Here is a 53,996-nt window from a genome sequence, read left to right on the forward strand (position 1 = left end):
ATCGGCATGGCGTGTCTCCCTTTCAGTCGTCCTGGGCGCCGCGAAGGACCTGACGGATCGACCAGCGGTGATGAAGCTGGCGTGAGATCCTGCGCGGCGCTCAGGAGGACAGTTACTACTTCTTCTTCCGTTCCGTCACAGGCACGGTGACTTCGCTGGCGCGCAACTGCAGCAGCTCGTCCGCCTTCAATCCGAGCAACTCGCCCAGCACCGCATCGGTATGCTGCCCGAGGGTCGGCGCCGGACGCTTGATCTCCGACTTGCCGCCGGTGTGGAGCCGGATGGGCGAGATCGGCACGCGGGTCTTGCCGCGGCGCGGATGGTCGACATCGACCCAGAAGCCGCGGGCCTCGAGATGCGGGTCGTAGGCGACCTCGCGCGCGGTCTTCACCGGGGCGCAGGGGACCCGCGCTTCGTTGAGCGCGGCCAGCACCTCGTCCTTGGTCTTCGGCAAGGTCCAGGCGCCGACCGTGTCGTCGATCAGGTCCATGTTCCGGGCGCGGCCGGGTGTGGTCGCGAACTCGGGATTCGCGAGCCAGTCCTCGCGGCCCAGCATCTCGCACATCGACGTCCAGTGCCGCTCGGCCGAGGTGAAGATCGCGACATAGCCGTCGCGGCAGCGATAGGTGTTGTACGGCGCCATCGCGAGGGCGGGATGACGGTTGCCGGTGCGGTCCGGCACATTCTTGTCGCCGTCCATCACCGCGCCCAGCGCCGAGGCGATCGAGATCGCGCCGGCCTCGTGCATGGCGACCTCGACCCGCTGGCCCTTGCCCGTGCGCTCGCGCTGGACGAGCGCGCCCAGGATGCCGGCGCAGAGATGGATGCCCGCGAGGAAGTCGCAGACCGCGGCGCCGGCCTTGGTCGGCGGCCCGTCGGCGTCGCCCGTCGCATTGGTGATACCGCTCATCGCCTGGATGGTGACGTCCATGGCGGCGAGGTCGCGATAGGGGCCGTCGAGGCCGAAGCCCGAACTGCCGCCATAGACCAGGCGCGGGTTCAGCTTGCTCAGCACCTCGTAGCCAAGTCCGAGCCGGTCCATCACGCCGGCGGCGAAGTTCTCGATCAGCACGTCGGCCTTGGCGACGAGGTCGAGGAAGATCTCCTTGCCGCGCGGCTGCTTGAAATCCAGGACGACCGACTCCTTGTTGGAGTTCAGCATGACCAGCGGATAGGGCTCGACCTCGCGTTTGCGGCGGCGCACCACGTCGCCCTCCGGCGGCTCGATCTTGAGCACGCGCGCGCCCATGAAGGCGAGCTGCAGGCCGCAATAGGGGCCGTTGTAGATCTGGCCGAGATCGAGGACGAGCATCCCGTCGAGGGGGCGGCGGATGGTCATGGCGTTTCTCCGGTAGGCTTGCTCGAACTGTAACGCGATCCGGCGGCGCGGGCAGCGCGGAGTGCGTGTCCGGTCCGTTGTGCGAGGGGACAGGGCGCTTTATGAGGGGCGGATCATGAGCACCATAACGCGAATCGACTGCGGCCCGCGCATGAGCGAGGCCGTCATCCTGGGCAACCGCATCCATTGTTCGGGCATGATCCCCGAGGATACGAGCCTCGACATCACCGGCCAGGTGCAGCAGGCGCTGGCCGAGATCGACTCGCTGCTGGCCAAGGGCGGCAGCGACAAGTCGAAGATCCTGACGGCCACGATCTGGCTGAGCGATATCTCCGATTTTGCCGCCATGAATAAAGTTTGGGACGCCTGGGTCGCGCCCGGCCACGCGCCCGCCCGCGCGACGGTCCAGGCCCGGCTGAACGACCCGAACATGAAGGTCGAAATCATGGTCGTCGCGGCGATCTAGCCTCTGCTAAGGTCCCGCCCGCTTTTGAAGTTTCTTCGAGGAGAGAGAATATGAGCATCAAGCGCATCAACGCCGGCGCCCGCATGAGCAGCGCCGTGGTCCATGGCGACACGGTCTATCTCGCCGGCCTCACCGCCGACGACGCCAAGGCCGACGTGAAGGGCCAGACCAAGCAGATCCTCGACAAGGTCGACAAGTTCCTGGCCGAGGCCGGCACCGACAAGTCGAAGGTGCTGTCGGCCAACATCTGGCTGACCGACATCTCGACCTGGAGCCAGATGAACGAAGTCTGGGACGCCTGGGTTTCCCCCGGCAACGCCCCGGCCCGCGCGACGGTCGAAGCCAAGCTCGCGGCTCCGGGTCTCTCGGTCGAGATCATGATCCAGGCCGCCAAGTAAGGCGCGTCTGCTTCAAGAGAAAGGGCCGGCATTCGCCGGCCCTTTTGCTTTTTCGGGCGCTGTCTTGACGCAATTGCCCGGCGTCGGCTTCTATCCGCCCGTACTCTGGGGAGAGGGTAGATGGTGGTGAAGAGCGTACTCGCGGGCCTGTGCCTGGCGGGCCTGTCGTCGATGGCGCTGGCGCAGGGCGGCCCGCAGCCTTACGGCAAGGGCTTCGACAGCTGGGCGTTCACGCGGACGAAGGAGCAGAGCGGCGTCACGAACTGCCGCGGCTTCCGCCGCGTCGGCGGCCGGGACGACATCCTGGCGATGCGCACCGACGGCCACTCCTATCTCAGCGTCCGCGCCGAGGGCCGCAAGGGCAAGTTCCCCAATTCCATCGTCGTTCCCCTGCGTGAGCCGGCGAACGGTATGCAATGGGATCTGCTGGTCGAGGCCGACGGGAAGCGCATGTGGATGATCCTGCCGCCGGCGGCGATCGAGACCATTGCCGCCAAGGGCGGCTACAGCGTCCTGCTGGGCGGCAGCGAGGATCGCGACGACGTCGATCTCGGCAAGAGCGCCCCCGCCGCCTGGAAGCGCGTCAAGGAATGCATCGTCGCCTCGGGCGGGTGAGTCTTCTTCGCGTCATTTGCTTCCCCATTCAAATGGGGAAGTGCCCCGTTTTACGGGGCGATGGGGTCATGAGTGTCGCGAACGTCATGACCCCTCCGTCGGCGTGAGACGCCGCCACCTCCCCATCTGAATGGGGAGCAATCCTAATTGATCGGGCCGATGATCTTGCCCGGGTTCATGATGTTGTCCGGGTCGATCGCCTTCTTGATCGCGCGCATCAGCGACATCGCCTCGCCGTGCTCGGCGTAGAGATACTTGATCTTGCCGATGCCGACGCCGTGCTCGCCGGTGCAGGTGCCGCCGAGGTGCTGGGCGCGGGCGATCATGCGGTCGTTGAGGCCTTCGGCGCGCGGCAGGTAGGTCGGGTCGTTCGGGTCGACCATCATGGTGAGATGGAAGTTGCCATCACCGACATGACCGACGATCGGCGCGTAGAGGCCGTTGGCCTGGATGTCCTTCTGCGTCTCGAGGATGCATTCGGCGAGCTTGCTGATCGGCACGCAGACATCGGTCGCCCACATGCCCCAGCCCGGCTTGTAGGCCTTGGCGGCCCAGGCCGCGTCGTGGCGGGCCTGCCACATCTTGCTGCGTTCCTCGGCCTGGTTGGTCCAGGCGAAGTCGCCGCCGCCATGCTCGGCGGCGATGGCCTGCACCATCTCGGCCTGCTCCTTGGTGCCGGCCTCGGTGCCGTGGAATTCGAGCAGCAGCAGGTTCTTCTGCGGCAGCGTGAGCTTGGAGTACTGGTTCACCGTGTCGACGGTGTAGGTGTCCATCAGCTCGATGCGCGCCACCGGGATGCCGGACTGGATGGTCTGGATCACCGTGTTGACCGCGCCCTCCAGCGTCTCGAAGGCGCAGGTTGCCGCGACCATCGATTCCGGCGTGCCGTAGAGGCGGAGCGTGATCTCGGTGATGACGCCCAGCGTGCCCTCGGAGCCGACGAACAGCTTCACCAGGTCGTAGCCCGCGCTCGACTTCCGCGAGCGGCGGCCGAGCTGCATGATCCGCCCGTCGGGCGTGACGACCTGCAGCGACAGCACGTTCTCGCGCATCGTGCCGTAGCGCACGGCGTTGGTGCCGGAGGCGCGCGTGCTGGTCATGCCGCCGATCGAGGCGTCGGCGCCGGGATCGATCGGAAAGAACAGGCCGGTGGCGCGCAGGTATTCGTTGAGCTGCTTGCGGGTGACGCCGGGCTGCACGACCACGTCGAGGTCGGCCTCGTTGACCTGCAGCACCTTGTTCATGCGGCTGACGTCGAGCGAGATGCCGCCGTTGGGGGCGCTGATATGGCCCTCCAGCGAGGTGCCGGTGCCGAACGGGATGATCGGGGTCTTGTGGCGGGCGCAGAGCTGGACGATCTGCTGCACTTCCTCGGTCGATTCGGCGAAGACCACGGCGTCGGGCAGGTGCGCTTCGTGATACGAAATGTCCTTGCCGTGCTGTTCGCGGACGGCGTGCGCGGTGCTGACCCGGTCGCCGAACAGCGCCTTCAGCTCGGCGATCGTGGCATCGACGTTGAGGGCTTTCGCCTGGGCCGCTACAGCCATGTTCGTTCTCCTAGCGTAAGCCGTTTGGATACGCTCAAATGGGGCCAAAGCCAACCTGAGGAAACCGCCCCATGCGCGACGTCTACATGATCGGCGCCTACACGACCGTCTTCAAGAAGCACCCGGGCCTCAGCTTCGGCGACCTCGCCCGGGAGGCCTATATGGGAACCCTGGCCGATGCCGGCATGGAAAAGGGCAGCGACATCGAAACCGGCTGGCTGGGCAATTGCGGCATGGGCTTCTGGGGCCAGAACTCGATCCGCGGCCAGGCGCTGTTCCAGCCGCTGGTCGAGGAGGGGCTGTTCCCCGAGCGCGTGCCGATGTTCAACGTCGAGAATGCCTGCGCCACCGCCTCGACCGCCTTCATGGGCGCCTGGAAGGACGTGCTGGCCGGCACGCACGAGCTCACCTTCTGCCTGGGCGTCGAGAAGCTGTTCAGCCCGGAGGCGCCCGAGCGCACGGCGGGCCTTTTCAACCAGGGCTACATCACCAGCCAGCACGACCGGCTGGTCGAGGAGATGAACCGGGTGGGCAAGATGGTCGGCTCCGAGTTCAAGCCGGGCGATGACCGCACCATCTTCATGGATACCTACGCCATGCAGGCCAAGTGGCACATGTGGAAGTACGGCACGACCCAGGCCCAGATCGCGGCCGGCGCCGCCAAGAACCACAATTACGGGGCGCTCAACGAGAAGGCGCAGTACCGTTTCCAGATGACGCCGCAGTCGGTGATGGAGGACCGCCCCGTGTCGTTCCCGCTGACCCGCGCCATGTGCGCGCCGATCGGTGACGGCGCGGCGGCGGCGCTGCTCTGCTCGAAGGAGTATCTCGACGGGCTGCCCAGGGAAGTGCGGGACCGCGCCGTGAAGATTGCGGGCGTCGGCTTCTCGGGCGGCATGTACCGCAACCTCGACGCGCCGGGCCTGACGCGCGCGGCCGCGGACAAGGCCTACAGGATGGCGGGGCTGGGGCCGGAGGACATCGACGTTGCCGAGGTCCACGACGCCACCAGCTTCTGCGAGATCTACCAGTGCGAGATGCTGCGCTTCTGCCCCGAGGGCGAGGGCGGCAAGTTCGTCGAATCGGGCGCCACCGGCCCCGGCGGCAAGCTGCCGGTCAATACATCGGGCGGCCTCGTCTCCAAGGGCCATCCGGTCGGCGCGACCGGCCTGTCGATGCTGGCCGAGCTCGCCACGCAGCTGCGCGGCGAGGCCGGCGAGCGTCAGGTGAAAGGCGCCGAAGTCGCGCTCGCCGAGAATGGCGGCGGCGTGATCGGCATGGAAGAGGCCGTGGCCTCGGTCGTAATTCTCAAGAAAGAGTAGAGGACAGACATGACAATCCGCTTCGACAATCGCGTCGCCATCGTCACCGGCGCGGGCAACGGACTGGGCCGCGCCCACGCGCTGCTGCTGGCCAGCCGCGGCGCCAAGGTGGTCGTGAACGATCCGGGCGGCGCGGTCGACGGCCGTCCCATCAATACAGGCGGCGGTGGTCACGCCGCGGCCGACAAGGTGGTCGACGAGATCAAGGCGGCCGGCGGCATCGCCGTCGCCAACTACGATTCCGTCGCCGAGGCCGCGACGGCCGCCAACATCGTGAAGACCGCCGTCGATGCCTTCGGCACGGTCGACATCGTCGTGAACAATGCCGGCGTCCTGCGCGACAAGACCTTCCACAACATGACGACCGAGGATTTCGAGTTCGTCGTGAAGGTCCACTTCCTCGGCACCGCCTATGTGACGCACGCCGCCTGGCCGATCCTGCGCGCCAAGGCCTATGGCCGCATCGTCGTGACCTCTTCGAACTCGGGCATCTACGGCACCTTCGGCCAGTCCAACTATGGCGGCGCCAAGCTCGCGGTCGTGGGCTTCATGAATGCGCTGCGCCTGGAAGGCCAGAAGTACAACATCATGATGAACGCGCTGGCGCCGATCGCGGCCACGCGCATGACCGAGAGCCTGATGACGCCCGAGGCGCTGGCCAGGCTCAGGCCCGAGTTCGTCTCGCCGATGGTCGCCTTCCTGTGCAGCGAACAGTGCCAGCGCACCGGCGACATCTGGAGCGCCGGCGCCGGCACCTTCGCGCGCATCGAGTATCGCGAGGCCGAGGGCCTGCGGATCGACGGCCGCGCGCCGACCATCGAGGACGTGGCCGACAATATCGAGAAGATCGCCGACGTCTCGGCCAGCCGCGTCTTCCGCACCTCCGGTGAGGAAGTCGCCGCCGTCGTGAGCGGCTCCTGAGCGGCGAGGCGTCTCCCGCCATCGCACCGGCAGCGGATCGGCTGCTGCCGGTTGCGAAGTGGCTGATGCGGGAAGGCCGGCTCATCAGGAGGCCGGACGCCTTCATCGAGCAGCTGATGAACCGCGTGCTCGAGGCTGGCGTGCCGGTCTGGCGAATGTATGTCGGCCTCCAGCTCGTCCATCCGCAGCTCCAGGCGATGGGCTATCTGTGGCGGCGCGGCGAGCGCGTCGAGTCGATCACACGCGCCTACGGCGTGCAGTTCACCCCGGCCTATATCGGCAGCCCGATCCAGGAAGTGCGTGAAGGGGGAGCGCCGGTCCGCTACCGGCTGGATCGCCTGACTGAGCGCCACCATCACGTGCTGCACGAGGTGAAAGACGGCGGCGGCACCGATTACTTCTCGCTGCCGATGCACATCCGACGCGACGGGCCGCTGCCGGTCGTGGCCTTTGCGACCGACCGCAAGCAAGGGTTCAGTGACGCCGACATCGACGATCTGACGCGCCTCGTCGACATGATGGGCGCGGTGACGGAGATGCACATCGAGGAGAGTGTCGCCCAGACCGTTGCCGAGACCTATCTCGGCCGGCAGGTCGGTCAGCGCATCCTGCACGGCATGATCCGCCGCGGCGACGGCGAGGAGATCCGGGCGGTGCTGTGGTTCTCCGACCTGCGCGACTTCACCGGCCTAAACGAGCGCCTGCCGCCCGATCAGGTGCTCGAACTGCTGAACAACTACTTCCAGCTGGTGGGCGACGCGCTCTCCAAACACGGCGGCGAGATCCTGAAGTTCATTGGCGATGGTGTGATGGCCTATTTCCCGGCCGAGGATGCGCTGTTCATGCCGATGGTGACGGCGGCCGCGCTCGATGCCGCGCGCCAGCTGATCGCCGATGCCGAGGCCGCCAACGAGGCGCGCGCTACGGCCGGCGCTGAGCCGATGAAGTTCGGCATCGGCCTCCATGTGGGCACCGTGACCTTCGGCAATATCGGTACCGAGGACCGGCTCGACTTCACCGTCATCGGCTCCGCCGTCAACCGCGCCTCGCGGCTGGAGGGTCTCACCAAGGCCCTTGGCGTCCGCGTCTGCGCCTCCGCCGAATTCAATGCCGATTGCCCGCGCCCGATGAAGTCGCTCGGCAAACACCGCCTGCGCGGTGTGCGAGATCCGGTGGAGATCTTCACGCTGCCGGACTAACTCCTTCCCCATTCAGATGGGGAAGTGCCCCGTCTTACGGGGCGATGGGGTCATGGGCGTTGCAAGCATATGACCCCTCCGACGGCGCAAGGCGCCGCCACCTCCCCATTTGAATGGGGAGGAGAAGAGGAAGATCAGACCTTCGTCTTCCAGCCTTCGATCCAGGCCAGCGCTTCCTCGTCGGGCAGGGGCTGTTCGGAGGCGTCGATTTCGAGACGGTCGCCGACCTTCCGGGCGCCGCACCGCTCCAGCGCCTGGTCGACCTTCTTGCCGCCGCCGCAGAACGTGTCCTGGTAGGTCATGTCGCCGAGGGCAATGACGCCGTAGCGATGGCCCGATAGGTCGGGCTTGTCGCGCTCGAGCGTCTCGACCAGCGGCAGGATGTTGGTCGGGATGTCGCCCGAGCCGTGGGTCGCGCAGACCGCGAGGAGCACGTCGTGCGCCTGCAGGTCGGCGGCGGTCGCGGCCTTGTCGGTGACGTCGACGGCGTGTCCGGCACTCGCCAGCACGGGTTGCAGCGCGTCGGCCACCATCTGGGCATTGCCCGACTCGGTGCCGACCAGGATCAGGATTGTGGCCATGCTCCGGGATACGGGACCGAGTGCCGCGATGCGACGCGACCGGATGGCGCGGCAGATTCGGCCATGCCAGTCTTGCCACCATGGAAGAAACGCCCGTTCTGTCCGCCCTCGAGGGCGGTGTCCTGACCCTGACGCTCAACCGCCCGCAGCGCCTGAACGCCATGAGCCATCAACTGATCGATGCCATGAATGCCGAGCTGAAACGCGCCCGCGAAGACGACGCGGTGCGTGCCGTGCTCCTGACCGGCACCGGCCGCGGCTTCTGCGCCGGCGCCGACCTGGCGGGCGGCGGTCCTGGTGATGCGGGGGCGTCGGGGCCGCGCGACGTCGGCGCCGCAATGGACCGCATCTTCAACCCCATGATCCGCGCCATGCGCGACCTGCCCAAGCCGATCGTGGCCGCGGTGAACGGCGTGGCGGCGGGCGGCGGCGCCAACCTGGCGCTGGCCTGCGATATCGTGATCGCCGCGCGCTCGGCGCGGTTCGACCAGGCCTTCGTGCGCATCTCGCTGATCCCCGACCTCGGTGGCACCTGGTTCCTGCCGCACACGGTGGGCGATGCCCGCGCCCGGGCGCTGGCGATGCTCGGCGCCTCGGTGCCGGCCGAGGAGGCCGCACGCATGGGCATGGTGTGGCAGGTCGTCGACGATGCGGCCCTCATGGACGAGGCCGGCAAGATCGCAGCTAAGCTCGCCACCGGCCCGACCCGCTCCTATGCCGCGATCAAGGGCGCGATCAACGCGGCCGCCACCAACACGCTCGACCAGCAGCTCGACCTCGAACGCGACCATCAGCGCGAGCTCGGCAAGAGCGAGGATTTCAAGGAGGGCGTCGCCGCCTTCCTCGCCAAGCGCGCCCCCAATTTCACCGGACGTTGAGAGACGAAGAATGACCTACGAGAAGATCCAGATCGCCAAGGAAGACGGTCTCGCCACCCTGACGCTGAACGCGCCGGACCGGCTGAACGCCGTGTCGCGCAAGATGATCGGCGAGCTGAAGCAGTGCTGGGAAGAGCTTGCCGGCGACGCCTCGGTGCGCGCCGTGCTGCTGACCGGCGCGGGCCGCGGCTTCTGCGCCGGTGCCGACCTCGCCGACCCCGACCGCGCCAAGGGCAACACGTCGGATTCGGGCGAGGCGCTCGACAAGTTCTTCAATCCCGTGATTCGCCTGATGCGCAGTGTGCCCAAGCCGATCGTGGCGGCGGTGAACGGCCCGGCGGCCGGCGTCGGCATGAGCTTCGCGCTGGCCTCCGACATCGCCATTGCGGGCAAGTCGGCCTCGTTCCTCCAGGCCTTCGCGCGCATCGGCCTGCTGCCCGACGGCGGCAGCACCTGGTTCCTGCCGCGCCTGGTGGGCGAGCAGCGGGCGCGGGCGCTGGCCATGCTGGCGCCGCAGATCAGCGCGCAGCAGGCCAAGGACTGGGGCCTGATCTGGGACGTGGTCGAGGATGCCGACCTCATGAAGACGGCGGGCGACCTGGCGCGCCGCCTCGCGGACGGGCCGACGATGTCGCTCGCCCGCATCAAGGAGGCGATGAACCGCGCCAGCAGCAACACGCTCTCCCAGCAGCTCGACGTCGAGCGCGACTTCCAGCGCGAGCTGGGCAAGAGCGAGGATTTCAAGGAAGGCGTCGCGGCCTTCCTGGCCAAGCGCAAGCCCGCCTTCAAGGGCAAGTAAGAACGACAAGAACCACGGGAGAGACCGCCATGACGACGCCGTTCAAGGAGATCACCTCGGGCCTCAAGTTCCCCGAGGGCCCGGTGGCCATGCCGGACGGCTCGGTCATCCTGGTCGAGATCGCGCGCGAGACGCTCACGCGCGTCATGCCGGACGGCAAGCAGCACATCATTGCCAAGCTGGGCGGTGGCCCGAACGGCGCGGCGATGGGCCCCGGCGGCAAGATCTACGTGACCAACAATGGCGGCTTCAACTGGATCGAACGGCCCGACGGCCGCCTGTTCCCCGGCACGGCGCCCGCCTCGTACAAGGGCGGATCGATCCAGGTGGTCGATCCGGAAACCGGCAAGTATGAGACGCTGTACGACAGCTGTGACGGCCGCAAGCTGAACGGTCCCAACGATCTGGTGTTCGACGATGCCGGCGGCTTCTGGTTCACCGACCTCGGCAAGACGCGCGACTACGACAACGATCGTGGCGCCGTCTATTACGCCAAGGCCGACGGCTCGAAGATCGAGCAGAAAGTGTTCCCGCTCGAGCGGCCCAACGGCTGCGGCCTCTCGCCGGACGGCAAGACGCTCTACGTCGTGGAGACGCCGACCGCGCGCCTCTGGGCGTTCGATCTGTCGTCGCCGGGTGTCATCAAGGACGCCAACGGCCCCTATCGCGGCGAGAAGGGCCGGGTGGTAGCCGGTCTCGGCGGCTACCAGATGTTCGATTCGCTGGCTGTCGATTCCGCCGGCCACGTCTGCGTCGCGACCCTGATCACCGGCGCCGTCTCCGACATCTCGCCCGACGGAAAGTCGGTGACGCAGCACAAGCTGCCCGACCCGATGGTCACCAACGTCTGCTTCGGCGGGCCGGACCTGCGCACCGCCTACGCCACGCTCTCGATGACCGGCAAGCTCGTGAGCTTCGAATGGCCGCGTCCCGGCCTGAAGCTCGAGTATCTGAACAAGTAGGGCCTCAAGCCAAGCGCTCAAACCGGTCAGCCGGTCGGCACCGCGCTCTCGATCGCCGCGAGCGCCTTTGCGGCGTCGGCCTCGTTGTCGGGCTCGAGCGTCTCGCCGCTCCAGTCAACGATCTTGATGGGTGACTCGAGATCCCCTCCGGCATAGGTCTGCCGCACGATCTCGATGATCTCCAAGAGGTTCCGCGGCGTGTAAGGTCCCTTGCGGCCGTTGACCGTGATCTCCTGATTGAGCCGCTCCAGCAGCGAGATATGGAGGGCCTCGCCGATCGTCGTATCGCGACGATCGTAGGACACGGCCTCCTGCCGCCAGCCGGGTTTGGCAATCGGACGATTGGCCAGCGCGCGCAAGGCGAAGGGAAACAGCTTGTATGGGAGCGTGCGCGCGTCGTGCTGGCCCAGCAGGGAGCCGCCGGTGCCGGCATCCCGCCACTTGGCCCTGGCACGGTCGATGGGGAAGTCCGGGCAATGGACAGCCAGCCGCTTCAGCATCCAGTCGAGCGTGACGTCATCGAGAGAGACCAGCTCGGGCTCATTGCGCCGGCGTTCGGCCGACACGTAGCCGCCGCCTATGTCGGCATGGGCGCCGGGAAACCAGACCTGCTCGACCTTGCCCTTCAGCTTCTTGAAGCGGGGCCTGCGCCAGACGGCGGCACTGAACGGCCGGCGATGCTCGTCCACCGCCATCGCCTGCAGGTTCACTTCGGTGATCGATGAAAGCTCGACGTCGTGGAAGCCGTATTTCTCCCGATTGAGCCTTGAGAACCACCAGGCGAAGGGAATGCCGAGCGCCCCGACCGTGTCGAAGACGCCGAGGCACTTCACGCGGACTTCCGCGCGGTCATGCACCAGCCCGTCGAGCTGCACGCTCACGGCCGGCACCCTGTCGGCCGGCGGCGTGCGGTAGTTGCCCCAGGCCAGTGCCTCGTTCTTGCGGCTGCAGTTCTCGCGGGTCAGCAGGCCGGAGGCGCCAATGTATCCCACCAGCGAGCGCGCGGTGTAAGCGCCGCGCGAGAAGCCGAAGACGTAGAGGTCGCAGCCCTTCTCGTAGTGATAGGACAGGAACTTGTAGGCACGGCGGATATTGTCGTGCAGGCCGATGCCCAGCACGCCGCCCTTGAACCTGTCGAAGGCACCCGTGCCGACGCCGCGCTGGTAGAGGACGATGTTCTCCTGGCCGTCGGTGACGTAGCCGTGCGTGAGCTTGCCGATCGTGGCGGCGGTTTCGGTGGATGTCTCCCGCAGCGTCCGGACGATGAGGTCCTCGAGCCGGACGATGTTGGTGTCGTTGTCTCCGGCCGCCGGATCGTTCCACGTGCCGTCGAGCAGCAGGATGATGCGCTTCTTCCGGGCGGCAGGCGTGCCCGCCGCCCTCTCTGTCGTCGACATTCGTCGTTCCCCGCAGGTGAGAGGGGAACTACATCATCAATTACCGGGCGCGACCACATCACCCGTCGATGCAGGGGCGCATATCAGCCCTTGGTCTGTCCCCGCACGTCGCGGCTGGCGACGACCTTGCCGGCGGAATAGGCCTCGTGGTTGGCATCGACGTCGGAGAGCTTGTAGCGGTAGTTCACCATCATCCCGTAGGACTGCTTGAACCCGTTGGCGCTGGTGTCGCCCAGCCAGTTCAGCCGCTCGACGACGGCGCCGTTGCCGAGATGGAAGTGCGCCACCCGGTCGAGCGCGCGGCCCTTGTCGGTGGCGGTGAGATAGACGGCGGCGAGCCGCGTCAGGATCGGGCGAAGCGCCTTGTCGATCGCCGGCACCTCCCACCAGCTGGGCCGGGCCAGCAGCTTGAGGACGGCCGCGGCGCCGTAGGCGTCGTCGATGACCGGCCCAAGCGAGGCGATCTCGCTCTGGGTGAGGGCGCCTTCGCCTTCGGTCTTGAACCGGTGCTCGACATGCTGGCGAAGGCCCGGGATCGGCGACAGGGTGGCGAAGTCCTTGATGTTGGGCAGGTCGCGCGAGAGCTGGTCGGCGACGCGCTTTATCAGGAAGTTGCCGAAGCTGATGCCCGCCAGGCCCTGCTGGCAGTTCGAGATCGAGTAGAAGATCGCGGTGTTGGCGCGCTTGGGGTCGTGCGTCTCGTCGCGCGCGTCGAGCAGGCGCTGCACGTTGCCGGCCATGCCGTCGACCAGCGCCACCTCGACGAAGATCAGCGGCTCGTCGGGCATGCGCGGATGGAAGAAGGCGAAGCAGCGGCGATCCGAATCGAGCCGGTTCTTGAGGTCGCGCCACGAGCGGATGGCGTGGACCGCCTCGTAGGTCACGAGCTTCTCCAGCAACGAAGCAGGCGAGGCCCAGTCGATGCGTACGAGATCGAGGAAAGCCACGTCGAACCAGGCGCCCAGCAGCGAGCGCAAATCCTCGCTCAGCGCCTTGGCTGCGGGATCGCTGCGTCCGAGAGCCAGCAGCTCGGCGCGCAGGTCGACCACGAACTTCACGCCCTGCGGCACGCCGACGAACTCGCGCAGCAGCCGCACTGCCGGCGGCTCCAGTTCGCGAAGCAGCGTCCTGGCAGGGTCCTTGCCGGCGCGCCAATGGTCGACAGTCTTCATCGCGGCCTCGCGCAGCAGGCCGTAGTCGCGCGCCAGGGTCAGCAGGAATTTCTTGCGGCCGGCGGCCGTGAGCGACAGGTAGGCCTGTCCCAGTTCGGCGGCCCGGCCGCGACGCGCCGTCTCGCCGCCCTTGCCTTCGAGGCAGGCGTCGATGCGGCTCTTCAGCCGCGGGATGTCGTCGTCGGGAAGATCGGGCCGGAGCGGCGCGCCCACCGCCTCGCGGGCGCCGCGGGCGGTGTCGATGAAAGCGGTGCGAAGTCGTTCGAGGGTACGGTCGACGGTATTGGAGAAGAGCAGGGCCATTCGCGGATTATGTCACAGCAAACGTGGCACTCCAGTGGCGGCAGATGAACGCGCCTTCATGTCATTGTCGCGCCGTCATGAAGACGGCAGGTCGAGCACGCGCCAAAGGTACCAGCTCGCCACCGTGCGATAGGGCCGCCACTTCTGGCCTGCCTTCTCCAGCGCTTTCGGTGACAGCAGTGCGCGCTTGTGGAACGCCTTCGCATAGGCCTTGCGTAAACTGTAGTCGTCGAGCGGCAGCACGTCGGGGCGGCCGAGGCGGAACATCAGGAACATCTCGGCGCTCCAGCGGCCGATGCCCCGGACCTTCACCAGGCGCTCGATCAGCTCGGCGTCGGGGATCGCCTGCGCCTCGTCGAGCGTCGGCAGTTCACCGCCCTCGACGCGGCGCGCCAGGTCCTGCACGGCCAGCACCTTGGCGCGCGACAGGCCGCAGCCGCGCAAGGCCTCGTCCGGTGTCTTCAGGATCTGCGGCGGCGTGAAGCCGTCGGGTGCGTCGGGATAGAGCGCCTCGACCCTGCCGTAGATGGTGGCCGCCGCCTTGTTGGAGAGCTGCTGGTAGACGATGGCTTCGGCCAGCGCGCCGAACAGGCTGCGCGAGTGTTTCAGCTCCATGCGGAACGGGCCGACCGTCTCGATGATCGCGGCCAGCCTCGGGTCGGCAGCCCTGAGATGCGCGACGGCTTTCGCGGGCTTGAAGGGAAAGCCGCTCATCGGGCCGCGAACAGAGGGCCCGCGCCGACTTCCGGCGCTCCTTCGATCTCGAGCATGCGGCGCTTGGTCGAGACGCCGCCATTGGCCGAGAAGCCGCCCATCTTTCCGTCGGCGCCCAGCACGCGATGGCAGGGCACGATGATGGCGATGGGGTTCCTGCCCAGCGCCTGGCCGACCTCGCGCGAGTCGTGCGGCACGCCGAGGCGTTTGGCGATCTCGCCATAGGTCATGGTGCGGCCGGGCGGGATGGTGCGCGCCACCTCATAGACCTTGCGGTGGAACTCGGGTGCGGCCTCGAGATCGAGCGGGATGTCGGCAAGATCGACGGCGTCGCCCGCCAGCAGCGCCTGCACGCGATCGAGCGCGCGCTGCACGCCGGCCGGCACGGCGTCCGCCTCGACGGCACCGGGCCAGCGCCGCTTCACGCGGGCGCGCGTGGCATCGGCGGTCGGCTCGGGCAGTTGAAGACCCGCGATGCCGCGGCCGCTCCAGGCGATGGCGCAGGGGCCGATCGGCGTGTCGAACAGGGCAAATCCTGGGGCGCTCATGCTGAACCTTCCTGCCTAACCGGTCATCCCGTCAAGTCGGGAGAACCCACAGCTAGCCGTCATCAAACTTGCATCGACAACGGCTAGCGTCGGACGGTCGATATTGAGCCGGAGTCGATTGTTTGATCTATCCGCGGGCCGAGAGCCATTCGATCCTGAAGCAGGCGGTGCGCCGTCATAAGGTGCTGTCCCGCGAGGGACTCCTGGAGAAGCTGTTCGAACGGCTGTTCCGCGGTCTGGTCTACGCCCAGATCTGGGAAGATCCCGAGATCGATCTCGAGGCGATGGCGCTCACGCCGGATTGCCATGTCGTGGCCATCGCTTCGGGCGGCTGCAACATCCTGTCCTATCTCACCGCCGATCCGGCGCGCATCACCGCCGTCGATCTCAGCCGCGCCCATGTGGCGCTCAACCGGCTGAAACTCACGGCGGCGCAGAAGCTGCCGGACTGGTCGGATTACTATCGCTTCTTCGGCGCCGCCGACTCGCGCGCCAATCCGGGTGTCTACGACCGCGAGATCGCGCCTCATCTCGATGTCGAGAGCCGCGCCTACTGGGAGGGCCGCAGCCTGCACCGGGGCGGCCGACGCCGCATTTCGATCTTTGCGAAGAACGCCTACCGTCACGGCGTACTCGGCCGCTTCATCGGCGCGGCGCACGTCGCCGCGCGCGCCTACGGCGTCGACTTCGGCAAGCTCCTCGCCGCGCGTACGATCGAGGAGCAGCAGCGCTTCTTCGACACGGTGCTGGCGCCGCTGTTCGACAAGCCGGCCGTGCGCTGGGCCACCTCGAACCGCCTGTCGCTCTATGGCCTGGGCATTCCGCCCGCGCAGTACGAGGCGCTGGCCGGTGGCCGCGACATGGGCTCGGTGCTGCGCGACCGGGTCGAGCGGCTGGCCTGCGGCTTCAGCCTCGACGACAACTACTTCGCCTGGCAGGCCTTCGGCCGCGCCTATGCGCGAGACGCCAGCGGGCCTTTGCCGCCCTATCTCCGGCAGGAGAATTTTGCCGCGGTGAAGCGCGGCGCCGAGCGCGTCGACGTCATGAACCGCTCGGTGACGGATTATCTCGCCTCCTGTCCCGCCGGCTCGCGCGACCGCTACGTGCTGCTCGACGCGCAGGACTGGATGACCGATGCGCAGCTCAATGCACTGTGGGCCGAGATCACGCGCACGGCGCGGCCGGGCGCCCGCGTGATCTTCCGCACCGCCGCCGAGCCCTCGCTGCTGCCGGGTCGCGTCGCGCCCGCCCTGCTCGACCAATGGCATTACGAGGCCGAGGCGTCGTGCGCCTTCACCGCGCGCGACCGCTCGGCCATCTATGGCGGCTTCCATCTCTACGTGCTGAAGCCGTGAGCACGACCCTCGCCAATGCCGGTCTCATGGACCGGATCTATCGCCGCCAGCGCCACGTCTACGATCTCAGCCGTAAATACTACCTGCTGGGCCGCGACCGGCTGATCGACGGTCTCGCGCCGCCGCCGGGCGGTCGCGTGCTGGAGATCGGCTGCGGCACCGCGCGCAACCTGATCGCCGTGGCGCATCGCCATCCCGCCACGCCGCTGTTCGGCATCGACCTGTCGCTCGAGATGCTCGACACGGCACGCCGTCGCGTCGAGCGCGAAGGACTGGGCGGCCGCATTCGCCTCGCCCATGCCGATGCGACGCGCTTCGACCCGGCGCTGCTGTTCGGCGTGCCGGGCTTCTCGCGCATCTTCTTCTCCTACACGCTGTCGATGATCCCGGAATGGGAGAGGGCGCTGGCGCAGGCGACCATGTGGCTGCAGCCGGGTGGCGAGCTGCATCTCGTCGACTTCGGCGGCCAGGAGCGGCTGCCCCGCTGGTTCCGCGGGGGCCTGCGCCACTGGCTCTCGCTGTTTCACGTCATCCCGCGCGACGCGCTGGAGGCCGCCCTGGCGCAGTTGCCGGCCGATATCGAGGTCCGGAACTTCGAGCGACCGCATCTCGGCTACGCCCAGTACGCCGTCTGCCGCCGCGCGCCCTAGTCCGCCATCCCCGCAAAGACATGGCGCCCCTGTTCCAGGGGCATCGCGCGGGGCATTGGCAACCGCCCGCGGCGGGTGCTAACCCGGCACCAACGATTGCCTGTGTCGGGAGTACCCAAGATGACTGAAGCCTTCATTTGCGACGCGATCCGCACCCCCGTCGGCCGCTACAACGGCGGCCTGGGCGCCATGCGTGTCGATGACCTGGCGGCCCATCCGATCAAGGCGCTGATGCAGCGCAATGCCAATGTCGACTGGGGCTCGGTCGACGACGTCATCTATGGCTGCGTCAACCAGGCCGGTGAGGACAACCGCAACGTCGCCCGCATGGCCGGGCTGCTCGCGGGCCTGCCGGTCGAGGTGGCGGGCGCCACCGTCAACCGTCTCTGCGGCTCCGGCCTCGAAGCGGCGGGCCATGCCGCCCGCGCCGTCAAGCTGGGCGAAGCCGACCTGATGATCGCCGGCGGCGTCGAGGGCATGACCCGCTCGCCCTACGTGATGGGCAAGCCCGAGGGTGCCTTCGATCGCTCGATGAAGCTCGAGGACACGGTGCTGGGCTGGCGTTTCGTCAATCCGCGCATGAAGGCGGCCTATGGCGTCGACCCGATGGGCCAGACCGCCGAGAACGTCGCCACCGAGCACCAGATCAGCCGCACCGACCAGGACGCCTTCGCCTATCGCAGCCAGCGCCGCTGCAAGGCCGCGCAGGACCGCGGCTTCTTCGAGCGTGAGATCGTCAAGGTCTGCGTGAAGAAGGGCAAGACCGAGGTGATCGTCGAGAAGGACGAGCATCCGCGCGGCGACACCACGATGGAGACCCTGTCGAAGTTGTCGGCGGCGTTCCGCGACGGTGGCTCGGTGACGGCCGGCAACTCGTCGGGCCTGAACGACGGCGCCTGCGCCATGATCATCGCCTCGGAAGCTGCCGCGCGCGCCAACGGCCTGACGCCGCGCGCCCGCATCCTGGGCACCGTCTCGGCCGGCGTGCCGCCGCGCGTCATGGGCATCGGCCCGGTGCCGGCGACGCAGAAGCTGCTGGCCAAGCTCGGCATGACCATCGGCGACTTCGACACGATCGAACTCAACGAGGCGTTCGCCGCCCAGGCCTTGGCCGTGCTGCGCCAGCTGGGCCTCGCCGACGACGCCGAGAACGTCAACCCGAACGGCGGCGCGATCGCGCTCGGTCATCCGCTGGGCGCCTCGGGCGGCCGCCTGATGATCACCGCGCTCAACCAGCTCGAGGCCACCGGCGGCAAGCGCGCGCTCGCCACCATGTGCATCGGCGTCGGCCAGGGCATTGCGCTCGCGCTGGAGCGTGTCTGAGGTCTCGACACCGAGACCTTTTCTGAGGCGTGCGGCGCCCGCGCTTCGGTCGCTTCGCTCCCTGCAGCGCTATACGCCGCCGGCGCTGCGCCGGGGGCGCAGCGCCTAGGCCGTCGCGTTCAGATTGATCCCGGCGCGGCGCATGTCGCTCATCATGCGTTTGCGGCTGTCGTCGAGGTCGATGGCGGCCGTCGCTTCCACGACGACGGCCACGTCGAAGCCCGCCTGGCGCGCATCGATGGCCGACCAGGCGACGCAGTAATCGAGCGCCAGCCCACAGAAGATCAGTTTCGTGAAACCGCGCGCCTTCAGGTAGCCGTCGAGGCCGGTGCGCGTCATGCGGTCGTTCTCGCGGAACGCCGAATAGGAATCGATGCCGGTATGGAAGCCCTTGCGCACGATCATCTGCGCCTTGGTGATCTCCAGGTCGGGATGGAACGCGGCGCCCGGCGTGCCCTGGACGCAATGGTCCGGCCACAGGACCTGCGGTCCGTAGGGGAATTGCACGGTCGAGAAAGGCTCGGCGTCCTGCCACGAACTCGCGAACGAGGCATGGCCGGCGGGATGCCAGTCCTGCGTGAGCACGACATGGTCGTGGCGGCCGATCAGGCGATTGACCAGCGGGACGATGGCGTTGGCGCCGGCGACCGCCAGCGCACCGCCCTCGCAGAAATCGTTCTGGACGTCGACGACGATCAGGGCCTCGTTCGGCATCCGGTGCGCTCCGCTACAGGGGTGGGATGTCGCCCAGCGCCTGGTCGCGCTCGAACGAGGCGATCCAGGACTCCAGGGTCTTGCTCTCGATGGCGCCGCGCAGCCCGCGCATCACATCCTGGTAGTAGTGGAGATTGTGCCAGGTGAGCAGCATCGCGCCCAGGATCTCGTCGGCGCGGATGAGGTGATGCAGATAGGCGCGGCTGTGGTGTTTGCAGGCGGGGCAGCCGCACTGCTCGTCGATCGGCCGCGGATCGTCGCGATGGCGGGCGTTGCGCATGTTGAGCTCGCCGCGCCGTGTGAAGGCCTGCGCCGTGCGGCCGGCGCGCGTCGGCATCACGCAGTCGAACATGTCGATGCCGCGCTTCACCGCGCCCACGATGTCGCCGGGGCGGCCGACGCCCATCAGGTAGCGCGGCCGGTCGGCCGGGAGCATCGGCACCGTATAGTCGAGCGTGCCGAACATCAGCTCCTGGCCTTCGCCCACGGCGAGGCCGCCGACCGCGTAGCCCTCGAAGCCGATGTCGATCAGCGCCTTCGCACTCTCCGCGCGGAGCTCCGGGAAGGTACTGCCCTGCACGATGCCGAACAGGCCGTAGCCGGGCCGCTCCACGAAGGCCCTGCGGCCGCGCTCGGCCCATTTCATGGAGAGCCGCATCGAGAAGGCGGCTTCCGGCTCCTCGGCGGGCCAGCTGGTGCATTCGTCGAACGACATGGTGATGTCGGCGTCGAGCAGGCGCTGAATGCCGATCGAGCTTTCGGGCGTCAGGCGATGCTGCGATCCGTCCTTGGGCGAGCGGAAGGTGACGCCGTCGGGATCGAGCTTGCGCAGCTCCTTGAGCGACATCACCTGGAAGCCGCCCGAATCGGTGAGGATCGGGCCCGGCCAGTTCATGAACTTGTGCAGGCCACCGAGAGCCGCGACGCGCTCCGCGCCCGGCCGCAGCATCAGGTGGAAGGTGTTGCCCAGCACGATTTCCGCGCCGGTCTCGGCGACCGATTGCGGCAGCATCGCCTTCACCGTGCCCGCCGTGCCGACCGGCATGAAGGCCGGCGTCTCGATGGTGCCGTGCGCGGTCGTGATGCGGCCGCGGCGGGCGGCGCCGTCGCTGCCCAGCAGCTCGTAGGAAAGGCTCATCGGCGCAACAGACAACAATCGCCGTAGGAATAGAAGCGGTATCGCTTCTCCACGGCATGCGCATAGGCCTGTTTCATGCGTTCGAGCCCGGCGAAGGCGGAGACCAGCATGAACAGGGTCGAGCGCGGCAGGTGGAAGTTCGTCAGCAGCAGGTCGACGGCGCGGAACTGGAAGCCCGGCGTGATGAAGATGTCGGTCTCGCCGCTCCACGGCTTCAGGGCGCCGTCATGCTCGCGGGCCACCGTTTCGAGGAGACGCAGCGAGGTCGTGCCGATCGACACGATGCGGCCGCCCAGGATGCGCGTCGCCTCGACGGCGCGCGCTGTGGCCTCGGAGACCTCGCCCCATTCGGCGTGCATCGTGTGCGCGTCGGTGTCGTCGACCCGCACCGGCTGGAACGTGCCCGCGCCGACATGCAGCGTGACGCCCGCCGTGGTGATGCCGCTGTCGGCGAGCGCCGCCATCAGCTCCGGCGTGAAATGCAGGCCGGCGGTGGGGGCGGCGACGGAGCCTTCATGTCGGGCGAACAGCGTCTGGTAATCCTTCCGGTCCTGCGCGTCGGCGGTGCCGCCGCGAATGTAGGGCGGAAGAGGTACCGTGCCTTCCTGCTCCAGGGCCGTGAGAAAGGCGTGACCCTCCTGGGCGAAGGCCAGCACCAGCGAGCCGTCCTCTTCCTTGGCTTCGACGCGGGCGCGAAGGCCCGAGAAGACCAGCGCATCGCCCGGCCGTAGTCGCTTCCCGGGACGGGCGAAGGCGCGCCAGCGCCGGTTCCCGAGGTCGCGGATCAGCAGCGCCTCGACCGCCACGTCCTGGCGAATGCCCTGGCCCGGCCGCACGCCCTTCAGACGCGCGGGGATGACCTTGGTGTCGTTGAAGACCAGCAGGTCGCCTCGCCGCAGCAGGCCGGGCAGGGACCGCACCGTGCGGTCGTGCAGGGTCTCGCCCGTGACGTCGAGCAGGCGCGCGGAGTCGCGCGGGGAAACAGGCCGCTGGGCGATCAGATCGTCCGGCAGCGCGAAATCGAAAAGGTCGACGCGCATTGTTTGAGGATCTGGCCTTTGTCAGGTCTGGCCGATGTCCATGACCACGCCATCCGAATCGTCGGAAGGGGGCAGGGTATTCAGATCGGCCAGGGCCACGAAGCGGTGCACGCCGTCGACGACGATGCGCTTCACACGCGCACGCGTCTCCAGGCAATGGAGATGCGCCAGCGTCTCGCCGAAGGCGAAGACGATCTGATTGTTATCGAGATGGCGGGGGAACAGGATCGGCACCATGTCCCAGCCGGTCGCGCCGTTCGGTCCCATGCGGGCGATCGCCACTTCCATGTCGTTCAGCCGCGCATCGTGATGGGCCACGAGCTGGTCGAGCCGCGTGTGCAGGCCGATGAACGGGAAGCCGTGGCTCGGCAGCACGAGGGCGTCGGCCGGCAGGCGGCGGAAGCGCGAGAAGCCGTCGAGGAACCAGGTCAACGCATCGGCCAGCGGCTCGTTAGGCCACACGCCGACATTGGTGCTGATCTTGGGCAGCACCTGGTCGCCGGCGATCATCACGTTGAGTTCGGGGCACCACAACGAGGCGTGCTCGGGCGCGTGGCCGCGGCCGACGATGACGTCCCAGCGATGGCCGCCGATGGTGATGGGGTGCGCATGGATCATGCGCCGGAAGGCGGTCGGCAGCGGCACCACGCCCTTGGCATAGCCGCCCTTGTGGCGATGGAAGTTGGCGATGCGGTCGGCCGGCACGCCGTTGCGCGCGACGTGGGCGGCCCGCGTCTCCTCGCTCTCGACGAAGTCGTTGCGCGCGGCCTGCGCGCTCATGTACTCGCCCAGCGTCATGTAGAGCGGCGCGTTCCACTTCTCGCACAGCCAGCCCGCGAGGCCGATATGGTCGGGATGGAGATGGGTGCCGATCACGCGCACCACAGGCTTGCCCTGGAGCTTCTCGGCGAAGATCTTCTCCCAGAGGGTTCGCGTGTCCTGCGAATTGATGCCGGTGTCGACGATCGTCCAGCCGTCCTTCTCCTCGATCAGCCACAGGTTGATGTGGTTGAGCTGGAAGGGCAGCGGCATGCGCAGCCAGTAGATGCCGGGGGCGACGTTCTTGATGTCGCCGGGTTCCGGCACATCGCCGCAGGGAAAACGAAGCTGGGCCAGCAGGCGCTGGGACTCGGAGAGGGCGTCAGGCATGATTTTGAAACTAAAGCATCTTTCCGGCGGCGTCTGCCGGGAGCGGCGCATGCCAGCCTTTCAAACTCCTATCCCCCTATCGGGGGAGAGGAGTTTGAAAGATCAGGCCTTGAGCGCCCGCCAGGCGATGTCCTTGCGGTAGAAGCCTTCCGGCCAGTCAATCAGCTCGACCGCGCGGTAGGCGCGGGCGCGGGCTTCCTCGACGGTGGGGGCCATGGCGCTGACGTTCAGGACCCGGCCGCCATTGGCGAGGATTTTCCCGTCCGGGCCGGCCTTGGTGCCCGCGTGGAAGATCTGCACGCCCTCGACCCTGGCGGCCTCGGCGAGCCCGCGGATCTCGCTGCCCTTGGGATAGGACTCGGGATAGCCCCTGGTCGCCATGATCACGGTGACGGCGGCGTCGGGCGACCAGCGCAGGTCGAGATGCTTCAGCCCGCCCTCGGCGCTGGCCAGCAAGGCCGGCACGAGATCGGACTTGAGCCGCATCATCAAGACCTGCGTCTCGGGATCGCCGAAGCGGCAATTGTACTCGACCAGGCGCGGGCCCTTGGCGTCGATCATCAGGCCGGCATAGAGCACGCCCCGGAACGGCGTGCCGGCCTTCGCGAGCGCCCGCACGGTCGGCAGCACGATCTCATCCATCGTGCGCTGCTGCATGGCGGCGTCGAAGATCGGAGCGGGCGAGTAGGCGCCCATGCCCCCGGTGTTCGGGCCCGTGTCGCCATCGAAGGCGCGCTTGTGGTCCTGCGCACCGACCAGCGGCAGGACATGCTCGCCGTCGGTCAGGGCGAAGAAGCTCGCTTCCTCGCCCTGCATGAATTCCTCGATCACTACCGAGGCGCCGGCGGCGCCGAAGCGGTTGCCCGAGAGCATGTCGCGCACCGCCTCGATCGCCTGCTCGACCGTCTCGGCGATGATCACGCCCTTGCCGGCGGCGAGGCCGTCGGCCTTGATCACGATCGGCAGGGGCTGGGCCTTGATGTAGGCCTCGGCCGGCGCGACCTCGGTGAAGCGCTCGTAGGCGGCGGTGGGAATGTTGTTGGCGCGGCAGAGTTCCTTGGTGAAGCTCTTGGAGCCCTCGATGCGGGCGGCCGCCTTGGACGGACCCCAGGCCTTGATGCCGGCCTCGGCGAAGGCGTCGGCCATGCCGGCCACCAGCGGCGCGTCCGGCGCGATCACCACGAAATCGATCTTCAGGCGCTGCGCCAGGGCCACCTGGCCTTCGATGTCCTCGGCGCCGACATCGACGCATTCGGCCACCTGCCCGATGCCGGCATTGCCCGGCGCGCAGTAGAGCTTCGTGCAGAGCGGGGAGGCTGAAATCGCCCAGCACAGCGCATGTTCGCGGCCGCCGCCGCCCACCACGAGGATTCGCATGGCGAGGCTTTGACCACAGTTTGCGCCGGGGGCACAAGCGGCTAGGTTCGGGCCGCATGGATAACCTCGACGCCCCCGCCGCGCCCTCGAACGTCCCGGAATTCTCGGTTTCCGAGCTTTCCTTTGCCCTGAAGCGCGAGATCGAGACCGCCTTCCCGCGGGTGCGCGTGCGCGGCGAGATCAGCCAGCCCTCCTTCCCGCGCTCGGGCCACTGCTACTTCCGCCTCAAGGACGAAAATGCCGTGATCGACGGCGTCTGCTGGAAGGGCTCGATCCCGCGGCTCGGCATCAAGATCGAGGAGGGGCTGGAGGTCATCGCCACCGGCAAGCTCACCACCTATGCCGGTTCCTCGCGCTACCAGATCATCGTCGAGCGGCTGGAACTGGCAGGCGAAGGCGCGCTGCTGAAGCTGCTGGAGGACCGTCGCAAGAAGCTGCAGGCCGAGGGCCTGTTCGACGCCGACCGCAAACGCCCGCTGCCCTACCTGCCGCAGGTGGTGGGTGTCGTGACCTCGCCGTCGGGCGCCGTGATCCGCGACATCCTGCACCGCCTCAGCGACCGCTTCCCCTGCCACGTGCTGGTCTGGCCGGTGGCCGTGCAGGGCGAGAAGGCGGCGGGCGAGGTGGCCCGCGCCATCGCCGGCTTCAACGCCCTGCCCGAAGGCGGCCCGGTGCCGCGGCCCGACGTGCTGATCGTGGCGCGCGGCGGCGGCTCGCTGGAGGATCTGTGGGCGTTCAACGAGGAGATCGTGGTGCGCGCCGCCGCGACCTCCGACATCCCGCTGATCTCCGCCGTCGGCCACGAGACCGACACGACCCTGATCGATTTCGCCTCGGACCGCCGTGCACCCACGCCGACCGCCGCCGCCGAGATGGCGGTGCCGGTGCGTGCCGACCTGATGACCGAGACGCTCGACTATGCCAAGCGCCTGGTCGGCGGCATGACGCGCCTGCTGCGCGAGCAGTCGATGCAACTGGCCGGCCTCGCCCGCGGTCTGGGCGATCCGCGCCGCCTGATCGAGGAGCGCCAGCAGCGGGTCGATGTCAGCGGTGAGCGCCTGGCGCTGGCGGCGCGCCAGCTCGTCGAGCGGCGCGCGCATCAGCTCTCGGCCGCGCGGCTCGTGAGCCCGCAGGCGGTGATCGCCACCAAGGAACAGGCGCTGGTCGCCGAAGGCCGCGCATTGACCCGTGCCGTCGACCGCTTCAAGAGCGACGCCCTGCAGAAGTATGCCCGCGCCTTCGACCGGCTCGACCAGCTGGGCGACCGCCTCAAGCGCCACGGCAACGATCTGCTGCTGAACGGCCAGCGCCAGGTCGATCAGGCCGCCAAGCTGCTGGAGAGCTACTCCTTTCACTCGGTGCTGAATCGCGGCTTCGCCCTGGTGCGCGACCAGGACGGCCAACCCGTCCTCGCCGCCGCCGGCACCAGCACCGGCCAGACGATCAGCATTGAATTCAGCGACGGCCGCGTCGGCGCGCGCGTGACCGATGGTGCGGGTGCGCCTAAGCCGGTTGCGCCGCCGCCAGCCTCACCGCGTCGTCGTGACGACGGCACCGGCAATCAAGGGTCGTTGCTCTGACGCACGAGCCTGGATGAAATGAAAATTGTCATCCCGAGCGCAGCGAGGGACCTTTAAAGATCCAAGCAAAAGTCCCTCGGCTTCGCCTCGGGATGACAATAATGGTGTTGCGAGGAGAGAGCGCCCATGACCGCTGAACCGCTGTCGGCCGAGACGATCAAAAACTTCCTGTATGCGAGCACGGCGACCGTCTCGATGCAGATGTTGAAGCGCGGGTTTCGCAATGTCGCGGTGAACGGGGTCAAGCCGCTCAATCCGGCGGCGGCGCGGATCGTCGGCCCGGCCTATACGCTGCGCTACATCCCGAGTCGCGAGGATATCGACAAGGCGCCCAGTCCCAGCGATCCGCCGAACGCCCAGCGGACCGCGATCGAGGAGTCACCGCCGGGCTCCGTGCTGGTGATCGGGACGGAGCGCAATACGCGGTCCGGCACCCTGGGCGACATCCTGGCGCTGCGCCTCAAGGTGCGCGGGCTCGCGGGCGTGCTGAGCGACGGGGCGATGCGCGATTCGCCGGTGATCGGCAAGTTCGACTTCCCGGTCTATTGCTCGGCCGCCGCAGCGCCGCCGAGCATGGCCAGCCTGCGGCCGGTCGAGGTGCAGGTGCCGTTGGGCATCTGCGGCGTTCCGGTCTATCCCGGCGACGTCATCGTGGCCGACGAGGACGGCGCCATCGTCGTGCCCCGGCATCTCGCCGATGAGGTGGCCCGCGATTCCTTCGAGCAGGAGCGGCTGGAGAAGTTCGTCGCCATCCGGGTGGGGCAGGGCCATCCGATCACCGGCACCTATCCGCCGAACGACGAGACGAAAATACTCTATCAGGCGTGGATCAAGGCCGGAGAACCTGCCGGAGGGTGAGACGCCTCTCAGGCCGAAGCGGCCGGAATGCGGGCGATCACCTTGATCTCGAAGTCGAAGCCCGCAAGCCAGGTGACGCCGACCGCTGTCCAGTTCGGATAGGGCGCCTCACCGATCTCCTCGCCGCGCACTTTCATGACTGTCTCGAACTGCGCTTCGGGATTGGTGTGGAAGGAGGTGACGTCCACCACGTCGTCGAAGGTGCAGCCGGCGGCCGCCAGCACCGCGCGCAGATTGGTGAAGGCGCGCCGGACCTGATTCTCGAATACCGGTTCGGGCGATCCGTCGTCGCGGCTGCCGACCTGCCCCGACACGAAGAGGAGATCGCCCGAGCGGATGGCCGGCGAATATTTGTGGGCGTCGTACAGCGCATGCCGGTTGTTCGCAGGGAAGATCGCGTCGCGTTTTGCCATGTCAGTTTCCTTCGCCGCCCTGACCCGGAGGATCGCCGTAGGGCTTTGTGATGAGTTCGAGCATGTTGCCGTCGCGGTCCTCGAAATAGACGCCACGGCCGCCGTAGAGGTGGTTGATCTCGCCCGGGCCGCTCTTGTTGGGATGAGCGTAGTAGGCAATGCCGGCGTGCCGGATCCGCGCAAATGAGGCATCGAATTCCGCGTCGTCGACGAGGAAGGCGTAGTGCGTCGTGCGGGGATTTGTCGTGCCGATGAAGTCCAGGGTGATGCCGTTCGACATCTGCACCGGGCGGAACGGGCCCCATTGCGGGCCAGCTTCGACGCCCAGGATGCCGGCCAGGAACTCGGCCGACGCATCCTTGTCCTTGGCGTGGACGATCAGGTGATTGAGGGCTGGCATCGAAGTCTCCTGCGAGCTGTCCTCAACGTGGGGAGGCCGCCGGTGACTTCAACCAGTTACGCGCCGGTGAGCGGCGGGGCGATCAGCCGCCGCCCTTCTCGCAGACGAAGGCCTTGAAGGTGATGATGTCGCTGGGGACACCCTTTTCCTTGCAGTACTCCTCGAACTCCTGCGGCGTCACCGGCACCATCTTGATGGCGTGACGGCGGCTGCGCCAGTCGGACATGCGGCTCATCTCCTTCAGATGCCAGTCGGCATAGGAGCTGAGCGGATAATGCTTCACGATGCGCTGCAGCACCTCGTGGTCGGATGCGGTCACTTTGGCGAAGTACTGGATGGCCATGCCGGTCTGCCCTCAGGAATGCGGACGCCGCATCTACTCTTCCTCGGGGGTGAGCCGCAACCCACAATGAGTGTGGGCAATATGTCGCTCAGGGCGCGGCGGCGTCGGGCACAACGCGATTGCGCAGCGGTTGCCAATGGTTACGCGCAATGGGCTGAAGCGCCTCCAGGAACTGCCGCGCACAGCGTTCCCAGGTGAAGGTTTCCGCATGGCGGCGGCAATCGTCGGGCGTGCGCGATACCGCGGCGAGGCAGGCGGTGCGCAGGTCCTCGTCGAGGGCGCCGACCCTGGAATCGGTCACGACGTCGAGCGGTCCGGGCACGGGATATCCGGCAACGGGAACGCCGGAAGCAAGCGCCTCGACCATCACCAGGCCAAACGTGTCGGTGACGCTCGGGAAGACGAAGCAGTCTGCCTGTGCATAGCGATACGAGAGCTCGCCGGGGTCGACCGAGCCGAAGAACCGTACGTTCGGATAGCGGTGCTGCAGCGACTTGAGCTGCGGACCGCCGCCCACCACCCACTTGGTGCCGGGCAGGTCTAGGTCGAGGAAGGCCTTGATGTTCTTCTCGATGGCGACGCGGCCGGCGTAGAGCCAGATGGGGCGTGGATCGCCGGTATCCTCATGCACCTGCGGCTTGAAGGCGGTGATGTCGACGCCGCGCGACCAAGGCACGAGGTTCCTGAAGCCATGTGCGCCAAGTTCGTCGCGGATCGCCGGCGACACGACCAGCACCGCGGCCGAGGGCGCGTGGAAGCGGCGCACGAAGGCGTAGCTCCACGAGAGCGGCACGCGGATGCGGGCGCGGACATATTCGGGAAAGCGTGTGTGATAGGCGGTCGTGAAGGGAATGGCGCGGCGCCGACAGAAGCCGCGCGCCGCCCAGCCCAGCGGTCCCTCGGTGACGAGATGTATGGCATCGGGCGCGAACAGCTCCAGCATGTGGCTGAGTCGCGACGAGGGAAACAGCGACAGCCTGATCTCGGGATAGGTCGGGCAGGGCAGGGTGCGGAAGCGGTCGGGGCCGAACACCTCGACCTCGTGGCCCTCGGCGCGAAGGATGCGCGCGACCGTCTCGAGCGTGCGGACGACGCCGTTGATCTGGGGCCGCCAGGCATCGGAAACGATGGCGATGCGCAAATCCCTACTCCGCGGCCAGTTGAACGTGGGACAAAGGCAGGCGAGAGGCGCGGCGGGCCATCTCGTCCGCCCAGTGGACGATGCGCAGGCGGCCGTCGAAATCCTCGACAAGCGCGGTGCAGCTTTCGACCCAGTCGCCGTCGTTGCAGTAGAGCACGCCGTCGATCATGCGCATTTCGGCGTGATGGATGTGGCCGCAGACGACGCCATCGACGCCGCGGCGCCGGGCTTCGCTTGCCACGGCCTTCTCGTAGTCGTTGATGAACTGCACCGCGTTCTTCACCCGGTGCTTCAGGAAGGCCGAGAGCGACCAATAGGGCAGGCCGAGCTTGCGGCGGCCCCAGTTGAACAGGGTGTTGAGGCGCAGTGCAGCGGCATAGGCCCAGTCGCCGAGGATGGCGAGCCATCGCGCGTAGCGCACGATGCCGTCGAACTGGTCGCCGTGGATCACCAGCAGCTTCCTGCCGTCGGGCGTCTCGTGGATCGCCTCGTCCTCGACGCGCACGTCGCCGAAGGTGAGCTGGCAATATTGCCGCGCCGCTTCGTCGTGGTTGCCGGGGATGTAGACCACGTTGGTGCCCTTGCGGGCCTTGCGCATGATCTTTTGCACGACGTCGTTGTGGCTCTGCGGCCAGTACCACCAGCGCTTGAGGCGCCAGCCGTCGACAATGTCACCCACCAGGTAGAGATGCTCGCTCTCGTTCCTCCGCAGGAAGTCGAGCAGCAACTCGGCCTGGCAGCCGCGCGTGCCGAGATGGATGTCGGACAGGAAGATCGCCCTGTGACGGGCGGGCTGGTTTCGCTCGTGGAGCGTCATCATACGGGCACGGTCATGTGGATAGTGTGGGGCCGGCACTAAATCTGTTGTGCGAGATTGCACGGTACGCATGGGATTGTGTAAGGGAGCCGTTGCGTGGAGGTGTATCGGTTGTGACTGTTCGATGACATTCGCCTCAATCACCGGCGCGGCCACATCGGTGCTCCTCATTTTCAATCCGACCGCCGGGCGTCGCCGCCGCGGGCTGGTCGATGCGGTCGTGCGCGGGGTCAGATCCCTGGGCTGGACGGTCGATGTCGTCGAGACGGCGGCGGCGGGCGACGCGCGGCGCCTTGCCGAGCAATGCGATGCCGGACGCTATGGCGTGATCGCGGTCGCCGGCGGCGACGGGACGATCAACGAGGTGGTGAACGGCCTCGCGGCCCGCGCCGCCACGGCCCCGCCGCTCGCTCTCGTACCGCTGGGGACCGCCAATGTGCTGGCGCACGAGCTGGGACTGGGCTCGACCGCCTCGGCGCTCGCCCAGGCAATCACGTCCGGCCGCGAGGTGGTGATGCATCCGGGCCAGGCCAGTGGCGCAGGCCGTCCTCGCTGTTTCTCGCTGATGGCCGGCGCCGGCTTCGATGCCAAGGTGGTGGCGGGCGTCAGTGCGCCGCTGAAGCGCCGCTGGGGCAAAGGCGCCTATGTCTGGCGCTCAATGGTCGAGGCGAGGCGCTACCGTCCGGTGCGCTATGCCGTGGAGATCGACGGGATTGCCCACGAGGCGGCGTCGGTGATCGTGACGCATGCCCGTCACTACGCCGGCCCCTATGTCGTGGCGCCGCAAGCGTCGCTCGGCGCCCCGCTATTGCATGTCTGCCTGTTCGAGCGCTGGGGCTGGATGCACGCGCTCCGGTTCGGCGCGGCCCTGGTGCTGGGCACGCTGCCGCGGACGCCGGGCTATCGGGTCGTTGCCGGGCGCCAGGTCAGGATCTCGGTCCTGAACGACGCCGGCGAAGGGCGTCGCCAGCCGGTCCAGATCGACGGCGACGACGCGCTGACCTTGCCCGTATCGATCGGCCTCTCGACCGAGGCCGTGCGGCTGTTGAGGCCGGCTTAGCGCCGGTTCACTGGACGGCCTGCAGGCGGCGCACCGATTCCTGTGTCGGATGGCCATCGGCCGGCAGGGCCTGTTGCTGCTGGAACAGGCGCAGGGCCGAACGGGTCTTGGGACCCAGGAGCCCATCGGCCTCGTCCTTGTAGAGGCCGAGGCGGGCCAGGCGGTTCTGCATGTCGATGACGGTGTTGCGCGAGATCGGCGCGTCGTCGGCCGGGGCCTGCTGCTGCACCGGCGGGCCGCCCGCGATCTGGCGGGCCAGGATGCCGACCGACAGCGCGTAGAGCGTCGAGCGGTTCCAGTTCATCACCGCCTTGAAGTTCGGATAGACGATGAAGGCGGGGCCGCGGAAGCCGGCGGGCAGCAGGATCGAGGCGGCATCGTCGACCGCGGGCAATGCGCCGCCGTTCATCTTCTTGACGCCCATTGCGGCCCAGGCCTTCACCGGCTTCTCGACCGTCGTGTCGGCCTGGTCGAGCGGGAAGCCCTGGGGCAGCATCACCTCTTCGCTCGACGGCAGGCCGGGCTTGAAGCCGACACCCCGCAGGTAGTTGGACGCGGAGGCGAAAGCGTCGGGCAGGCTGTTCCAGATGTCGATCTTGCCGTTGCCGTCGCGGTCGACCGCCCATCGGGTGAATGTCGAGGGCATGAATTGCATGTTGCCCATGGCGCCTGCCCACGAGCCGCGCATCTGGTCGCTGGTCATGTGGTTGGTGTTGAGGATGCGCAGCGCCTGGACCGTCTCGTTGCTGAAGAATTCCTTCCGCTTGGTCATGCAGGCGAGTGTCGCGACCGAGCGCACGACGCGGAAGTCGCCCATGTAGGTGCCGTAGTTCGTCTCGATGCCCCAGAAAGCCATCAGATACTGCGCCGGTACACCGTACTCGGCCTGCAGCTGGTCGAGCAGGGCGCGATGCTGCGCCAGCTTCTGCTGGCCCTTCTGGATCCGATCGAGCGAGACGGTGCCGCCGACATACTTGGCATAGGTCAGCGAGAACTCGGGCTGGCGGTTGTCGAGGTCGACGACCTTCTGGTCGGGCGTCAGTCCCTGGAAAGCGCGATCGATGATCGAGGCCGGCACGCCCTGTTTCAGCGCATCGGCCTTGATGCTGCTCAGGCAGTCGCGAAAGCCGCCATCCTGGGCGTGCGCGGGTGCAGTCCCGACCAGGGCGGGGCTGCAGAGAAGTGCCGTCGTTGCGGCAAGAATTCGTGCATTGGGCATGAAGGTCATGCCCGGCAGTTTATCACGAGCCGGCGACGGTCAGCCCTTCAATTCTCACGGTCGGGGCGTTGGTCGAGCTCTTGAATTCGAGGTCGTTCGCGGCCGTCATGTTGAGGAACATGTCCTTCAGGTTGCCGGCGACGGTGATGCCGCTCACCGGCCAGGCAAGCTCGCCGTTCTCGATCCAGAAGCCGGAGGCGCCGCGGCTGTAATCGCCGGTCACGCCGTTGACGCCGAAGCCGATCATGTCGGTGATGTAGAGACCGCTCTTGATGTCGCCGATCAGCTCCTTCACCGAGAGCTTGCCCTTCTCGAGATAGAAATTCGAGGTGGTGGGCGAGGGCGGACCCGAGACGCCGCGCGAGGCGTGGCCGGTCGGCTTCAGGTTGAGCTGGCGTGCGGCCGCGAGGTCGAGCAGCCAGGTGGTCAGCACGCCGTCGTCGATCACCGCGCGGCGCGACGTCGCCAGGCCCTCGGCGTCGAAGGGGCGGCTGCCCAGCCCGCGCTTGCGCAACGGGTTGTCGAGGATGCGGATGCCCTCGGCGAAGACGCGCTCGCCCATCTTGTCCTTCAGGAACGAGGTGCCGCGCGCCACGGCGCGGCCGTTGATCGCGCCGGCGAGATGGCCGATCAGGCCGCCCGAGACGCGGCGATCATAGATCACCGGCACGCGCGCACTCTGCGCCTTGCGCGGGTTGAGGCGGCGGACGACGAACTTGCCGGCATTGCGGCCGACCTTGGCGGCCGACATCAGATCTTCCAGGTGGACCGCGCTGGTCCACTCGTAGTCGCGCTCCATGCCGGTGCCTTCGCCGCCCAGCACCGAGCAGGACAGCGAGAAGCCGCTGCGGCGATAGCCGCCGGAGAAGCCGTTGCTGGCCGCCAGCATCACAGAGGTGCGGCCCCAGCCGGCCTCGGCGCCTTCGGAATTGGTGACGCCCTTCACGGCGCGCGCCTCATCCTCGGCCTCGGAGGCCATCGCGATCAGCTTCCTGGCCGTGGGGCGCGTCTTGTCGTCGAGGTCGAGGTCGGGCCACGAATGGGCCAGCAACTCCTCGGGCGCGAGGCCGCAGACCGGGTCTTCCGGCACGGCGCGCGCCATGTCGACGGCGCGACTCGCCAGTTCCCGCAGCGAGCCGGGCGCGAAGTCGGTCGAGGAGACGAAGGCCTGGCGCTTGCCCACGAAGACGCGCAGGCCGAGATCGCGGCCCTCGCTGCTCTCGAGCTTCTCGCGCTTGCCCAGCCGCTGCGCCACCGAGATCGACTCGCCGTTGACGTAGAGCGCGTCGGCCGCATCGGCGCCGAATTCCTTTGCCCACTTGAGCAGGTCGGACAGGAGATTGGCGTCGGGCGCACTGGCTGGCCGCGTATTGCGCACCATCTTGGCCACTGGCTTGGCCACGGCCTTGGCGACAGGCTTGCGCACCATCTTGGGCGGCGGACGCTTGGCCACCTTCGGGGCAACCTTTGCGGCCGCCTTCGCGACCTTCTTTGGCGCTGGCTTCTTCGGCGCTGCCTTCTTCACCACCTTCCGGGTGGCGGGCTTCGCCGACTTCTTCGCAGCCGGCTTCTTCGGGGAGGATTTCGGAGCGGTCTTTTTCGCTTTGGCCATGAGGCCGTTCTACGCGCTAACGGCCCGTGTCGTCGAGATAGTAGGAAAAGAACAACACACCGGTCGCAGCGATGCCGAGTGTCCAGAATGTGGCACGCACGATGTCGGCGAGCACGGTCTGGTCGGGCCACAGGCGAGCCACCGCTTCGGCGCCGAACTGGTAGCCGAGCAGGCCGATCATCGTGCCCAGCATGAGCGAGATCGCGGCGTTCCAGACATGACGAACGCCGCGCCGTATCGCGCCTTCCTGCCGCCGCAGCGCCGCCGTGGGCTCGGGAGGCAGCATGTGGCTAGTCGCCCGCGTAGTTGATGCCGGCCTCGGTCTCGTTGATCGCGGCGTTGACCAGGTTGATGGCACGCTCGCGATGGCCGCCCTTGTTGGGACGGGCCTGGATGAGCTCGGCGCGGGCCGCCTGAAGGGAGCTGAGGGCCGCCTGCATGTTGGGCTGGTTGGCACCGGCGGCGCAGGCGCCGATGGCGGCGCCGATCGCAAGGCTGACGGCGGAAACCTTCACGGACGAACTGAGCTTCATCTCTCTCACTCCAAACGGAAACGGGCGGGGAAATCCCCGCCCGTGATGCTAATCGTTCGCAGTGCCTTCGTGCAGCCTTATTTGGAGGCGGCGGCTCTGTTTGCAGCCGAAGTGACGGCTTTGAGCGAAGCGGCCACGATGTTCGAGTCCATGCCGACGCCCCACAGGACCTTGCCGCTCGGGGTCTCGGCCTCGATGAAGCTGACGGCCTGGGCGTCGGAGCCGGCGCCCGTGGCGTGCTGGTGATAATCGCGGACCCGGATCTGGATTCCGCAATTCTTGCCCAGCGCGTCGACATAGCCCGCGATCGGGCCGTTGCCGCGGCCCGAGATGGTCGCCGGCTTGCCGTTGAAGGTCACCTTGGCATCGAGAAGCCGCACGTCGGGATGGTCGGAGTCGGGCACCGTGGTGTGGCTGTCGAACGCCACCGGCGAGGCGTTCTCGAGATACTCCTTGCGGAACGTGTCCCAGATCATCGCCGGCTGGATCTCCTTGCCGGTCTCGTCGGCGATCTGCTGGATCACCTTGGAGAACTCGACCTGCAGGAGACGCGGCATGTCGATGCCGTAGTCGCTCTTCAGGATGTAGGCGATGCCGCCTTTGCCCGACTGGCTGTTGATGCGGATGATCGCCTCGTAGCTGCGGCCGAGATCGGCCGGGTCGATCGGCAGGTAGGGCACTTCCCAGACCTTGCTGTTCGACGCTTCGAGCGACTTGAAGCCCTTGTTGATCGCATCCTGGTGCGAGCCCGAGAACGCGGTGAACACGAGATCGCCGCCATAAGGATGGCGCGGATGGACGGGCAGCTGGTTGCAGTACTCGACCGTCTGGCGGATCTCGTTGATGTTCGAGAAGTCGACCTCGGGATCGACGCCCTGCGTGTACATGTTGAGACCCAGGGTCACGAGGTCGACGTTGCCGGTGCGCTCGCCGTTGCCGAACAGGCAGCCCTCGATGCGGTCGGCGCCGGCCATGTAGCCGAGTTCGGCCGCCGCCACGCCGGTGCCCCGGTCGTTGTGCGGATGCAGGCTGAGGATGATCGAATCGCGATTCTTGAAGTTGCGGTGGCACCATTCGATCTGGTCGGCATAGACGTTGGCCGACGACATCTCGACCGTGGCCGGCAGGTTGAAGATCATCTTCTTCTGCGGGGTCGGCTTGTAGACGTCGGCGACGGCCGCGCAGATATCGCGTGCGAACTCGAGCTCGGTGCCGGTGAAGCTCTCGGGCGAATACTCGAACACCCACTCGGTCGCGGGATCGGCGTCGGCCATCTTCTTGACCAGCTTGGCGCCCGTCACGGCGATGTCGATGATGCCGGCGGTGTCGAGGCCGAACACGACGCGGCGCTGCAGGGTCGAGGTCGAGTTATAGAGATGGACGATGACGCGCCGGGCGCCGCGGCAGGCCTCAAAGGTGCGCTCGATCAACTCGGGCCGGCTCTGCGTCAGCACCTGGATGGTGACGTCGTCGGGGATCATCTTCTTCTCGATGAGCTCGCGCACGAACTCGAAGTCGGTCTCCGACGCGGCCGGGAAGCCGATCTCGATCTCCTTGAAGCCCATATCGCAGAGCAGCTTGAACATCCGCGTCTTGCGGTCGGAGTCCATGGGCTCGATCAGCGCCTGGTTGCCGTCGCGCAGATCGACGGCGCACCAGATCGGCGGCTTGGTAATCACGGCATTGGGCCACTTGCGGTCGGGCAGGGGCACGGGCTTGAAGGGCACGTACTTTTCGGCCGCGTTCGGCATCATGGGCTTCTGGGGATTCTGGGATGACATGACGGGTAGCTCCTCGCGCCGCGCACGGCCGTATGGCTCAAACGAACACTGCGATGGATGGAATTGAGGCGGCGACTGGTTGGGAAAACAGAGACGAACGACAAGCGATCCGCAGGGCCCTTCCGGTTTTCCCGGTCGGGCGGCGGATCAGCCAATAAGTCGAAGCGTCGTCAGTCGCAGCATGATGGCAGCGAACATCGTCGATTTGCCGCCGGGCGTCAACCCGGCTTGTTTTCTCCTCCCCGATACGCGGAGGTAACGTGGGTTAACGCAGCGGGACGTTCACGCCGATGCTGAGGTTGCCGGCAGGGGCGTAGGCCGGGCCGTAAACGGGTGCGTAGCGGGGTTCGTACACGGGCGCATAGCCCATCGGCGACGGATGGACGATCACCGGGCGCGGCGCATACACGACGGGCCGCTGCTGAATCACGATCACCTCTCCACCGTGATGATGGTGGTGGTGATGCTTGTGCCCGCGCCCTTTCTTCCAGTCGCCCGCAAAGGCCGATGTCGCAGCGAGCAGGACGGCACCCGTGGTGGCGGTAGCGGCGAGCAGGCGCAGCATGTCGGGGTTCATTCTTGCGGTCTCCTTTGCTGCAGAATGAAACGCCTGCAGGAGAAGGATGTTGCCTGTGAATTCGCCCGTGAAGGGTGACCAACTTGTGGTAAGCGGGAGTGAAGAAGCGGAGGAAAATTCAGATGGCAGGTCCGTTGGACGGCGTTCGCATTCTCGACTGCACGACCGTCGTGCTGGGTCCGTGGGCGGCGCAGCAATTGGGCGATCTCGGGGCGGACGTCATCAAGATCGAACCGCCCGAAGGCGACACGACGCGCGTGCTGGGACCGGCGCGCAATCCCGGCATGTCGGCCTTCTATCTCGGCTGCAATCGTTCCAAGCGGTCGATCGTGCTCGACCTCAAGCAGGAGGCCGGTCGCGCCGCCCTGTTCAAGCTGGCCGAGACCGCCGACGTGCTGATGCACAATTATCGCCCCGGTCCCGCCAAACGCCTCGGCGTCGAATACGAAGCCTTCGAGAAGATCAATCCGCGCCTCGTCTATCTCGCGACCTACGGCTATCGCGCCGCCGGCCCCATGGGCGCCAAGGCGGCCTACGACGACATCATCCAGGCCGGTTCCGGCCTGGCGGCCCTGCAGACCGTGGTGGCGGGCCAGCCCCGCTTCCTGCCCACGATCGTGGCCGACAAGACCAGTTCCAACGGCGTGGTCTCCGCCCTGCTGGCCGCCTTGTTCGCGCGCGAGCGTACGGGCAAGGGCCAGGCGGTCGAGGTGCCGATGTACGAGACGCTCGTTTCCTTCGTGATGGTCGAGCATCTCTACGGTGAGACCTTCAAGCCGGCGCTCGACACCGCGGGCTACAAGCGCGTGCTCAACAAGGAGCGCCGTCCCTATCCGTCCAAGGACGGTTACTTCGCGCTGCTGCCCTACACCGACGGTCACTGGCGGGAGTTCTGCACGCTGGTCGGCCGCGAGGACCTCGCGCAGGACGAGCGCTTCCAGGGCATGGCCAATCGCCTCAAGAACGTCGAGCAGTATTATTCGACGCTCGCGGGCCTTTGTGCGGAGCGCACCAACGCCGAGTGGGTCGAGTTGCTCAAGAACTCCAATGTGCCGCACGGGCCGGTGAACACGCTCGACGACCTGTTCGTCGACCCGCAACTCGAGGCGACCGGCTTCTGGAAGGAAGTCGATCATCCGACCGAGGGCAAGTTGCGCATGACCGACATCCCGCCGCGCTTCAGCAAGACCAAGCCGGAGATCACGCGCCTGCAGCCCAGGTTGGGCGAGCACAGTGTCGAGGTCCTGCAGGAGGCCGGGTTTACGCAGGGCGAGATCGACGCCATGCTCAAGTCGGGCGCGACCAGGACGGCTCCCTAGAAGAACAGGCCGTCCCCACAACGAGTCGCCGCCCGTTGGGGGAGGCGATCATGATCCTGCGGACAACGCGGCGCGACCTGCTGCGCTACGGCTCGTTCTCGGCGCTAGCGGCCTCGCTGCCGGCGCCGGCTATTGCGCAGGCATGGCCGGCCAGGCCGATCAGGATCGTCTGCACCTATCCGCCCGGCGGGCTCACCGACATCTTCGCCCGTGCCTATGGCGAGTACGTGGCCGAGAAGACCGGCCAGGCGGTGATCGTCGAGAACAAGGCGGGTGCCGCCGGTGCGATCGGCGCGGAGATCGTCAAGCAGGCGCCGCCGGACGGCTACACGCTGATGTTCACCAACTCCACGACGATGGTTCAGAACAAGGCGCTGTTCAAAAAGCTGCCATACGACCCCGACAAGGACTTCGCCCTGGTCGCCTGGTTCAACACCGGCCATCTGCCGACGATGGTGAACAAGGACGTTCCGGTCAGGAACATCCCGGAGTTCGCTGCCTGGGCCAAGGGGCGGAAAGTCTCGCTCGCCACCTACGGCATCGGCTCCTTCGCCCATATCGTTACCGAGACGCTGAACCGCCACTACGGACTGCAGATGGAGGCGGTGCACTATCGCGGCGAGTCGGCAATGTGGCAGGACGTGGCCTCCGGCGCCGTCCAGGGCGCCACCGGCAGCTACGCGTCCGGCGCGGCCGTGTTGCAGGCGGGCAGCGTGAAGCCGATCGCGGTGCCGACCATGGTGCGCATGAAGAGGCTGCCCGACGTCGCCACCTTCTACGAGCAGGGGCTGACGGAGAAGGCGTTCCAGATCCGCGGCTGGGTCGGTTGCGCCGCACCGGCCGGCACGCCCCCCGAGGTGGTGCAGAAGCTCTCGGCGTTGATGGTCGAGGCCGGCAGGACCGAACGGGTTCAGAAGATCAACGATACCTTCGCCATCGACGAGGGCGCGCGCGACGCCGCCTATTTCCGCCAGGTCCTCGACGAGGAGGGGCCGGTCTCGATCGAGGTCATCAGGAGCCTGGGGATCGAGCCGCAGTAGGCGGACCGCACTGCGACGCGGACTTTACGCACTGCGAAATCGCGGCCATGCTTCTTTCAGGCGCGCCCGAGACGGCCTGACCGTCACAAAAATATCGCGCCGCAGGGAGGCAATCGATGATCGTGCGTGCGTCGCGACGTGATGTGCTGCGTTATGGCTCGGCTGCGGCGGTTGCCGCCGCTCTGCCGGCCCCGGCGATTTCCCAGGGGGCCTGGCCCAATAAACCCATCCGCATCGTCTGCGGCTATCCCGCGGGCGGTCTCACCGACACCTTCGCCCGCGCCTATGGCGAATACATCAGCCAGAAGACCGGCCAGCCGGTGTCCGTGGAGAACAAGACCGGCGCCAGCGGCGCGATCGCGGCCGAGCAGGTGAAGTCTGCCGCGCCCGACGGCTACACGCTGATGTGGACGATCTCGACCACGATGATCATGAACAAGGTGCTGTTCAAGAAACTGCCCTACGACCCCGACAAGGATTTCGTCCTGATCTCGTGGATGGATGCGGGCCACCTGCCGCTGATCGTGAACAGCAAGCTGCCGGTGAAGAACCTGGCCGAACTCGCCGACCATGCGCGCGCCAACAAGACCAGTCTCGGCACTTACGGCGCGGGTTCCTACAGCCACGTCGCCGTCGAGGCGCTGAACCGTCACTACAAGCTCGGGATGGAGGCGGTGCATTATCGCGGCGAGGCGCCGATGTGGCAGGACGTTGCCTCGGGCGCGGTGCAGGGCGGCAGCGGCAGTGTCGCCGCCGCCTCGGGCGTGCTGCAGTCGGGCAACGGCCGGCCGATCGCCGTGCCGACCAGGGTGCGGATGGCCAAGCTGCCGGACGTGCCGACCTTTTACGAACAAGGAGTCACCGACAAGGCCTTCCAGGTGCAGGGTTGGATCGGGCTGGTCGGTCCCGCCAGCATGCCGAAGGAGATCGTGCTGAGGCTCTCGGACCTGATGGTCGAAGGCGGAAAGAGCGAGCGCATCCAGAAGATCCTCGCCACCTTCGGCATCGACAATGCCGCGCGCGATCACGTCTTCTTCGAGAAGATCGTGGCCGAGGAGGGGCCGATCTGGATTGAGCTGGTGAAGGGCCTGAACCTCGAGCCGCAGTAGCAGCCAGAGTTGCCGAAGTTATTGGTCTGATGGCGCATGCACCGTGCCGAAAAATGCGGTGAATGCGGTCGATTGGCGATTGCCCTTCTGCTCGTTATGATTGTACGTGTAATGGGATACAAGCAGCTCCCATTCACAAAATCGAACCGAAGGGAGATCGGGGCGTCCATGGCCCTAGACGTTTATGTAGGGTCGCTTACGCGTTACTACGCCGGTGCCTGGGAAAATCTCGCCGAGACCACGGCCCGCAAGCTTGGGGCACCGCGTCCGGCTGGATCCGGCAAGCTGATCGACGCCACCCAGAGTCAGGACCAGATACGTCCGAAGGTGATCGCCTGGCGAACGAAGCTCGCGAAGGCGCTCGGCGAGCGGGTCGACGCTCTTCTCGACTGGGACGAGACCGAAGCGGCACGATGGTTCACGCATCGTCCAGGCTGGGATGGGTTCGGTTCCTTGGTCATATGGGCCGCCTATGCCGAAAATCCGACTCTGCGCGCCCCCGAGACTCTTCCTGAAGAATGGGACGACGACATCGCCCTCGCCCGGTCGACCGCCGATGGCTTCCGCTCGCGCTATTCGCACCTCGTGCGGAACGTCGAAATGTGGCTGCCGGTCGCCTTCGAGATCACCTTCGAGGGTGACGATGTCGACGGGCGGCGCGTGGTGATGGGATCGGTGACGACGCTGCGGCGTCAGTTGGCCGACTTGAATGCCGCAACCTGGAAGGCTTCCGCCGACGAAATTGCAGCCTGGGGCCAGATGCCGCCCGAGAGGCGGACCGTGGAAGGCTGCGCGCGCTACGCCTTCTCCCTCCTAACCGACCTCGCGCAGCGGGCCCACGCCGAGCGCCTGCCGATGAAGCTCGACCACTGACGAAAACGCCCGCGGGGTGAACCGCGGGCGCCTCGTGGCAGGCCTTGTCGTCAAGTCTCAGGACGCGCTGGGAGCCGGCGGCGTCTCTGTTGCCGGGCGGTTGCGACGGTCGGCCATGAACTGGTCGAACTCGGCACGGTCCTTCGCGGCGCGCAGCTTGTCGAGGAAGTCGCGGAACTCGCGCTGCTCCTCGTCGAGGCGGTTCAGCGTCTCCTGGCGATACTCGTCGAAGGCGACGTTGCCGCTGCTGCCCGAGCGGCCCCAACCCTGACGGCGCTTCCAGCCGCGGAATTCCTCACGGCACGCACGGCCATCGGGCATGTTCCACTGACCGTAGCGCTTCGAGCAAAACATGCGTCCACTCCCTTTGAGATAGATGAGAAGGGCCAAGCCGACGGGCCAGAACAGGATGAAGCTCAGCACCGTCAGCGCAATCCACGCCGGCTTGCCGAGGTCGTCTATTTTTTCGATCAGGCCCATGTGGGAGCCCCCTTTGCTGATGTTAACGATGTGAATGTTAACGACATTTACATTGGGCATCGCGCCCTCGGGAGTCAATAGGTCGGCGAAAAACTTTCAGCGCGAAGCGGGAAAACCCAGCCCCTGCAAATAGATCAGGACCTCGGATTCCAGCAGTTCCTCGGCCGTCATGGGCAGCGGCCGGCGGCCGGCGTCGCCGCGGCCGAACAGGGAGGCGATGCCGTGAGACATCGACCAGATGTGCAGGCTCATCATCAGGGCGGGCGGGCGCCCGGCCGCCGGCAGAAGCATCACGAGCTGGTCGGCGGCGCCCCGCAGCACGGCGAAGGCACGCTCCGAAGCAGCGCGCAGATCGGTGTTCGCGTCGGGCGAGATGCCCGATTCGAACATCGCCGCGTAATAGGCGGGCTCGGCGCGCGCGAAGGTGAGATAGGCCTTGCCGATATTGTGGAAGGCCGTGACGGGATCGGGTTTGCCGCTGGCCCAGCCAGCGGCCAGCATCGCGGCGAAGCGCTCGAAGCCCTCGCGCGCCACGTCGGCCATCAGCGCGTCGCGGTCGCGGAAATGACGATAGGGGGCCGCCGGACTGACGCCGGCGGAGCGCGCGGCGTCGGCGAAGGTGAAGCCGGCGGGGCCCTTTTCCTTGATGAGCTCGCGTGCCGCCTTGATCAGCGCCTCGCGGAGACTGCCATGGTGGTACTTCCGTTCCTCGCCGTTGTTGCGCTTCCAGCTCATGTTAAGCGACTTTACATTAAACGCCGTCGGCGCAACAGGAACTAGCGTGCGACTTCGCCGACCAGGATGTCTTCCGTCACCTTACCGGCAAGTTCTTCCTCCGGCTCGATCAGGCGCTTCTTCTTCCAGTCGCCCTTGGCGTAGAGGCAGAGGGTGATCAGCGCGGTGACGATGTTGGCGATCGGCAACGCCCACCAGATTCCCTGCTCGTGCAGGTCCGTATGCTTGGAGAGCACATAGGCGAGCGGGAACTGCACGACCCACTGCGACACCAGGGTCAGCACCATGGTCAGGACCATGTTGCCCGAAGCGCGGAACACGCCGGTCAGCGCGAACTGCAGGCCGAGGAAGCCCCAGGCGAGCGACATGATGCGCAGGAAGCCGGCGCCGGCGGCGATCACGGCGGGATCGGTCGGCACGAAGAAGGCGACGAGCTGGGGCGCGAACAGGAAGACGATGATCCCGAAGACGCTCAGGCTCGCGAATCCCAGCAACCCGCCCAGGCGCCCGATCTGCGCCGCGCGCTCGATGTTGCCGGCGCCGATGTTCTGCCCCACCAGGGTCGAGATCGCCATCGACAGGCCCATCGCCGGCACCATGACGACCTGCAGGATGTTCGAGCCGACGCCATAGACCGCCAATGTGAGGGTGCCGAAACTGGCGATCAGGAACGTCATCACCATCAGGCCCAGCGCCCGCGCCGAGAGCTCGATGGAGGCGGGGAGGCCGAGCAAGAACGCGCGCTTCACGTAGGTGAAGTCGGGAATGAAGTCGCGCCGCCGCACATGGATGCCGTGCAGGCCGAGCCGCAGGACGGCGATGCCGATGATGGCGGCGATCGCCTGGGTGACCAGCGTGGTGATGGCCGCCCCCATCACGCCGTAGCCTGGCACGGGGCCCCAGCCGAAGATCAACAGCGGATTGAGCACGAAGTTCAGGAATACCGTGCCCAGCACGATGTAGACCGGCAAAGCGGGCTTGCCGATGCCGCGCATGATCGACTGGAAGACGAAGAAGGTGAAATTGAAGACGATGCCCACGAACGACACGCGCATGAAGCCCAGCGCGCCGGGATAGACGTCGGGCGCCACGCCCATCAGCCGCAGCAGCGCCGGCGAGGAGAAATAGCCGATGGTGCCCAGCACCAGCGACGCCAGGATCACCATGAGCAGCGTCTGGCCCGCGACATGCGCGACCATCTTGTCCTTACGCGCACCGACATACTGGGCGATCAGGGTCGAGCCGGCGAGCGACAGGCCCGAGCCGATGGCGAAGGTGAGGAACAGCACCGGAAAGCTGATCGATACCGCCGCCACCGCCGCGCCGCCCAGTCGTCCGACCCAGAAGGCGTCGATGATCTGATAGGCCGACTGCAGCACGTTCGCCGCCACGATCGGCACGGCCAGGGTCAGCAGCGAGCGGAGGATTGGACCTTCGAGGAGAGCGTTCTTTGCGGGGGGCACGCACGTCCCTTAGCGGATCAATGAGACTTTTCTGCGAGGCCCAACGCCTGAGGGGCAGCTTGGCTCCTGTCACGACGAGTGCGAGGCGACGGATGTTATTTCCAGATCTTCTTGCCCGAGCCCGGCAACCCGAGCCTGCTCCACATCGCATCGACCTTTTCGATCACCGCGTCGTCCATCTTGATCTGTCGTCCCCATTCGCGATTGCTCTCGCCGGGGAACTTGTCGGTGGCGTCGAGGCCGATCTTGGAGCCGAGGCCGGACACCGGGCTCGCGAAGTCGAGATAGTCGATCGGCGTGTTCTCGATCACCGTGATGTCGCGCGCCGGATCCATGCGGGTCGACAGCGCCCACATCACGTCCTTCCAGTTGCGCGCGTCGATGTCGGCGTCCACCACGATCACCCACTTGGTGTACATGAACTGCCGCAGATAGCTCCACACGCCCATCATCACGCGCTTGGCGTGGCCGGCATAGGCCTTCTTCATCGACACCACGGCGATGCGATAGCTGCAGCCTTCGGGCGGCAGCCAGAAGTCGACGATCTCGGGGAACTGCTGCTGGAAGAGCGGGATGAACACCTCGTTCAGCGCCTCGCCCAGCACCGAAGGTTCATCGGGCGGGCGGCCGGTGAAGGTCGAGAGGTAGATCGGCTTGCGCCGCATGGTGATGGCGCTGATCGTGAAGACCGGGAATTGCTCGACGCTGTTGTAGTAGCCGGTATGGTCGCCGTAGGGGCCTTCGTCGCCGTAATCGTCGAGGCTGACATGGCCTTCGAGCACGATCTCGGCCTCGGCCGGCACCTTGAGCGGTACGGTCTTGCACGCGACCAGCTCGACCTTCTTGCCGCGCAGCAGCCCGGCGAACTGGTATTCCGACAGCGTGTCGGGCACCGGCGTCACGGCAGCGAGAATGGTGCCGGGATCGGCGCCGATCACCACAGCGGCGGGCAGCGGCTCGCGCTTGCCTGACTTATGCCAGCGCTGGTGATGCTGAGCGCCGCCGCGATGCTTCAGCCAGCGCATCAGCGTCGTATTCTTGCCCGTCACCTGCATGCGGTAGATGCCGAGGTTGAAACTGTCCTGTTTGTCGCCCTTCGGGTTCGGCCCCTGCGTCACCACCAGCGGCCAGGTGATGAGCGGCGCGGGTTCGCCCGGCCAGCAGGTCTGGATCGGCAGTTTCCCGAGGTCGATGTCGTCGCCGGTGAGGACGATCTCCTGGCAGGGCGCGGAACTCACCGTCTTCGGCTTCATCGCCATGACGGTGCGCACCATCGGCAGCATCTCGAGCGCCTCGCGCCAGCCGCCCGGCGGCTCGGGCTGGCGCAGGAAGGCCAGCGTTTCGCCGACCGCGCGCAACTGGCCGGGCTCGCGGTCCATGCCCCAGGCCACCCTCTCGACCGTGCCGAACAGGTTGACCAGCACCGGGATGTCGGAGCGCGTGCCGTCGGGCCGCACGACGTTCTCGAACAGCACCGCCGGGCCCTTCTCGGCCAGCACGCGGGTCTGGATCTCGGTCATCTCCAGGTTCGGCGAGACCGGTGCGGTGACGCGCACCAGCCGGCCGCTCTTCTCCAGCCGGTCGATGAAGTCGCGAAGCGAGGCGTATGGCATGCTAGGCACGTCGTTTAGAGGGGCGGACCGATGAGATCAAACGACATTCCCGCGGAGTTCGAGGACCTGCTGAGCCGCGCCGGCCGGCGCGTGCTGGCGGGCACGCATCCTTTGTGCGGGGCGCTGGCCAATCCGCGCACGCGGTTCCTGGCGGCGGAGGACCTGCTCGACCGCGCGAAGGTGGCGCGGCTCCGGCGCGCGCTCGAGACCGAGCTGGAGGACACGCTGGAGCCGATCGAGCGGCCGATCCCGCCCGACACGATCTTCGGGATGGAGCAGGACTATGCCGAGCTGCTGCCCAAGAGCAGCCGGGCGCGCACCATCTATTTCGAGAGCCGCCGCGAGCCCGGCGTGAAGGCCGCCGAACGGATCGGCCTTGCGCGCATGATGCGCAGCCAGAGTTTCCGGGCCTTCGCCGAGGCGCTGGCGGGACGCCCGCTAAAATCGGGTTGGGGCCTGCAGGTGCTGCGCTACGGGCCGGGCGACTATGCCGGCCCGCACAACGACCATCATCCCGAGAACGAGGCGGCGAAGGGCGGTTACATCGACCTGCATCTCAGCCTGTGCACCCCCGGCGTCGAGCACCAGTGGCTGGTCTACAGCCGCGCCGGCCATTTTAGCGAGATCGTGTCGGTGGCCGGACCCTCGACCGTAACGGCCTATCGCCTGCCCTTCTGGCACTACACGACGCCGCTGGTCGGCACGCCGAAAGCCGGCCGCTGGGTGCTGCTGGGGACGTTCCTCTATCGGTGAGGCGAAGGTTCAAGACAGGTCCTTCGCTGCGCTCGGGATGACTATTGGTGGGGCAATAAACCCCGTGTCATCCCGAGCGCAGCGAGGGACCTTTGCCGTCTTGCTAATCCCTGTCCGGCGCGCCCAGCGGGAAGAGCGGGCGGAACGGCCGCGCGTCGTCGACGCAGCGGGCGAAAGACGGTCTTGCGAGCAGGCGCGTGCGATAGGCGCGCAGCACCGGATAGGATTCGGGGATCCGGTGCACCCAGTCGGCATAGAACAGCGATGGTGCGGCGGCGCAGTCGGCCAGCGTGAAGTCGCTGCCGGTGGCCCAGGGGCGGCCGGCCAGCTCGGCGTCGAGCCAGGCGTAGGCGCGCTCCAGTTTCTCGATGGCTTCGTCGTGGCCGTCCTTGCGCTTGGTCGGATCGCCCGTAAGGGCGCCGTCGACCGCGAGCTGCATCATGTTCATCACGTGCAGATCGAAAAAGCGGTCGAGGAAGCGCACGTCGAGCGCCACCATCGGGTCGGCCGGGATCAGGCGCACCGGGCCGGGATGCGCGAGCTGCAGATACTCGATGATGATGCTGGTCTCGACGACGGTGCGCTCGCCGTCGACCAGCACCGGGAACTTGCGCAACGGCCAGCGCTTCAGCCACTCCCCGACATGCTCGGGCGTTTCCTGCCCGAGCGCGCGGAACTCGAACGGCGTGCCGTTCTCGTAGAGCGCCATCAACACCTTCTGGGTGTAGGACGAAAAGAGGTGGCCGTAGATCGCAAGCGACATTGCCAGGGGCTCCCGTTCAGCCGGTCTTCTTCCAGGAAGCGGCCCGCGCGAGCAAACGTTCCGCCCGAATGACGATCGGCAGGTCGACCATGCTGCCCTCGAAGGCGACCGCGCCCTCGCCATTGGCCTTGGCGACCTCGAAGGCCGCGAGCAGGCGCCGCGCACGGTCGACCTCGGCGTCGGAGGCACCGTATTCCTCGTTGATGATCGGCAGGTGCGCGGGATGGATGCACGAGGCCGTGGTGAAGCCCAGTTCGCGGCCGCGCTTCAGGCCGGCGCGATAGGAGTCGAGATCGTCGATCTTGGCGAGCTGGCCCATCGAGCCCATTGGCAGGATGCCGGCGGCGCGGCAGGCGGCCAGTCCCTGCATGGCGAAGACGTACATGCTGTCGGCCGACGGGATCGCGCCCATGTCGGTGGCAAAATCCTCACCGCCGACCGACATGCCGGCCATGCGTGGCTCGGCGGCGATGGCGAAGAGATGCGGCAGGGCGGCCACCGTCTCGATCAGCACCAGGAAGCGCGTATGGCCGATCTCCATGCCGAGCTGCATCTCGCGCTCGGTCACCAGTTCGGCCAGCAGGCGCACATGCTCGGGCCCCATCACCTTGGGCAGCATCAGCGCCGAGACGCCGGGCATCACGGCCGCTTCGATGTCGGGCACGGCCAGTTCGAGCGGGCGGTTGATGCGGACCACGACGTCGGCGCCGTTCTGGGACACCCGCGGCACGGCGGCGGCGATCGCGGCGCGGGCCTCCGCCTTCTTCGACGGGATGATCGAATCCTCGAGGTCGAGGATCAGCGCATCGGCGCCGCGCGTGTGGGCCTTGGCGATGAAGCGTTCGGCCAGCACCGGCACGAACATCAGCGAGCGCCAGTTCGGCGTGGGACGGGTGGTCATTTCATTGTTCTCCGGAAGAAGTCAGCGCAGGCCGACGGGCACGACGCTGATCGAGTTCTGCGGGCTGCCCTCGATCACGCGGTCGGTATAGGTGAGATAGATGAGAGCGCGGCGCTTGGGGTCGTAGAAGCGCACGACCTGGGTGGTCTTGAAGATCAGCGAGGCGCGCTCGCTGAACACCTCGTGCGGGCTCTTGAGCTTCTCGGCCTTGTCGCCGTCGATCGGGCCGACCTGGTGGCAGGAGATCGACGCATAGGGCGGGTCCTCCGCCAGGCCGACCATGCCCTTGAAGCCGCCGGTGCGGGCGCGCGCGAGATAGCAGGTGATTCCCCCGAGGTCGGGGTCGTCGAACGCCTCGACCACGATCTTGTCGTTGGGGCCCAGCCACTTGAAGCGATAGCCGACCGAGCCGATTTCTTCGGCCGCTGCGGGACCGGCGACCATGAGGGCGAGGACGGCGAGGATCGCGCGTTTCATGTCAGACTCCTTTGCTGGCCGGACGTGTGGCGAGGAACAGGCCGGGCAGCACCAGCACCGTTCCGATGAGATGATACCATTGCGGCGCCTCGCCGAGGATGATCCAGGCGAGAATGCCGACATAGAGCGGCCCGAGATACATCGATACGCTGGTGACCGACGGTCCGAGCTCGCGCACGCAATAGGCGAAGGCGCCATAGGCGCCGACGCCGGGAATGACGGCGAGCACCAGGAACGAGGCCCAGGTGCGCCAGTCGGCGAGGTCCGGCGCCTGCCAGAACAGTGCCTCGCCGACCGTGAACGGCAACAGCACGAGAGAGCCCGCGACGGAGATGGCGCAAAGTCTGGTGAGTGGATCGAGCGCGCTCGGCCGCGCCTTGAGCAGCACCGAGTAGAGTCCCCAGCAGGCGGAGGCGGCGGCGATCCAGAGGTCGCCCTCGGTGAACTGTACCGCCAGCAGATTCTCGAGGCGGCCCTTGGCGAACACCGCGGCGACGCCAGCCAGGCAGAGCACGATGCCCGCGATGCGGCCTGCCGTCAGCCGCTCGCGATAGAGCAGGCGGCCCAGCGCCACGACCAGGATCGGCGAGGCGGCGTAGATCAGGCCGATGTTCAGCGCCGGCACCGAGCGCGCGCCGATATAGACCCAGGCCCCGCAGATCCACATGCCGATCGCCCCCAGCAGGAGCAGGTCGCGCCATTCGCGCGAGAGCGCGGCGCGATGGCGCACCAGACGCGGCCACGCGAACGGCAGCAGCAGCAGGGCGACGAAGAACCACCGCCCCAGCGCCAGCGCGTTCGGCGGCACGAACGTGGCGTAGCGCGCCATCAGCATATTGACGGCGAACATCGCGGGCGTGAGCAGCAACAGCGTCCAGGCGATGCGACGGCGGGTAAGGGACGACACGGCGGTGTTCTAGCACGGGGAGGTTCGGAAACAGCCCGTCGTCTCGACCGGAGCCTCGCGCCGCGAGGCGGAGCGGAGAGACCTTCTCTCCACTAAAAGCCGGCTCATTGTTGAGAGAATGTCTCTCCGCTACGCGCCTTCGGCGCTTTGGTCGAGACGACGGAGTAGACCGTTCGACGTCCTCAGCTCGGGCGCAACCCGTCCTTCGGGTATTCGCCGCCGGCATCCTTGATGGCCTGCTTGTAATTCTTCTCCGAGTTGAAGGGCTCCATCTTCGGGAAGTCGCGCGGCTTGCCCGGGCGGATCTCGCCGGTCGACGGCGTCACGATCAGCAGTTCGCCCTTGCGGCCGAGCAGCGGAATCTCGCGCTTCCAGCGGGAGTAGACGCGCCGCGCCGTCGCCGAGTAATCGACATAGGTCTCGAACTCGCTCGGATCCTTGATGAACAGCGCCTCGTAGGCGGTGATGAACTCCTCGACGAACGTGCGGTCGACGACCTCGAGATTGGACATCATCCAGCAGCGGTCCTGGAACACCCAGTAGGTGCCGATGCCGACGAACTGCTTCTGCCGCGTCAGGTAGGGAAAGAAGGGGAAGCCGCGACAGGCGATCGTGCGGTTGTCGCGCTCGCAGTGCCGCGCGCCCTTGCAGTGGATCGCCATGCAGTCGGAGGTCAGCTCCTCGACGATCATCCGGGTGGAATAATCGTAGGGCTTGAACTTGGACCACAGGTCGGTGCGGGTCTTGAGCAGCTCCCACTCGGCCTTGTGCACGACGGGTACTGCGTTCTGCGTCGAACAGCAGACCGGCTCGCCTTCGTTCAGCGGCGCGCACTTGCGGCCACAATCGAAGCGCGAGACCGGCGCGTTGAAGCCCTCGTACAGGCTCGCGAAGTCGGCCGCGCTTATCTTTGATTTCTTGGTGCTAGGGGGCATGTATTTGCTGTAGCCCGATCCGTCTGTGAAAGAACAGTTACGGAATTATAACAGCCTGCCGCCGAATAGCTTCACGAAACGGGCAGGACCCGCCAGACGACGGTCTCGCGCATGCCCCGGTTCTCGAGCTGCAGCGAGGTCGGTATTTCATAGCGACCGCGCTCCTCGAGGCCCTGGGCGCTGAAATAGTTGCGGCCGGGGTCGCCCAGCAGGACCAGCCGGCCCCTGGCGGCATGGCTGCGCAGCCAGGCCAGCGCCTGCTCCGACATCTCGCGCTCGTAACAGACGTCGCCCGCGATCACGACGTCGGCCTCGGGCTCTCCCGGCACCCCGGCCAGCCAGTCCTCGCTGCTCGTCTCGATGGAAAGACCGTTGGCCGTGGCGTTCAGCCCTGCGGCGACCAGGGACAGCCGGTCGATGTCGTTGGCCACCACCGAGGCCGCACCGCAGTGCGCCGCCGCCAGCGAGGAGACGCCCGAGCCGGCGGCGAAGTCGATCACCCGCTTGCCCCTGACCAGGTCGGGATTGTCGAGCAGGTGGCGCGCGATCGCCTGGCCGCCCGGCCAGCAGAAGGCCCAGTAGGGCGGATCGACGTTCTTCTCCTCCAGCCACGACTCGGTGGCCTGCCAGATCGGCACATACTCGCTGGCCAGCCAGAGTCTGAACTCCGGCACCATCGCCGGCGCTTCGAGGGCGGTGTTGGCGCGGATGAATCCTTCGGGATCGTCGGGGAGTCTCGACATCAGTGAATCCTGTCGACGATGACGGCCGCCAGCATCAGCCAGCCGACCAGGCGGTTGGACTTGAAGCGCATCAGGCAGTCGGCCTGGTCGTGGGGTTTCAGCAGTGCGATCTGCCACACCAGGTGCGCGGCGATGCCGGCCAGCAGGACGAAATAGCCGACGCCCAGCGGCGCCAGCAGGCCGGTCGCGATCCAGAATCCGATCGCCAGCACCGCAAAAAAACTCAGCCAGCGCCGCGGCGCGGCGGCGAAGCGGCGGGCCGTCGAACGCACGCCGACCACCGCATCGTCGCGCTGGTCCTGCATGGCGTAGATCGTGTCGTAGACCATCGTCCACGCGACGCCGCCGAAATAGAGCGCGACGGTGGCCCAGGACAGCGTCTGGGTGACGGCGGCGTAGCCCACCAGCGCGCCCCAGTTGAAGGCGAAGCCCAGCACCACTTGCGGCCAGGAGGTGATCCTCTTCATCGTCGGATAGATCGCGACCAGCAGCAGCGAGAGCAGCGCCACGCCGCCCGCGAACTTGTTGAGCTTGAACAGCACGGCGGCGCCGACCGCGCCCTGCAGCGCCATCCAGATCAGCGCGTGATGCAGCTTCAGCTCGCCCGACGGCAGCGGCCGGCCGCGCGTGCGCTCAACGCCGGCATCGACCTTGCGGTCGACGATGTCGTTCCAGGTGCAGCCCGCGCCGCGCATGGCGATGGCGCCCAGCGCAAACAGCGCCATCAGGCCCGCGAGCCGGCCCCAGTCGGGTGCGGCGGCCAGCGCCAGCGACCACCAGCAGGGAAACAGCAGCAGCCAGATGCCGATCGGCCGGTCCCAGCGCGCCAGCCGCCCGTAGGGACGCGCCCAGGGCGGCAGGTAGCGCAGCGTCCAGTGAGTCTGGTCGATATCGGTGAAGCCGGTTGTCCGCCCGGCGGTCATGGCGTCATCATGGGCGTCATCATGCAGCTATGCGCGACAATGATCCATGAAGGCAAACAGATGAGCAGGGATCCATGAGTATCGGGCGTCTCTTCGTGGAGGCCGATCTCGCGGCCGGGGCCGAAGTCCCGCTGGACGAGGCCCAGGTCCATTACCTGCGCCACGTGATGCGCCGGCCCGACGGCGCGCCGCTGCTGCTGTTCAACGGCCGCGACGGCGAATGGCGCGGCACCCTGTCGGCGCGCGGCAAGAAGTCGGCGGTCGCCGAACTGGGCGAGCGCACCCGCGAGCAGGTGCCGGAGCCCGATGTCTGGCTGTGCTTCGCGCCGGTGAAGCGCGCCCGCATCGACTATATCGCCGAAAAGGCGACCGAACTCGGCGTCGCCGTCCTGCAGCCCGTGGTGACGCGCCACACGGCGGTGGAGAGGGTGAATGTCGGCCGTCTGAGGGCCAATGCGATCGAGGCTGCGGAGCAGACCGAGCGGCTCACGGTGCCGGATGTGCGCGAACCGGTCGATCTCGGAAAGTTGCTCGACGGCTGGCCCGAGGGACGGCGCCTGATGATGTGCGACGAGACCGGCGGCGGGCCGCCCATTGCCGAGGCGCTGTCGCGGCTCGACGATGCGGCGCGCGCGGCCCCCTGGGCGATCGTGATCGGTCCCGAGGGCGGCTTCGCCGAAATCGAGCTGCAGGCTCTGCGTCGCATAAAGGATGTAACGTCGGTGGGCCTCGGTCCGCGCATCCTGCGGGCCGACACCGCGGCGCTGGCAGCGCTGGCATGCTGGCAGGCGTTCCTGGGTGACTGGCGCCGCCCGACACCGCGTCTCAGCGGCGATTATAGCGCCTCCAGGGTTACCGTCTGAGCGCTTGCGCAGGCCCCCGGCGATGTGGGAGAGAGCGAATCGAACAGGATGAACCAGCCGCAGGCTCGCGTGAGGATTTCTCATGCGACCGCGCCGCTCCAGCAGCCCTCACAAGGCACGGAGCGATCAGGGAGAGTTGATCGTATGTCCGCACCTCCGTCGGGCGGCGGCGCGCCGATCGAAAATCGGCGGCAGCTGATCGAGTATTTCGCGGCCGGCAACAAGCCCCGCGCGCAATGGCGCATGGGCACCGAGCACGAGAAATTCGGCTACCACACCAAGACCCTGAAGCCACTGGCCTATGACGGGCCGGACGGTATTCGCGCCATGCTCGAAGGCCTGACGCGATTCGGCTGGGAGCCGGTGATCGAAGGCAACAACCCGATCGCGCTGCTGCGCGACAAGGCCAGCATCACGCTGGAGCCGGGGGGGCAGTTCGAACTGTCCGGTGCGCCGCTCGAGACACTGCACGAGGCCGCGGCCGAGAACGCTCAGCATATCGACGAGGTGAAGCAGGTCGCGGGCGAGATCGGCGCGTCGTTCATCGGCCTGGGCTTCGCGCCGGAATGGACGCGCGAGGACATGCACTGGATGCCCAAGGGCCGCTACAAGATCATGCGCGACTACATGCCGAAGGTCGGCACGCTCGGTCTCGACATGATGCTGCGGACCTGCACCGTGCAGACCAACCTCGACTTCGACTCCGAAGCCGACATGGTGAAGAAGTTCCGTGTCTCGCTGGCGCTGCAGCCGATCGCCACGGCGCTGTTCGCCAACTCGCCCTTCAAGGAGGGCAAGGAGGCCGGTTTCAAGAGCTACCGCAGCCACATCTGGACCGATACCGATCCCGACCGTTGCGGCATGCTGCCCTTCGTGTTCGAGGACGGATTCGGCTTCGAGCGTTACGTCGACTACATGCTCGATGTGCCGATGTACTTCGTCTATCGCGACGGCAGGTACATCGATGCCTCCGGCCAGAACTTCCGCGACTTCCTGGAGGGCAAGCTGCCGGCGCGGCCGGGCGAGCTGCCCTCGATCAACGACTGGGCCGATCACATCACCACGGCCTTCCCCGAGGTGCGGCTGAAGCGCTACCTCGAAATGCGCGGTGCCGACGCAGGCCCTCTGGGTGCGCTCAATGCGTTGCCGGCGCTGTGGGTCGGACTGCTCTACGACCAGGGCGCGCTCGACGCGGCGTGGGACCTGGTGAAGGACTGGACCACCGCGGATCACGACTACCTGCGCGCCGAGACGCCGAAGTCGGGTCTCGCCACGATGTTCCGCGGTCGCGTCCTGTCGGAATTGGCGCGCGAGGTCGTCGAGATCGCGCATGCCGGCCTGCGGGCGCGCAAGCAGCTCAATGCCGACGGCGCCGACGAGACGATGTACCTTGCGCCGCTCGACCGTGCCGTCGCCAGCGGCCAGGCGCCGGCCGACGAACTCCTCGCCAAGTGGCATGGTGAATGGAAAGGGTCTTTCGCGGCGCTGTTCCGCGACTGTGCCTACTGAGGTAAGGTCGCGGCATGCTCGATCGATGCGACCGCGTCCAGATCGCCGTGCACGACGCCGCCAAGGCGGCGCAGCGCTTCGGCCAGTTGCTCGGCAGTCAGGTGTCGCGGCACGACCATAGCCGCCACCTCTCGGCCAAGCGTACCATTCTTGCCGTCGGCGAGAGCGAATTCGAGCTCTGCGAAGCCGACGGCGCAGGCCTCACCCAGGATTTCCTGAGCCGGCGCGGCGAAGGCCTGATGACGGCGGGCTACTGCACCGCCGACCTCGACGGCATGGTGAAGCGCTGGGAAGGTCTCGGCATTCCCTACGATCTCGACAACGAGCAGCTCTATCTGTCGGCCGAGAC

58 protein-coding genes (2 of these 58 running past the window's edge) are annotated in these 53,996 nt (G+C 67.1%); 23 read left to right on the forward strand and 35 right to left on the reverse strand.

What is annotated here, in order from left to right; genetic code table 11:
- Window positions 1–8, reverse strand: partial view of an amidohydrolase family protein gene (locus ACQY78_RS22965; RefSeq protein ID WP_428679198.1) — the beginning only. 838 nt of this gene lie to the left of the window's left edge; the window shows 8 of its 846 coding nt (coding positions 1–8); it begins with the start codon at window positions 6–8; its stop codon lies off the left edge, out of view.
- A gap of 107 nt (window positions 9–115) precedes the next feature.
- Window positions 116–1,339 (reverse strand): CaiB/BaiF CoA transferase family protein, encoded by a 1,224-nt coding sequence (locus tag ACQY78_RS22970; RefSeq protein ID WP_428679201.1) that lies wholly within the window; start codon window positions 1,337–1,339, stop codon window positions 116–118.
- Window positions 1,340–1,454: 115 nt separating this feature from the next.
- On the opposite strand from ACQY78_RS22970, the gene ACQY78_RS22975 reads away from it, so the two are divergent.
- The 3 genes from ACQY78_RS22975 (at window position 1,455) to ACQY78_RS22985 (ending at window position 2,818) form a co-directional block, all read left to right on the forward strand.
- Window positions 1,455–1,805, forward strand: coding sequence for a RidA family protein (locus ACQY78_RS22975; protein WP_428679203.1), 351 nt, complete (start codon window positions 1,455–1,457; stop codon window positions 1,803–1,805).
- 50 nt (window positions 1,806–1,855) lie between these two features.
- Window positions 1,856–2,203, forward strand: coding sequence for a RidA family protein (locus ACQY78_RS22980; protein WP_298310115.1), 348 nt, complete (start codon window positions 1,856–1,858; stop codon window positions 2,201–2,203).
- Window positions 2,204–2,323: 120 nt separating this feature from the next.
- Complete coding sequence (locus tag ACQY78_RS22985; RefSeq protein WP_428679206.1) at window positions 2,324–2,818, forward strand: hypothetical protein; 495 nt, start codon at window positions 2,324–2,326, stop codon at window positions 2,816–2,818.
- Window positions 2,819–2,961: 143 nt separating this feature from the next.
- Here the strand turns inward: ACQY78_RS22985 and ACQY78_RS22990 are convergent, their stop codons facing one another.
- Window positions 2,962–4,365, reverse strand: coding sequence for an FAD-binding oxidoreductase (locus ACQY78_RS22990; protein ID WP_428679209.1), 1,404 nt, complete (start codon window positions 4,363–4,365; stop codon window positions 2,962–2,964).
- A 71-nt stretch (window positions 4,366–4,436) separates the two neighbouring features.
- Between ACQY78_RS22990 and ACQY78_RS22995 the strand changes: the two genes are divergently transcribed.
- The 3 genes from ACQY78_RS22995 to ACQY78_RS23005 all read left to right on the forward strand — a co-directional run bounded on the left by ACQY78_RS22995 (window position 4,437) and on the right by ACQY78_RS23005 (window position 7,807).
- Window positions 4,437–5,687, forward strand: coding sequence for a thiolase family protein (locus ACQY78_RS22995; protein WP_428679212.1), 1,251 nt, complete (start codon window positions 4,437–4,439; stop codon window positions 5,685–5,687).
- A 9-nt stretch (window positions 5,688–5,696) separates the two neighbouring features.
- Window positions 5,697–6,608 (forward strand): SDR family NAD(P)-dependent oxidoreductase, encoded by a 912-nt coding sequence (locus tag ACQY78_RS23000; RefSeq protein ID WP_428679214.1) that lies wholly within the window; start codon window positions 5,697–5,699, stop codon window positions 6,606–6,608.
- 65 nt (window positions 6,609–6,673) lie between these two features.
- Window positions 6,674–7,807: an adenylate/guanylate cyclase domain-containing protein gene (locus ACQY78_RS23005; protein WP_428679217.1), complete on the forward strand. Its 1,134-nt coding sequence runs from the start codon at window positions 6,674–6,676 to the stop codon at window positions 7,805–7,807.
- Between the two features lie 134 nt (window positions 7,808–7,941).
- Here ACQY78_RS23005 and ACQY78_RS23010 read toward each other — a convergent pair whose 3' ends face one another.
- Window positions 7,942–8,388, reverse strand: coding sequence for a flavodoxin domain-containing protein (locus ACQY78_RS23010; RefSeq protein WP_428679220.1), 447 nt, complete (start codon window positions 8,386–8,388; stop codon window positions 7,942–7,944).
- 80 nt (window positions 8,389–8,468) lie between these two features.
- Between ACQY78_RS23010 and paaG (ACQY78_RS23015) the strand changes: the two genes are divergently transcribed.
- From paaG (ACQY78_RS23015) to ACQY78_RS23025, 3 genes are read left to right on the forward strand one after another with little or no spacing between them, the layout of a single operon-like run.
- Window positions 8,469–9,266 carry a 2-(1,2-epoxy-1,2-dihydrophenyl)acetyl-CoA isomerase PaaG gene (gene paaG, locus ACQY78_RS23015; protein WP_428679223.1) on the forward strand — a complete coding sequence of 266 codons (798 nt, stop codon included), beginning with the start codon at window positions 8,469–8,471 and terminating at the stop codon, window positions 9,264–9,266.
- 10 nt (window positions 9,267–9,276) lie between these two features.
- The gene (gene paaG, locus ACQY78_RS23020) at window positions 9,277–10,065 is read left to right on the forward strand and encodes a 2-(1,2-epoxy-1,2-dihydrophenyl)acetyl-CoA isomerase PaaG (protein ID WP_428679225.1); all 789 of its coding nucleotides are present in this window, start codon (window positions 9,277–9,279) and stop codon (window positions 10,063–10,065) included.
- Between the two features lie 29 nt (window positions 10,066–10,094).
- A complete protein-coding gene (locus tag ACQY78_RS23025; RefSeq protein WP_428679228.1) occupies window positions 10,095–11,027 on the forward strand; it encodes an SMP-30/gluconolactonase/LRE family protein in 933 nt (310 codons plus the stop codon).
- A 26-nt stretch (window positions 11,028–11,053) separates the two neighbouring features.
- Here the strand turns inward: ACQY78_RS23025 and ACQY78_RS23030 are convergent, their stop codons facing one another.
- The 4 genes from ACQY78_RS23030 to ACQY78_RS23045 form a co-directional block, all read right to left on the reverse strand.
- Window positions 11,054–12,424 carry a DUF2235 domain-containing protein gene (locus ACQY78_RS23030; RefSeq protein WP_428679230.1) on the reverse strand — a complete coding sequence of 457 codons (1,371 nt, stop codon included), beginning with the start codon at window positions 12,422–12,424 and terminating at the stop codon, window positions 11,054–11,056.
- An 83-nt stretch (window positions 12,425–12,507) separates the two neighbouring features.
- Window positions 12,508–13,899, reverse strand: a complete 1,392-nt coding sequence (locus ACQY78_RS23035) for a malonyl-CoA decarboxylase domain-containing protein (protein WP_428679233.1) — start codon at window positions 13,897–13,899, stop codon at window positions 12,508–12,510.
- A gap of 75 nt (window positions 13,900–13,974) precedes the next feature.
- Entirely contained in the window at window positions 13,975–14,613 is a 639-nt protein-coding gene (locus ACQY78_RS23040; protein WP_428679235.1) for a DNA-3-methyladenine glycosylase family protein, read from the reverse strand.
- Entirely contained in the window at window positions 14,610–15,161 is a 552-nt protein-coding gene (locus ACQY78_RS23045) for a methylated-DNA--[protein]-cysteine S-methyltransferase (protein WP_428679238.1), read from the reverse strand. The genes ACQY78_RS23040 and ACQY78_RS23045 overlap by 4 nt, the downstream gene beginning before the upstream one ends.
- A gap of 125 nt (window positions 15,162–15,286) precedes the next feature.
- On the opposite strand from ACQY78_RS23045, the gene ACQY78_RS23050 reads away from it, so the two are divergent.
- The 3 genes from ACQY78_RS23050 to pcaF all read left to right on the forward strand — a co-directional run bounded on the left by ACQY78_RS23050 (window position 15,287) and on the right by pcaF (window position 18,489).
- Window positions 15,287–16,516 carry a DUF3419 family protein gene (locus tag ACQY78_RS23050; protein WP_428686466.1) on the forward strand — a complete coding sequence of 410 codons (1,230 nt, stop codon included), beginning with the start codon at window positions 15,287–15,289 and terminating at the stop codon, window positions 16,514–16,516.
- Window positions 16,513–17,166, forward strand: coding sequence for a class I SAM-dependent methyltransferase (locus ACQY78_RS23055; protein WP_428679241.1), 654 nt, complete (start codon window positions 16,513–16,515; stop codon window positions 17,164–17,166). Before ACQY78_RS23050 ends, ACQY78_RS23055 begins: the two co-directional genes overlap by 4 nt.
- 120 nt (window positions 17,167–17,286) lie before the next feature.
- Entirely contained in the window at window positions 17,287–18,489 is a 1,203-nt protein-coding gene (pcaF, locus tag ACQY78_RS23060) for a 3-oxoadipyl-CoA thiolase (protein ID WP_428679243.1), read from the forward strand.
- A 105-nt stretch (window positions 18,490–18,594) separates the two neighbouring features.
- Here the strand turns inward: pcaF and pncA are convergent, their stop codons facing one another.
- The 5 genes from pncA to purD form a co-directional block, all read right to left on the reverse strand.
- A complete protein-coding gene (gene pncA / locus ACQY78_RS23065) occupies window positions 18,595–19,203 on the reverse strand; it encodes a bifunctional nicotinamidase/pyrazinamidase (protein WP_298310088.1) in 609 nt (202 codons plus the stop codon).
- 13 nt (window positions 19,204–19,216) lie between these two features.
- On the reverse strand, window positions 19,217–20,341 hold the full coding sequence (gene tgt / locus ACQY78_RS23070) for a tRNA guanosine(34) transglycosylase Tgt (protein WP_428679246.1): 1,125 nt from the start codon (window positions 20,339–20,341) through the stop codon (window positions 19,217–19,219).
- Window positions 20,338–21,381, reverse strand: a complete 1,044-nt coding sequence (gene queA / locus ACQY78_RS23075; RefSeq protein ID WP_428679249.1) for a tRNA preQ1(34) S-adenosylmethionine ribosyltransferase-isomerase QueA — start codon at window positions 21,379–21,381, stop codon at window positions 20,338–20,340. The genes tgt and queA overlap by 4 nt, the downstream gene beginning before the upstream one ends.
- A gap of 21 nt (window positions 21,382–21,402) precedes the next feature.
- On the reverse strand, window positions 21,403–22,530 hold the full coding sequence (locus ACQY78_RS23080; protein WP_428679252.1) for an MBL fold metallo-hydrolase: 1,128 nt from the start codon (window positions 22,528–22,530) through the stop codon (window positions 21,403–21,405).
- A gap of 102 nt (window positions 22,531–22,632) precedes the next feature.
- Window positions 22,633–23,907, reverse strand: coding sequence for a phosphoribosylamine--glycine ligase (purD, locus tag ACQY78_RS23085; RefSeq protein WP_428679255.1), 1,275 nt, complete (start codon window positions 23,905–23,907; stop codon window positions 22,633–22,635).
- Between the two features lie 56 nt (window positions 23,908–23,963).
- Between purD and xseA the strand changes: the two genes are divergently transcribed.
- Both xseA and ACQY78_RS23095 read left to right on the forward strand, forming a co-directional pair.
- Entirely contained in the window at window positions 23,964–25,487 is a 1,524-nt protein-coding gene (gene xseA, locus ACQY78_RS23090; protein WP_428679257.1) for an exodeoxyribonuclease VII large subunit, read from the forward strand.
- A gap of 126 nt (window positions 25,488–25,613) precedes the next feature.
- Window positions 25,614–26,345, forward strand: coding sequence for a ribonuclease activity regulator RraA (locus ACQY78_RS23095; RefSeq protein WP_428679260.1), 732 nt, complete (start codon window positions 25,614–25,616; stop codon window positions 26,343–26,345).
- 8 nt (window positions 26,346–26,353) lie between these two features.
- Here the strand turns inward: ACQY78_RS23095 and ACQY78_RS23100 are convergent, their stop codons facing one another.
- The 5 genes from ACQY78_RS23100 to ACQY78_RS23120 form a co-directional block, all read right to left on the reverse strand.
- Window positions 26,354–26,758 carry a RidA family protein gene (locus ACQY78_RS23100; RefSeq protein ID WP_428679263.1) on the reverse strand — a complete coding sequence of 135 codons (405 nt, stop codon included), beginning with the start codon at window positions 26,756–26,758 and terminating at the stop codon, window positions 26,354–26,356.
- 1 nt (window position 26,759) lies between these two features.
- Window positions 26,760–27,158: a VOC family protein gene (locus ACQY78_RS23105; protein ID WP_428679266.1), complete on the reverse strand. Its 399-nt coding sequence runs from the start codon at window positions 27,156–27,158 to the stop codon at window positions 26,760–26,762.
- Window positions 27,159–27,240: 82 nt separating this feature from the next.
- Window positions 27,241–27,501: a hypothetical protein gene (locus ACQY78_RS23110; protein WP_298310067.1), complete on the reverse strand. Its 261-nt coding sequence runs from the start codon at window positions 27,499–27,501 to the stop codon at window positions 27,241–27,243.
- Window positions 27,502–27,589: 88 nt separating this feature from the next.
- Window positions 27,590–28,642 carry a glycosyltransferase family 4 protein gene (locus tag ACQY78_RS23115; RefSeq protein ID WP_428679269.1) on the reverse strand — a complete coding sequence of 351 codons (1,053 nt, stop codon included), beginning with the start codon at window positions 28,640–28,642 and terminating at the stop codon, window positions 27,590–27,592.
- Window positions 28,643–28,646: 4 nt separating this feature from the next.
- Window positions 28,647–29,462 (reverse strand): UDP-2,3-diacylglucosamine diphosphatase, encoded by an 816-nt coding sequence (locus ACQY78_RS23120; protein WP_428679272.1) that lies wholly within the window; start codon window positions 29,460–29,462, stop codon window positions 28,647–28,649.
- A 121-nt stretch (window positions 29,463–29,583) separates the two neighbouring features.
- On the opposite strand from ACQY78_RS23120, the gene ACQY78_RS23125 reads away from it, so the two are divergent.
- On the forward strand, window positions 29,584–30,519 hold the full coding sequence (locus tag ACQY78_RS23125; RefSeq protein ID WP_428679274.1) for a diacylglycerol/lipid kinase family protein: 936 nt from the start codon (window positions 29,584–29,586) through the stop codon (window positions 30,517–30,519).
- A 7-nt stretch (window positions 30,520–30,526) separates the two neighbouring features.
- Here the strand turns inward: ACQY78_RS23125 and ACQY78_RS23130 are convergent, their stop codons facing one another.
- From ACQY78_RS23130 to ACQY78_RS23155, 6 genes are all read right to left on the reverse strand, one after another.
- Window positions 30,527–31,738, reverse strand: coding sequence for a lytic murein transglycosylase (locus ACQY78_RS23130; RefSeq protein WP_428679276.1), 1,212 nt, complete (start codon window positions 31,736–31,738; stop codon window positions 30,527–30,529).
- A 22-nt stretch (window positions 31,739–31,760) separates the two neighbouring features.
- On the reverse strand, window positions 31,761–33,119 hold the full coding sequence (locus tag ACQY78_RS23135) for a TldD/PmbA family protein (RefSeq protein WP_428686468.1): 1,359 nt from the start codon (window positions 33,117–33,119) through the stop codon (window positions 31,761–31,763).
- A 247-nt stretch (window positions 33,120–33,366) separates the two neighbouring features.
- Window positions 33,367–33,636 (reverse strand): hypothetical protein, encoded by a 270-nt coding sequence (locus tag ACQY78_RS23140; RefSeq protein WP_428679278.1) that lies wholly within the window; start codon window positions 33,634–33,636, stop codon window positions 33,367–33,369.
- A 4-nt stretch (window positions 33,637–33,640) separates the two neighbouring features.
- Window positions 33,641–33,883: a hypothetical protein gene (locus ACQY78_RS23145; RefSeq protein ID WP_428679281.1), complete on the reverse strand. Its 243-nt coding sequence runs from the start codon at window positions 33,881–33,883 to the stop codon at window positions 33,641–33,643.
- Between the two features lie 77 nt (window positions 33,884–33,960).
- Window positions 33,961–35,664, reverse strand: coding sequence for a 2-isopropylmalate synthase (leuA, locus tag ACQY78_RS23150; protein WP_428679284.1), 1,704 nt, complete (start codon window positions 35,662–35,664; stop codon window positions 33,961–33,963).
- A gap of 265 nt (window positions 35,665–35,929) precedes the next feature.
- Window positions 35,930–36,241: a hypothetical protein gene (locus tag ACQY78_RS23155; protein ID WP_428679286.1), complete on the reverse strand. Its 312-nt coding sequence runs from the start codon at window positions 36,239–36,241 to the stop codon at window positions 35,930–35,932.
- A gap of 122 nt (window positions 36,242–36,363) precedes the next feature.
- Between ACQY78_RS23155 and ACQY78_RS23160 the strand changes: the two genes are divergently transcribed.
- The 4 genes from ACQY78_RS23160 (at window position 36,364) to ACQY78_RS23175 (ending at window position 40,582) form a co-directional block, all read left to right on the forward strand.
- Entirely contained in the window at window positions 36,364–37,560 is a 1,197-nt protein-coding gene (locus tag ACQY78_RS23160; RefSeq protein WP_425067254.1) for a CaiB/BaiF CoA transferase family protein, read from the forward strand.
- 50 nt (window positions 37,561–37,610) lie between these two features.
- Complete coding sequence (locus tag ACQY78_RS23165) at window positions 37,611–38,600, forward strand: Bug family tripartite tricarboxylate transporter substrate binding protein (protein WP_428679288.1); 990 nt, start codon at window positions 37,611–37,613, stop codon at window positions 38,598–38,600.
- A gap of 116 nt (window positions 38,601–38,716) precedes the next feature.
- A complete protein-coding gene (locus tag ACQY78_RS23170) occupies window positions 38,717–39,709 on the forward strand; it encodes a Bug family tripartite tricarboxylate transporter substrate binding protein (protein ID WP_428679290.1) in 993 nt (330 codons plus the stop codon).
- Window positions 39,710–39,877: 168 nt separating this feature from the next.
- On the forward strand, window positions 39,878–40,582 hold the full coding sequence (locus ACQY78_RS23175; RefSeq protein WP_428679293.1) for a hypothetical protein: 705 nt from the start codon (window positions 39,878–39,880) through the stop codon (window positions 40,580–40,582).
- A gap of 57 nt (window positions 40,583–40,639) precedes the next feature.
- On the opposite strand, the gene ACQY78_RS23180 is transcribed toward ACQY78_RS23175, so the two are convergent.
- The 4 genes from ACQY78_RS23180 to ACQY78_RS23195 all read right to left on the reverse strand — a co-directional run bounded on the left by ACQY78_RS23180 (window position 40,640) and on the right by ACQY78_RS23195 (window position 44,873).
- Window positions 40,640–41,062: a DUF2852 domain-containing protein gene (locus ACQY78_RS23180; protein ID WP_428679296.1), complete on the reverse strand. Its 423-nt coding sequence runs from the start codon at window positions 41,060–41,062 to the stop codon at window positions 40,640–40,642.
- 96 nt (window positions 41,063–41,158) lie between these two features.
- Window positions 41,159–41,797, reverse strand: a complete 639-nt coding sequence (locus ACQY78_RS23185; protein ID WP_428679298.1) for a TetR/AcrR family transcriptional regulator — start codon at window positions 41,795–41,797, stop codon at window positions 41,159–41,161.
- Between the two features lie 41 nt (window positions 41,798–41,838).
- Window positions 41,839–43,260: an MATE family efflux transporter gene (locus tag ACQY78_RS23190; protein ID WP_428679301.1), complete on the reverse strand. Its 1,422-nt coding sequence runs from the start codon at window positions 43,258–43,260 to the stop codon at window positions 41,839–41,841.
- A 95-nt stretch (window positions 43,261–43,355) separates the two neighbouring features.
- Window positions 43,356–44,873 (reverse strand): UbiD family decarboxylase, encoded by a 1,518-nt coding sequence (locus tag ACQY78_RS23195; RefSeq protein ID WP_428679304.1) that lies wholly within the window; start codon window positions 44,871–44,873, stop codon window positions 43,356–43,358.
- Between the two features lie 30 nt (window positions 44,874–44,903).
- On the opposite strand from ACQY78_RS23195, the gene ACQY78_RS23200 reads away from it, so the two are divergent.
- Window positions 44,904–45,626, forward strand: coding sequence for a hypothetical protein (locus ACQY78_RS23200; RefSeq protein ID WP_428679307.1), 723 nt, complete (start codon window positions 44,904–44,906; stop codon window positions 45,624–45,626).
- A 103-nt stretch (window positions 45,627–45,729) separates the two neighbouring features.
- Here the strand turns inward: ACQY78_RS23200 and ACQY78_RS23205 are convergent, their stop codons facing one another.
- From ACQY78_RS23205 to ubiA, 7 genes are all read right to left on the reverse strand, one after another.
- A complete protein-coding gene (locus ACQY78_RS23205) occupies window positions 45,730–46,389 on the reverse strand; it encodes a glutathione S-transferase family protein (protein WP_428679309.1) in 660 nt (219 codons plus the stop codon).
- Window positions 46,390–46,405: 16 nt separating this feature from the next.
- Window positions 46,406–47,290 carry an HpcH/HpaI aldolase/citrate lyase family protein gene (locus ACQY78_RS23210; protein WP_428679311.1) on the reverse strand — a complete coding sequence of 295 codons (885 nt, stop codon included), beginning with the start codon at window positions 47,288–47,290 and terminating at the stop codon, window positions 46,406–46,408.
- Window positions 47,291–47,311: 21 nt separating this feature from the next.
- The gene (locus ACQY78_RS23215; RefSeq protein WP_428679314.1) at window positions 47,312–47,767 is read right to left on the reverse strand and encodes a CreA family protein; all 456 of its coding nucleotides are present in this window, start codon (window positions 47,765–47,767) and stop codon (window positions 47,312–47,314) included.
- Between the two features lies 1 nt (window position 47,768).
- Window positions 47,769–48,674, reverse strand: a complete 906-nt coding sequence (locus ACQY78_RS23220; RefSeq protein WP_428679317.1) for a DMT family transporter — start codon at window positions 48,672–48,674, stop codon at window positions 47,769–47,771.
- A 182-nt stretch (window positions 48,675–48,856) separates the two neighbouring features.
- Complete coding sequence (locus ACQY78_RS23225) at window positions 48,857–49,609, reverse strand: hypothetical protein (protein WP_428679319.1); 753 nt, start codon at window positions 49,607–49,609, stop codon at window positions 48,857–48,859.
- 71 nt (window positions 49,610–49,680) lie between these two features.
- Window positions 49,681–50,352: a class I SAM-dependent methyltransferase gene (locus ACQY78_RS23230; protein WP_428679321.1), complete on the reverse strand. Its 672-nt coding sequence runs from the start codon at window positions 50,350–50,352 to the stop codon at window positions 49,681–49,683.
- The gene (gene ubiA, locus ACQY78_RS23235) at window positions 50,352–51,275 is read right to left on the reverse strand and encodes a 4-hydroxybenzoate octaprenyltransferase (protein WP_428679324.1); all 924 of its coding nucleotides are present in this window, start codon (window positions 51,273–51,275) and stop codon (window positions 50,352–50,354) included. The genes ACQY78_RS23230 and ubiA overlap by 1 nt, the downstream gene beginning before the upstream one ends.
- A 74-nt stretch (window positions 51,276–51,349) precedes the next feature.
- Here ubiA and ACQY78_RS23240 point away from each other — a divergent pair, with 74 nt between their 5' ends.
- The 3 genes from ACQY78_RS23240 to ACQY78_RS23250 all read left to right on the forward strand — a co-directional run.
- Entirely contained in the window at window positions 51,350–52,138 is a 789-nt protein-coding gene (locus ACQY78_RS23240; protein ID WP_428679327.1) for a 16S rRNA (uracil(1498)-N(3))-methyltransferase, read from the forward strand.
- 144 nt (window positions 52,139–52,282) lie between these two features.
- The gene (locus tag ACQY78_RS23245) at window positions 52,283–53,647 is read left to right on the forward strand and encodes a glutamate--cysteine ligase (RefSeq protein WP_428679330.1); all 1,365 of its coding nucleotides are present in this window, start codon (window positions 52,283–52,285) and stop codon (window positions 53,645–53,647) included.
- A 14-nt stretch (window positions 53,648–53,661) separates the two neighbouring features.
- Window positions 53,662–53,996: the beginning of a VOC family protein gene (locus ACQY78_RS23250; protein WP_428679332.1), read on the forward strand. It continues 520 nt past the right edge of the window; 335 of the gene's 855 nt are visible here — the first part of the coding sequence; its start codon is at window positions 53,662–53,664; its stop codon lies beyond the right edge, outside the window.

The organism is Reyranella sp. (genome assembly GCF_965279625.1).
Classification (GTDB): domain Bacteria; phylum Pseudomonadota; class Alphaproteobacteria; order Reyranellales; family Reyranellaceae; genus Reyranella.

Excerpts from the sequence above, each read along its gene's own strand:
- ACQY78_RS22990 (WP_428679209.1), bottom strand. The coding sequence starts at position 4,365 with ATGGCTGTAGCGGCCCAGGCGAAAGCCCTCAACGTCGATGCCACGATC.
- ACQY78_RS23025 (WP_428679228.1), top strand. The coding sequence starts at position 10,095 with ATGACGACGCCGTTCAAGGAGATCACCTCGGGCCTCAAGTTCCCCGAG.
- leuA (WP_428679284.1), bottom strand. The coding sequence starts at position 35,664 with ATGTCATCCCAGAATCCCCAGAAGCCCATGATGCCGAACGCGGCCGAA.
- ACQY78_RS22985 (WP_428679206.1), top strand. The coding sequence starts at position 2,324 with ATGGTGGTGAAGAGCGTACTCGCGGGCCTGTGCCTGGCGGGCCTGTCG.
- ACQY78_RS23080 (WP_428679252.1), bottom strand. The coding sequence starts at position 22,530 with ATGCCTGACGCCCTCTCCGAGTCCCAGCGCCTGCTGGCCCAGCTTCGT.
- paaG (WP_428679225.1), top strand. The coding sequence starts at position 9,277 with ATGACCTACGAGAAGATCCAGATCGCCAAGGAAGACGGTCTCGCCACC.
- ACQY78_RS23030 (WP_428679230.1), bottom strand. The coding sequence starts at position 12,424 with ATGTCGACGACAGAGAGGGCGGCGGGCACGCCTGCCGCCCGGAAGAAG.
- ACQY78_RS23165 (WP_428679288.1), top strand. The coding sequence starts at position 37,611 with ATGATCCTGCGGACAACGCGGCGCGACCTGCTGCGCTACGGCTCGTTC.
- ACQY78_RS23185 (WP_428679298.1), bottom strand. The coding sequence starts at position 41,797 with ATGAGCTGGAAGCGCAACAACGGCGAGGAACGGAAGTACCACCATGGC.
- ACQY78_RS23145 (WP_428679281.1), bottom strand. The coding sequence starts at position 33,883 with ATGAAGCTCAGTTCGTCCGTGAAGGTTTCCGCCGTCAGCCTTGCGATC.
- ACQY78_RS23225 (WP_428679319.1), bottom strand. The coding sequence starts at position 49,609 with ATGCCCCCTAGCACCAAGAAATCAAAGATAAGCGCGGCCGACTTCGCG.
- ACQY78_RS23120 (WP_428679272.1), bottom strand. The coding sequence starts at position 29,462 with ATGATGACGCTCCACGAGCGAAACCAGCCCGCCCGTCACAGGGCGATC.
- ACQY78_RS23200 (WP_428679307.1), top strand. The coding sequence starts at position 44,904 with ATGAGATCAAACGACATTCCCGCGGAGTTCGAGGACCTGCTGAGCCGC.
- ACQY78_RS23160 (WP_425067254.1), top strand. The coding sequence starts at position 36,364 with ATGGCAGGTCCGTTGGACGGCGTTCGCATTCTCGACTGCACGACCGTC.
- ACQY78_RS23000 (WP_428679214.1), top strand. The coding sequence starts at position 5,697 with ATGACAATCCGCTTCGACAATCGCGTCGCCATCGTCACCGGCGCGGGC.
- ACQY78_RS23180 (WP_428679296.1), bottom strand. The coding sequence starts at position 41,062 with ATGGGCCTGATCGAAAAAATAGACGACCTCGGCAAGCCGGCGTGGATT.
- tgt (WP_428679246.1), bottom strand. The coding sequence starts at position 20,341 with ATGAGCCTTTCCTACGAGCTGCTGGGCAGCGACGGCGCCGCCCGCCGC.
- ACQY78_RS23175 (WP_428679293.1), top strand. The coding sequence starts at position 39,878 with ATGGCCCTAGACGTTTATGTAGGGTCGCTTACGCGTTACTACGCCGGT.
- purD (WP_428679255.1), bottom strand. The coding sequence starts at position 23,907 with ATGCGAATCCTCGTGGTGGGCGGCGGCGGCCGCGAACATGCGCTGTGC.
- ACQY78_RS23045 (WP_428679238.1), bottom strand. The coding sequence starts at position 15,161 with ATGAGCGCCCCAGGATTTGCCCTGTTCGACACGCCGATCGGCCCCTGC.
- ACQY78_RS23195 (WP_428679304.1), bottom strand. The coding sequence starts at position 44,873 with ATGCCATACGCCTCGCTTCGCGACTTCATCGACCGGCTGGAGAAGAGC.
- ACQY78_RS23130 (WP_428679276.1), bottom strand. The coding sequence starts at position 31,738 with ATGCCCAATGCACGAATTCTTGCCGCAACGACGGCACTTCTCTGCAGC.
- ACQY78_RS23105 (WP_428679266.1), bottom strand. The coding sequence starts at position 27,158 with ATGCCAGCCCTCAATCACCTGATCGTCCACGCCAAGGACAAGGATGCG.
- ACQY78_RS23040 (WP_428679235.1), bottom strand. The coding sequence starts at position 14,613 with ATGAGCGGCTTTCCCTTCAAGCCCGCGAAAGCCGTCGCGCATCTCAGG.
- ACQY78_RS23215 (WP_428679314.1), bottom strand. The coding sequence starts at position 47,767 with ATGAAACGCGCGATCCTCGCCGTCCTCGCCCTCATGGTCGCCGGTCCC.
- ACQY78_RS23100 (WP_428679263.1), bottom strand. The coding sequence starts at position 26,758 with ATGGCAAAACGCGACGCGATCTTCCCTGCGAACAACCGGCATGCGCTG.
- ubiA (WP_428679324.1), bottom strand. The coding sequence starts at position 51,275 with ATGACCGCCGGGCGGACAACCGGCTTCACCGATATCGACCAGACTCAC.
- ACQY78_RS23035 (WP_428679233.1), bottom strand. The coding sequence starts at position 13,899 with ATGGCCCTGCTCTTCTCCAATACCGTCGACCGTACCCTCGAACGACTT.
- xseA (WP_428679257.1), top strand. The coding sequence starts at position 23,964 with ATGGATAACCTCGACGCCCCCGCCGCGCCCTCGAACGTCCCGGAATTC.
- ACQY78_RS23005 (WP_428679217.1), top strand. The coding sequence starts at position 6,674 with ATGCGGGAAGGCCGGCTCATCAGGAGGCCGGACGCCTTCATCGAGCAG.
- pcaF (WP_428679243.1), top strand. The coding sequence starts at position 17,287 with ATGACTGAAGCCTTCATTTGCGACGCGATCCGCACCCCCGTCGGCCGC.
- ACQY78_RS23135 (WP_428686468.1), bottom strand. The coding sequence starts at position 33,119 with ATGGTGCGCAATACGCGGCCAGCCAGTGCGCCCGACGCCAATCTCCTG.
- ACQY78_RS22995 (WP_428679212.1), top strand. The coding sequence starts at position 4,437 with ATGCGCGACGTCTACATGATCGGCGCCTACACGACCGTCTTCAAGAAG.
- ACQY78_RS23205 (WP_428679309.1), bottom strand. The coding sequence starts at position 46,389 with ATGTCGCTTGCGATCTACGGCCACCTCTTTTCGTCCTACACCCAGAAG.
- ACQY78_RS22975 (WP_428679203.1), top strand. The coding sequence starts at position 1,455 with ATGAGCACCATAACGCGAATCGACTGCGGCCCGCGCATGAGCGAGGCC.
- ACQY78_RS23110 (WP_298310067.1), bottom strand. The coding sequence starts at position 27,501 with ATGGCCATCCAGTACTTCGCCAAAGTGACCGCATCCGACCACGAGGTG.
- ACQY78_RS22970 (WP_428679201.1), bottom strand. The coding sequence starts at position 1,339 with ATGACCATCCGCCGCCCCCTCGACGGGATGCTCGTCCTCGATCTCGGC.
- ACQY78_RS23210 (WP_428679311.1), bottom strand. The coding sequence starts at position 47,290 with ATGACCACCCGTCCCACGCCGAACTGGCGCTCGCTGATGTTCGTGCCG.
- paaG (WP_428679223.1), top strand. The coding sequence starts at position 8,469 with ATGGAAGAAACGCCCGTTCTGTCCGCCCTCGAGGGCGGTGTCCTGACC.
- ACQY78_RS23095 (WP_428679260.1), top strand. The coding sequence starts at position 25,614 with ATGACCGCTGAACCGCTGTCGGCCGAGACGATCAAAAACTTCCTGTAT.
- ACQY78_RS23245 (WP_428679330.1), top strand. The coding sequence starts at position 52,283 with ATGTCCGCACCTCCGTCGGGCGGCGGCGCGCCGATCGAAAATCGGCGG.
- ACQY78_RS23170 (WP_428679290.1), top strand. The coding sequence starts at position 38,717 with ATGATCGTGCGTGCGTCGCGACGTGATGTGCTGCGTTATGGCTCGGCT.
- ACQY78_RS22980 (WP_298310115.1), top strand. The coding sequence starts at position 1,856 with ATGAGCATCAAGCGCATCAACGCCGGCGCCCGCATGAGCAGCGCCGTG.
- ACQY78_RS23230 (WP_428679321.1), bottom strand. The coding sequence starts at position 50,352 with ATGTCGAGACTCCCCGACGATCCCGAAGGATTCATCCGCGCCAACACC.
- ACQY78_RS23010 (WP_428679220.1), bottom strand. The coding sequence starts at position 8,388 with ATGGCCACAATCCTGATCCTGGTCGGCACCGAGTCGGGCAATGCCCAG.
- ACQY78_RS23240 (WP_428679327.1), top strand. The coding sequence starts at position 51,350 with ATGAGTATCGGGCGTCTCTTCGTGGAGGCCGATCTCGCGGCCGGGGCC.
- queA (WP_428679249.1), bottom strand. The coding sequence starts at position 21,381 with ATGCGCGTCGACCTTTTCGATTTCGCGCTGCCGGACGATCTGATCGCC.
- ACQY78_RS23125 (WP_428679274.1), top strand. The coding sequence starts at position 29,584 with ATGACATTCGCCTCAATCACCGGCGCGGCCACATCGGTGCTCCTCATT.
- ACQY78_RS23155 (WP_428679286.1), bottom strand. The coding sequence starts at position 36,241 with ATGAACCCCGACATGCTGCGCCTGCTCGCCGCTACCGCCACCACGGGT.
- ACQY78_RS23140 (WP_428679278.1), bottom strand. The coding sequence starts at position 33,636 with ATGCTGCCTCCCGAGCCCACGGCGGCGCTGCGGCGGCAGGAAGGCGCG.
- pncA (WP_298310088.1), bottom strand. The coding sequence starts at position 19,203 with ATGCCGAACGAGGCCCTGATCGTCGTCGACGTCCAGAACGATTTCTGC.